46 protein-coding genes (2 of these 46 running past the window's edge) are annotated in these 57671 nt (G+C 55.6%); 35 read left to right on the top strand and 11 right to left on the bottom strand.

Going from position 1 to position 57671, the window contains the following annotated elements:
• The 24 genes from ENH71_RS04050 to ENH71_RS03935 all read left to right on the top strand — a co-directional run.
• Positions 1–2: a 2-nt sliver of a hypothetical protein gene (locus ENH71_RS04050; RefSeq protein ID WP_294133551.1), read on the top strand. It extends 772 nt beyond the left edge of the window; only 2 of the gene's 774 nt are visible here; its start codon lies beyond the left edge, outside the window; only part of the stop codon is in view: it crosses the left edge, with 2 bases visible at positions 1–2.
• A 227-nt stretch (positions 3–229) separates the two neighbouring features.
• Positions 230–2155: a PQQ-binding-like beta-propeller repeat protein gene (locus tag ENH71_RS04045; RefSeq protein ID WP_294133548.1), complete on the top strand. Its 1926-nt coding sequence runs from the start codon at positions 230–232 to the stop codon at positions 2153–2155.
• A gap of 37 nt (positions 2156–2192) precedes the next feature.
• A complete protein-coding gene (locus tag ENH71_RS04040; protein WP_294133545.1) occupies positions 2193–2762 on the top strand; it encodes a YceI family protein in 570 nt (189 codons plus the stop codon).
• A gap of 27 nt (positions 2763–2789) precedes the next feature.
• A complete protein-coding gene (locus ENH71_RS04035; RefSeq protein ID WP_294133543.1) occupies positions 2790–3434 on the top strand; it encodes a YceI family protein in 645 nt (214 codons plus the stop codon).
• A 553-nt stretch (positions 3435–3987) separates the two neighbouring features.
• On the top strand, positions 3988–7413 hold the full coding sequence (locus ENH71_RS04030; RefSeq protein ID WP_294133540.1) for a TonB-dependent receptor domain-containing protein: 3426 nt from the start codon (positions 3988–3990) through the stop codon (positions 7411–7413).
• 131 nt (positions 7414–7544) lie between these two features.
• Positions 7545–8987 (top strand): agmatinase family protein, encoded by a 1443-nt coding sequence (locus ENH71_RS04025; protein ID WP_294133537.1) that lies wholly within the window; start codon positions 7545–7547, stop codon positions 8985–8987.
• Positions 8984–10381 carry an agmatinase family protein gene (locus ENH71_RS04020; RefSeq protein WP_294133534.1) on the top strand — a complete coding sequence of 466 codons (1398 nt, stop codon included), beginning with the start codon at positions 8984–8986 and terminating at the stop codon, positions 10379–10381. The genes ENH71_RS04025 and ENH71_RS04020 overlap by 4 nt, the downstream gene beginning before the upstream one ends.
• A gap of 34 nt (positions 10382–10415) precedes the next feature.
• Entirely contained in the window at positions 10416–11849 is a 1434-nt protein-coding gene (locus ENH71_RS04015; RefSeq protein ID WP_294133532.1) for an agmatinase family protein, read from the top strand.
• On the top strand, positions 11846–13252 hold the full coding sequence (locus ENH71_RS04010) for an agmatinase family protein (RefSeq protein ID WP_294133531.1): 1407 nt from the start codon (positions 11846–11848) through the stop codon (positions 13250–13252). Before ENH71_RS04015 ends, ENH71_RS04010 begins: the two co-directional genes overlap by 4 nt.
• A 65-nt stretch (positions 13253–13317) precedes the next feature.
• Entirely contained in the window at positions 13318–14175 is an 858-nt protein-coding gene (locus ENH71_RS04005; protein WP_294133530.1) for a peptidylprolyl isomerase, read from the top strand.
• Positions 14165–15205: a HupE/UreJ family protein gene (locus ENH71_RS04000; RefSeq protein ID WP_294133529.1), complete on the top strand. Its 1041-nt coding sequence runs from the start codon at positions 14165–14167 to the stop codon at positions 15203–15205. The genes ENH71_RS04005 and ENH71_RS04000 overlap by 11 nt, the downstream gene beginning before the upstream one ends.
• Before the next feature lie 102 nt (positions 15206–15307).
• Entirely contained in the window at positions 15308–16594 is a 1287-nt protein-coding gene (urtA, locus tag ENH71_RS03995) for an urea ABC transporter substrate-binding protein (RefSeq protein ID WP_414704700.1), read from the top strand.
• 89 nt (positions 16595–16683) lie between these two features.
• Entirely contained in the window at positions 16684–18327 is a 1644-nt protein-coding gene (urtB, locus tag ENH71_RS03990; protein WP_294133528.1) for an urea ABC transporter permease subunit UrtB, read from the top strand.
• Positions 18324–19481 (top strand): urea ABC transporter permease subunit UrtC, encoded by a 1158-nt coding sequence (gene urtC / locus ENH71_RS03985; protein ID WP_294133526.1) that lies wholly within the window; start codon positions 18324–18326, stop codon positions 19479–19481. The genes urtB and urtC overlap by 4 nt, the downstream gene beginning before the upstream one ends.
• Positions 19478–20257: an urea ABC transporter ATP-binding protein UrtD gene (gene urtD, locus ENH71_RS03980; protein ID WP_294133524.1), complete on the top strand. Its 780-nt coding sequence runs from the start codon at positions 19478–19480 to the stop codon at positions 20255–20257. Before urtC ends, urtD begins: the two co-directional genes overlap by 4 nt.
• Positions 20254–20946, top strand: a complete 693-nt coding sequence (urtE, locus tag ENH71_RS03975) for an urea ABC transporter ATP-binding subunit UrtE (RefSeq protein WP_294133522.1) — start codon at positions 20254–20256, stop codon at positions 20944–20946. Before urtD ends, urtE begins: the two co-directional genes overlap by 4 nt.
• On the top strand, positions 20943–21839 hold the full coding sequence (locus tag ENH71_RS03970) for an urease accessory protein UreD (RefSeq protein WP_294133519.1): 897 nt from the start codon (positions 20943–20945) through the stop codon (positions 21837–21839). Before urtE ends, ENH71_RS03970 begins: the two co-directional genes overlap by 4 nt.
• Positions 21840–21920: 81 nt before the next feature.
• Positions 21921–22223, top strand: coding sequence for an urease subunit gamma (locus ENH71_RS03965; protein ID WP_294133515.1), 303 nt, complete (start codon positions 21921–21923; stop codon positions 22221–22223).
• 71 nt (positions 22224–22294) lie between these two features.
• Positions 22295–22603: an urease subunit beta gene (locus tag ENH71_RS03960; protein ID WP_294133578.1), complete on the top strand. Its 309-nt coding sequence runs from the start codon at positions 22295–22297 to the stop codon at positions 22601–22603.
• Between the two features lie 39 nt (positions 22604–22642).
• Positions 22643–24337 carry an urease subunit alpha gene (gene ureC / locus ENH71_RS03955; protein WP_317622383.1) on the top strand — a complete coding sequence of 565 codons (1695 nt, stop codon included), beginning with the start codon at positions 22643–22645 and terminating at the stop codon, positions 24335–24337.
• Between the two features lie 22 nt (positions 24338–24359).
• The gene (locus ENH71_RS03950) at positions 24360–24890 is read left to right on the top strand and encodes an urease accessory protein UreE (RefSeq protein WP_294133511.1); all 531 of its coding nucleotides are present in this window, start codon (positions 24360–24362) and stop codon (positions 24888–24890) included.
• Entirely contained in the window at positions 24877–25545 is a 669-nt protein-coding gene (locus ENH71_RS03945) for an urease accessory protein UreF (protein WP_294133509.1), read from the top strand. The genes ENH71_RS03950 and ENH71_RS03945 overlap by 14 nt, the downstream gene beginning before the upstream one ends.
• A gap of 55 nt (positions 25546–25600) precedes the next feature.
• On the top strand, positions 25601–26302 hold the full coding sequence (ureG, locus tag ENH71_RS03940; protein WP_294133507.1) for an urease accessory protein UreG: 702 nt from the start codon (positions 25601–25603) through the stop codon (positions 26300–26302).
• On the top strand, positions 26299–26526 hold the full coding sequence (locus ENH71_RS03935; RefSeq protein WP_294133503.1) for a hypothetical protein: 228 nt from the start codon (positions 26299–26301) through the stop codon (positions 26524–26526). Before ureG ends, ENH71_RS03935 begins: the two co-directional genes overlap by 4 nt.
• Positions 26527–26554: 28 nt before the next feature.
• Here the strand turns inward: ENH71_RS03935 and ENH71_RS03930 are convergent, their stop codons facing one another.
• The 3 genes from ENH71_RS03930 to ENH71_RS03920 form a co-directional block, all read right to left on the bottom strand.
• On the bottom strand, positions 26555–27499 hold the full coding sequence (locus tag ENH71_RS03930; RefSeq protein ID WP_294133500.1) for a response regulator transcription factor: 945 nt from the start codon (positions 27497–27499) through the stop codon (positions 26555–26557).
• 92 nt (positions 27500–27591) lie between these two features.
• Entirely contained in the window at positions 27592–30990 is a 3399-nt protein-coding gene (locus ENH71_RS03925) for an ATP-binding protein (protein ID WP_294133497.1), read from the bottom strand.
• A gap of 303 nt (positions 30991–31293) precedes the next feature.
• A complete protein-coding gene (locus tag ENH71_RS03920) occupies positions 31294–34371 on the bottom strand; it encodes a TonB-dependent receptor domain-containing protein (RefSeq protein WP_294133495.1) in 3078 nt (1025 codons plus the stop codon).
• A gap of 632 nt (positions 34372–35003) precedes the next feature.
• Between ENH71_RS03920 and ENH71_RS03915 the strand changes: the two genes are divergently transcribed.
• Complete coding sequence (locus ENH71_RS03915; protein ID WP_294133493.1) at positions 35004–36269, top strand: serine hydrolase domain-containing protein; 1266 nt, start codon at positions 35004–35006, stop codon at positions 36267–36269.
• A 29-nt stretch (positions 36270–36298) separates the two neighbouring features.
• Here ENH71_RS03915 and ybaK read toward each other — a convergent pair whose 3' ends face one another.
• Together ybaK and ENH71_RS03905 are read right to left on the bottom strand one after the other, a co-directional pair.
• A complete protein-coding gene (gene ybaK, locus ENH71_RS03910; RefSeq protein ID WP_294133491.1) occupies positions 36299–36772 on the bottom strand; it encodes a Cys-tRNA(Pro) deacylase in 474 nt (157 codons plus the stop codon).
• Complete coding sequence (locus ENH71_RS03905) at positions 36769–37614, bottom strand: fumarylacetoacetate hydrolase family protein (protein WP_294133573.1); 846 nt, start codon at positions 37612–37614, stop codon at positions 36769–36771. The genes ybaK and ENH71_RS03905 overlap by 4 nt, the downstream gene beginning before the upstream one ends.
• A 229-nt stretch (positions 37615–37843) precedes the next feature.
• Between ENH71_RS03905 and ENH71_RS03900 the strand changes: the two genes are divergently transcribed.
• Together ENH71_RS03900 and ENH71_RS03895 are read left to right on the top strand one after the other, a co-directional pair.
• On the top strand, positions 37844–39553 hold the full coding sequence (locus tag ENH71_RS03900) for an amidohydrolase (protein WP_294133488.1): 1710 nt from the start codon (positions 37844–37846) through the stop codon (positions 39551–39553).
• Between the two features lie 12 nt (positions 39554–39565).
• On the top strand, positions 39566–40834 hold the full coding sequence (locus ENH71_RS03895; RefSeq protein ID WP_294133485.1) for an aminotransferase class V-fold PLP-dependent enzyme: 1269 nt from the start codon (positions 39566–39568) through the stop codon (positions 40832–40834).
• 15 nt (positions 40835–40849) lie between these two features.
• Here ENH71_RS03895 and ENH71_RS03890 read toward each other — a convergent pair whose 3' ends face one another.
• Entirely contained in the window at positions 40850–41479 is a 630-nt protein-coding gene (locus ENH71_RS03890; RefSeq protein ID WP_294133482.1) for a hypothetical protein, read from the bottom strand.
• 27 nt (positions 41480–41506) lie between these two features.
• Positions 41507–42004 carry a bactofilin family protein gene (locus ENH71_RS03885; RefSeq protein ID WP_294133480.1) on the bottom strand — a complete coding sequence of 166 codons (498 nt, stop codon included), beginning with the start codon at positions 42002–42004 and terminating at the stop codon, positions 41507–41509.
• 202 nt (positions 42005–42206) lie between these two features.
• Here ENH71_RS03885 and ENH71_RS03880 point away from each other — a divergent pair, with 202 nt between their 5' ends.
• From ENH71_RS03880 to ENH71_RS03865, 4 genes are all read left to right on the top strand, one after another.
• The gene (locus ENH71_RS03880) at positions 42207–43487 is read left to right on the top strand and encodes a BaiN/RdsA family NAD(P)/FAD-dependent oxidoreductase (protein WP_349768636.1); all 1281 of its coding nucleotides are present in this window, start codon (positions 42207–42209) and stop codon (positions 43485–43487) included.
• Between the two features lie 159 nt (positions 43488–43646).
• Positions 43647–45203, top strand: a complete 1557-nt coding sequence (locus tag ENH71_RS03875; protein WP_294133475.1) for an EAL domain-containing protein — start codon at positions 43647–43649, stop codon at positions 45201–45203.
• Between the two features lie 43 nt (positions 45204–45246).
• A complete protein-coding gene (pip, locus tag ENH71_RS03870; RefSeq protein WP_294133450.1) occupies positions 45247–46203 on the top strand; it encodes a prolyl aminopeptidase in 957 nt (318 codons plus the stop codon).
• A 52-nt stretch (positions 46204–46255) separates the two neighbouring features.
• Positions 46256–47428: a GGDEF domain-containing protein gene (locus tag ENH71_RS03865; RefSeq protein WP_294133447.1), complete on the top strand. Its 1173-nt coding sequence runs from the start codon at positions 46256–46258 to the stop codon at positions 47426–47428.
• Here ENH71_RS03865 and ENH71_RS03860 read toward each other — a convergent pair.
• The 3 genes from ENH71_RS03860 to ENH71_RS03850 are packed head-to-tail and all read right to left on the bottom strand — an operon-like array spanning position 47413 to position 49777.
• A complete protein-coding gene (locus tag ENH71_RS03860) occupies positions 47413–48081 on the bottom strand; it encodes a GNAT family N-acetyltransferase (protein ID WP_294133446.1) in 669 nt (222 codons plus the stop codon). The genes ENH71_RS03865 and ENH71_RS03860 overlap by 16 nt on opposite strands.
• The gene (locus ENH71_RS03855; protein ID WP_294133443.1) at positions 48078–48338 is read right to left on the bottom strand and encodes a hypothetical protein; all 261 of its coding nucleotides are present in this window, start codon (positions 48336–48338) and stop codon (positions 48078–48080) included. Before ENH71_RS03855 ends, ENH71_RS03860 begins: the two co-directional genes overlap by 4 nt.
• The gene (locus ENH71_RS03850; RefSeq protein WP_294133440.1) at positions 48335–49777 is read right to left on the bottom strand and encodes a P-loop NTPase; all 1443 of its coding nucleotides are present in this window, start codon (positions 49775–49777) and stop codon (positions 48335–48337) included. Before ENH71_RS03850 ends, ENH71_RS03855 begins: the two co-directional genes overlap by 4 nt.
• A 250-nt stretch (positions 49778–50027) precedes the next feature.
• Here ENH71_RS03850 and ENH71_RS03845 point away from each other — a divergent pair, with 250 nt between their 5' ends.
• Positions 50028–52145: an HDOD domain-containing protein gene (locus ENH71_RS03845; protein WP_294133437.1), complete on the top strand. Its 2118-nt coding sequence runs from the start codon at positions 50028–50030 to the stop codon at positions 52143–52145.
• A 31-nt stretch (positions 52146–52176) separates the two neighbouring features.
• On the top strand, positions 52177–54363 hold the full coding sequence (locus tag ENH71_RS03840; protein WP_294133435.1) for a putative bifunctional diguanylate cyclase/phosphodiesterase: 2187 nt from the start codon (positions 52177–52179) through the stop codon (positions 54361–54363).
• A gap of 27 nt (positions 54364–54390) precedes the next feature.
• Here ENH71_RS03840 and ENH71_RS03835 read toward each other — a convergent pair whose 3' ends face one another.
• Positions 54391–54615: a DUF3820 family protein gene (locus ENH71_RS03835; RefSeq protein ID WP_294133564.1), complete on the bottom strand. Its 225-nt coding sequence runs from the start codon at positions 54613–54615 to the stop codon at positions 54391–54393.
• A 139-nt stretch (positions 54616–54754) separates the two neighbouring features.
• Between ENH71_RS03835 and ENH71_RS03830 the strand changes: the two genes are divergently transcribed.
• Entirely contained in the window at positions 54755–57229 is a 2475-nt protein-coding gene (locus ENH71_RS03830; RefSeq protein WP_294133432.1) for an ATP-binding protein, read from the top strand.
• Positions 57230–57283: 54 nt separating this feature from the next.
• A protein-coding gene (gene mrcB / locus ENH71_RS03825) for a penicillin-binding protein 1B (protein ID WP_294133429.1) crosses the window boundary here: on the top strand, positions 57284–57671 show its start. The gene runs 1934 nt beyond the window's last position; only the first 388 of its 2322 coding nucleotides appear in the window; its start codon is at positions 57284–57286; the stop codon falls past the right edge of the window.

The raw sequence follows: 57671 nt of genomic DNA, 5'->3' as shown, positions 1-57671 counted from the left end.
GAGAATTCGGCAACCGTTTAGTCGAATGAACCGCTCCAGCTGTCTTTCAGGCACTGGTTCACCGGGGCGCCCGGCTTGCTTAGCATCCATGGATGACTTATTCTTGCGTGTACCCAGATTTGGCCAATACACACCCTGGTCGTGCATTTACGGTCGCTTTAGCCGCCGTAAAACAAGGGTGGCCGAATGATTCTAAAAAATAAAATAGCCTGAATTCAGGGAGTTAGTAATGTTAAGATCAAAACGCGTGTTATCAGCGCTGGCGTTAGGCGTCAGTTCGCTTGTCTGTTCGACTGCGGCCTTCAGCCAGTCCGGCACGGATGTTTATGCCGGAGACTGGCCCGACTACAACGGCAATATGGCCGCCCAGCGCTATTCGCCGCTTGATCAGATCAACGCCGACAATGTCAGCTCGCTGGAGATTGCCTGGCGCCTGCCGACCGGAATTTTTGGCTCCCAACCAGAGTTCAACGCCACTTTTACGCCGCTTGAAGTGGATGGCGTGTTGTACACCACCATCGGCGCGCAGCGAGACATCGTGGCCCTGGATGCCGTCACCGGACAATTGCTGTGGCAATGGCGGGCGCAGGAAGGCGAACGCTTTGACGCCGCGCCCCGCAAGGGCTCCGGTCGTGGCGTTGCCTTCTGGCAGGATGGTGACAAGCGTCGCATTCTGACCATTACCCCTGGTTTCTTCCTGGTGTCTCTGGATGCAGACACCGGTTTGCCAGACCCCGAGTTTGGCAATAACGGTATTATCGACATGCAGGAAGGCCTGCGTCTTGGTGAAGGCCGTGACGATATTGATATTGGCTCTTCCATGCCGCCTTTTGTCATGAATGATGTCATTGTGGTGGGCCCGGCCATGGCCGTTTCCATGCGTCCGCCGTCAATGGCCAACGTCAAAGGCGATGTGCGCGGCTATGATGCCAGCACCGGCGAGCATTTGTGGACCTTCCACACCATTCCACGTCCGGGTGAGTTCGGTTATGACACCTGGCTCGAAAACAGCGCTGATTACACCGGTAACACGGGTGTGTGGGCTCCGATGTCGGGCGATCCGGAGCTGGGTCTGGTGTATCTGCCGGTAGAAGCGGCTACGGGTGACCGTTATGGCGGCGACCGCCCGGGCAACAACCTGTTCTCCAGCAGCCTGGTCGCAGTGGACATCGCAACCGGCGAGCGTAAATGGCACCAACAGATGATTCGTCACGACATCTGGGACTGGGACAACCCTGCTGCGCCGATTCTGGCGGATCTGCCCAACGGCCGCGAAATCGTTATGCAGGTGACCAAGCAGTCATTCGTGTACACCTACGACCGTGCCACCGGCGAGCCGATCTGGCCGATTGAAGACCTGCCGGTGCCCGCCGGCGATGTGCCGGGTGAATGGTACGCGCCAACACAGCCGTTTCCGACCAAACCGGCCGGTTTTGACCGTCAGGGCATCACCGAAGATGATCTGGTAGATTTCACACCGGAAATCTACGCAGCGGCTCTGGAAGCGATCAAACCGTTCCGCTTGGGCACAAACCTGTATTCACCGCCGTCTATGAAAGATGCGCCTGATGGCACTCAGGGCACATTGAGCCTGCCATCTGCTACTGGTGGCGCCAACTGGGAAGGGGCCGCGATGGATCCTGAAACGGGCATGCTGTATGTGCCTTCCCGGACAGTTGCTACCGTGTTATCAGTGGACAAAGACGCTAATTCCGACATCGACTTCAGCATGGCGCTGGGTGTGCGTGTACCGCGCGCCATGGGCCTTCCCATTGCCAAACCACCGTATGGTCGTATCACGGCTATCGATATGGTTGAGGGCGAGCATGAGTGGATGATAGCCAACGCGGATACACCGCCAGCCATTGCCAACAACCGGGCCCTGGAAGGTGTTGATATACCACGTACCGGCGTTGAAACCCGCTCAGGCCTGTTGCTCACCAAAACCCTGTTATTCTCGGGTGAAGGCACTGGCGGTGGCCCCACGCTGCGCGCGCACGACAAACAGACTGGCGAGATCATCGCCGAGATTGAAATGCCGGGTACCCAGACTGGCCAGCCGTTCACCTATGAGCACGATGGCAAACAATACCTCGGCATGGTCGTCAGCGAGCGCGGAAATCCGTCAGAGCTGGTGATTTATACACTGCCATAATTTGCCGGGCAGAAATTGATACCAAGGAGTAGAAGTAATGATACGTAATACATTTGCTAAAGCGGCACTTGCGCCGCTGATGTTGGCTGCCTCTGTGTCTGCGCAGGCAGCCACCTGGGAAATCGATCCCGAAGACTCGACAGTGATCTTCAAATACTCGTATTCGGATACGCCTTATCAGGGCGAGTTCAACAATGTCCAGGCCACGTTCGAAATCGATCCGCTGAGCCCCGGTGATTGCAAAATCGATGTTCTCATTCCGATTATCGATCTGGATGTGGGTGACGAGGAAACCGAGAGCTACATGTTTGATATTGAACTGTTCGACGTGGATCAGTTTCCGACCGCGACCTTTACCGCTGATCAGTGCACGCTGACGTCGGTAAACTCGTTTACTGCTGAGGGTATGTTGACGATTCGTGATGTCACTCAGCCGTTGACCTTTCCTTTTGAGCTGAGCATTGACGGCACGCGATTCAACCTGACCAGTGAAGTCACTGTACAACGGCTGGATTTCGGTGTGGGCCAGGGATACTTTGCCAACACATCTGCCATCCCGAACGAAGTAGCTATCGAAGTCGATGTCTACGCCGATATCGTGCAGTAACAGGGATAAATATCAAGGAACACGTACATGCTTTCAAAAATGTTTTGCAAATATCGTCAGGTTTTGCTGGTCCTTGCCAGCTCTGCAGCGCTGGTGTCATGTGACCGGTTGATCACGCCGGACTTCGAAACCAGTGTGGCCGAGCTCAGAGGTGGGCAATACACGCTCGACAAAGAACACGCCACCTTGCTGTGGAAAATCGATCATCTGGGTTTTTCCCGCTACATTGGCCGCTTTGACGACTTTGATGCGACGCTGGATTTTGACGCTGAAAACGTCGAAAACTCCAGTCTGGAAGTGATCATTGACACAGCCTCGCTGGATGTCAATAACGAAGCCTTTGCTGAAGATCTTCGCGGTGATGACTGGTTTGATGTTGCCAACCATCCGCAAGCGGTGTTCAGAACCACTGCATTTGTTGAAGCGGTAGACGAGGATACCTTCGTTTTTGACGGCGATCTGACGCTGCTGGGCAATACCGGGCCGGTGACAATGACGGTCAATTTTAACGGCGGCGGTCGCAACTTCCTGACCCGTCGTTACACGCTCGGGTTCTCGGCCACGGCTGAGTTCCTGCGTTCTGATTTTGGCCTGGATAACATGGTGTCTTTCGGTGTGGGTGATGAAATCCAGATTGAAGTCCATGTTGAGTTCCAGGATTCCTCGCTGTAAGTTACTTCCGCTTTAGCCGTTCGGGACGACCGCCTGGTCGTCCCTGAATGGATCTCCTGCCCAAGCCTTCATTCGATAATCCTACGTTGATTAACGTAGTTTCAGCTCTCGCCCCGGACGTATTGCGTAACTGGATGCAGCATTGCGCAGTTATGCGTATGCGCGTCTTTTTCTAAGTACTCCAGCGTATTTTTACTGAATTTCTTTTATCGTATCCTGATCTTATTTTAGCCCCTTTGTTTTTAAACGAAAGGTAATTTAAGGCGCGCAAGCTATTAAAAATAAACAATAAAAATATAAAAGTGCGTGCACAAAAATGTGATCCTGTTCGCATTATGTGCCCCGAAATGAATCGTTATTGTCTGCCTGTTTTTGACGAAAAATTTTAAATAGTTGATTTGTAATAACAAATATTTGTGGCACACATATTGCTCCCACCCCCATTGAAAGCCCTGTTTAGTTGCACGCCAAGAACTGAAGGGCACATAAGACATAACACTGGAGCCAGATATTGGCGGTCAACTGCTAGAAGTACCGGGGGGTATGACACCTGATGAACATGAAACCACAGAAAGTTTTTACACGTAGTCGTTTGAATTACGCTATTGCCATTCTGGCTGGCGTCGCGTCCACACCATTTACTTACGCACAGGAATCAACTGAGCCAGTGATCGAAGAGCTGGTCGTTACTGGTAGCCGGATCCAGCGAGTAGACAACGCGACATCCACGCAGCCATTGTCGGTAATCAGTGCCGAAGACCTGTCGAGTTCCGCCACGGTTGATATTGGTGAAATTCTGAATGAAAACCCGGCGCTGTTGTCGTCGGTCACCAGCACCAACTCCATTGGCGGCACCGCGGCCAATAGCACACGCTCCAGTAACGTCGGCGGCAGCGCACTGAACTTGCGCGCCCTGGGTTCACAGCGCACATTGACCCTGGTTAACGGGCGACGCCACGTATCGGGTATTGAAGGCACATCATCTGTTGACGTCTCCACCATCCCGTCAGCATTGATTGAACGTGTTGAAGTGCTCACCGGTGGTGCATCGGCAGTTTACGGTGCCGATGCCGTAACCGGTGTTGTTAACTTTGTGTTGCGCAACGATTACGAAGGCGTGGACATCGATTTCCGTACCGGTATATCCGGTGAGGGTGATGCCAATACCCTTAGCTTGCGTGCCCTGATCGGGCAGAACTTCGATGATAATCGTGGTAACTTCACGATATCCTTGCAGCATGATTCCAGTGACGGCCTGCGCGCCGGGGATCGGGATTTCCTGGCCAATGATGGCCGTGCTACCGGCGATGTAAACCCGGCGTTGCGTTTTCAGCAGGGAGATATCAATGCTTCCAATACGCCTAACCTGGCGCAATACTATAATTTTAACAACACCGGCCTGTTCCCCTATGGCCTGCGTATCCCGACTGCTGAAGCGTTTGCCAGCAACTACCTGAATGAGTTTGGTTCGGCACCCACGCTGACCGCTGCTGAACAGGCGCTGTTTGATCGTCCTTCTTCTGCAAGCCCACGCGCCTTCCTGCCGGGCAGAACGTTTAACATTACGTCGCCTTACGGTGTGGTGGCACTGGGTGACTTTGGTACCTCAATTCCGCTCGGTCAGGAACCTGACCTCAACGGCAATGGTACCTCAGACTGTCTGGACAGTTTTACCGGCTACAACTCAAGTCTGGATGGCGCAGCGTCATTCGGTGCTGCAGGCGGTTGCTGGGTGATTAACGAAGCCGGTGAACTGGTTTCATACGAAGATGGCCTGGTCACGGGTAACTTCAACCAGTTCGGTGCCGCTCAGAGCTACATTGCACCCAACAGGCCGTTTGTGATTCCGCAAGATGATAAATACTCCATCAACCTGAATGGTCGTTACGAGATATCGCCGACCATGGAGCTGTTTGCCGAAACCAAGTACGTGTATCACGAAGTTGTGTTTGGCGGTGGTGGCAACCAGGCGACTGACCTGCTGTATGGTGCGCCAGATAACCCCTTCCTGCCGGCTCAGTTGGCTCCGTTTGCCAATAACCCCGGTGTTGGTTTTGTAGGTCCGGGTGGTCTGTATATCTCCCGCGACTCGGATGACTGGGGTGACAATGAATCTATCAACCGACGCACAACCTATCGTCTTGTCGGCGGTCTGCGCGGCAGTCTTGACCAGTGGGGTCTGGACTACGAAGTGGCGGCTAACTACGGTAAGTTCAACCGTCATTACAAATCACCGTTCACGCCGATTACCGATCGCTTCTTTGCGGCGATTGACGTAACAACAGATCCGGCTACGGGGCAGCCAGTATGTCGTTCCGATCTCAGCGCCACGGCCTACCCAAGAACCACGCCGTTCAACTTCCCGTCCTATCTGGGCGGCGGTGCGCTGTCGTCATTCTTTAGTTTCCAGGCCGGCGACGGCCAGTGTCAGCCAGCCAACCTGTTTGGCGGCAAGGGCTCAATCAGCCAGGAATCCATCGACTTCTTTACCTATACCCGTACCGTGAAGGAAGAAATTGAGCAGTCTGTGGTCAGTGGTTTTGTCAGTGGCAACAGCAGCGAGTTCTTTACCTTGCCGGCAGGCCCGGTCTCCTTCGCGTTTGGTGGCGAGTGGCGGGAAGAGACAAGTGCGCAGGAATATGACAACTACGATCAGGGCATACTTCCTGTCAGTGGTGTCACCGCCAATGGTGTGGCGTTTGAAGCCGGCGACTGGATCGGTGACGTGAGCAATGCGCAGAGTCTGGGCGGATCGCCTGGCAACCGCGCCTTGAGTACCAGTGCCAGCTACGACGTGTGGGATATCTTTGGTGAGTTTGAAATTCCATTGCTCAGCAACCTGCCATTAATCGAAACCCTGACGCTTGACGGTGCTTTCCGTCGGGCCGACTATTCAACCTTTGGTGAAAGTGACACCTTTAAGGTTGGTGGCCTGTGGGCGCCGGTTCAGGACGTACGCTTCCGTGCCAACTACAGCAAAGCCGTTCGGGTGCCAAACCTGTTTGAGCTGTTTTCGCCTGAGCAGGGTCAAAACTTCCGTCCCAACGATCCTTGTGATGTGTCCCAGTTGAGCAGCGCGCCAGACCCGACACTGCGTCAGAACAACTGTGTTGCCGACCTGCAGGCCAAAGGTGTGCTGAACGAGAACATATTTGACGCCAGCGGCAACTACATCTTTGTGGATCCGTTGTCAGCCGGTTTCCCGGGGGTCATCGGTGGTAACCCTGACCTCCAGCCGGAAGAAGCGATCACCAAGACTTTAGGTGTGGTGATTCAGCCACGTTTTGTTGAAGGCCTGACCGTCAGCCTGGATTACTGGGATATCGTGATCGAAGATGCGATTTCCGAGATTTCGTCGCAGAACATCGCAACCAGCTGTTACGACTCGCCGTCACTGGACAACCCGTTCTGTGAACTGCTGGACCGTAACCGCGAGCCCAGCTCGGCGCAGTCAGGCGGCTTTACCTTCCTGCGTCAGGTGCAGCTGAACTTTGGTGAAGCCAAAGCGACTGGTGTCGATCTGAACGTCAACTACCAGTTCGCATTGGGTGACTACCAGTTCGGATTAGGCGGTGCGGTAACCAAGCAACTGGAACTGGAGTTCATCGAGCCTTCCAATCCCGGTGAAGAAGCAGTTGTTGATGACGACCTGATGGAAATGAATCGCCCGGAGTGGGCGGGTCAGTTGAACTTCAGTGTTGCCACCGGTCCTTTCAGTGTGTCATTGCGGTCACAGTACCTGAGCGAAATGGCACTTACAGGTCCGATTGAGACTGCTGTGCAGAACTATGGCCCCGGCATCTTCTCGGATGAGTTCTTCTCGCACAACCTGTCAGCCAACTGGGACTACAGTTCTACGGTCCGGGTTTATGGCGGCGTCAGCAACGTGACCGACGAAGAGCCTTACGCTACACAACGTAGCTACCCGGTGAGCCCGGTAGGCCGTGCCTACTACCTGGGTATCAACGTCGCGTTGTGATGCAACACTGCAACTTCGATAGATAAGTAGTATGTGCCGCTGCCTTGTCCACTATCCCCTGCGTTCCTGGGGGATGGTGGACAAGGCTTCGTCACCTCCTGCCGATGAGTCAGTAAATCAAAGGATCCAGCATGAAAACAAAAGAGATATGCAAATCTCGTTTAACTCTGGCAGCGCTGGCGCTGCTTTTTTGTACGCTGTCCATGCCGCTTGTCGCACAGGACGATGAGGAAGAAGAACGCGAACCTATTGAATTCCCGAGCTCGCTGGATGAAAAATTGTCCACGCTCACTGAAGAAGAAATGGAGTTCCTGCGCACCGGGCCCACGCGCCGGTTTGCCAGTACTCCCGAATTATTGATTGAGGCGCTGGAGAAGCGAACTGCAGCTCAGGTGCGCGCTTATGTTGACGCCATGATATGGGTGACACAAGAGCAGGAATTCCAGGAAGGTGAAGACCTGGACCATATCCCTCTGAACACCGATAGCCCCGATTTTAATGCCTATGCGGTCCGCCGTCCGCGCAGTTTCGACCCGGATCGCGAACCGGGTCCTATCGATCTGTCACGCTATGGCGGTCGCAGCGGTATCCCCACCTTTGCTGGTGCACCCATTGCCCTGACGCCGGAAGACCTGGTGGCAGGCGAGGTTGATGTAGCCATTGTTGGTGCACCACTGAACATGGGGTCAGGCTGGCGCGGCGCCCAGCACGGTCCATTGGCATTGCGTCTGATAGGCCGCGTTGGTGGCAATGACCAGTACACCCAGATCAGCCCCAGCCGCGAACTCAATATCGTGGATTATGGTGATATCGCGATTGACCAGGACAGCACCGAGCGCAGCATGCAGCACGTGCGCGAGGTGGTGCGCGAGATTGCCGAGACCGGTGCGGTGCCGTTCATCGTCGGTGGCGACCATTCGCTGGAGTATCCCAACGTAGCGGCGCTGGTCGATGTATATGGGGAAGACAATCTCAGTGTCATCCATTTTGATGCGCATTACGATGTCGGCCGTGACCGTGCTCACTTTATTGATCACGGGCAGCCCATTTACCGGCTGCTGGCAGACGGCCATATCAAAGGCGGTGACTATATCCAGGTAGGTCTTCGCTCAGGCAGCCCCAGTGAAAGTGGTTATAAATGGATGCGTGAACAGGGATTCAAATATCATTCGATGGCGGAAGTTGAGCGTTATGGCTGGGACTACGTTCTGGAACGTATTCTCAGCGAAGCCAAGGCAGATGGCCGCAAGTTGCATATCTCGTTTGATGTCGATGTACTGGATCCGTCCTACATTGCAGGCACGGGCACACCGGTTTCCGGCGGTTTGACGCCACGCGAAGCCATTCCCATTATTCGCAAGCTGTGCGCGCAGCAGGAAGTGGTTGGGTTCGATATTGTCGAGATCGCGCCGGAAATAGATCCAACTTACGTGACCAACCTGCACAGTGCTGCGATTGTGCAGGCCTGCCTGATTGGTATCTCCATGCGCAAACTGGGACATGACCCGGATTACCTGAACCCGGTGACCATTGATCACGCTCAGGACAACTACCACGAGGAGAATCCACTATGACAATCAGGACAAACCGTCATCTGGTGTCGGCGCTGGCCTTGAGCATGTTCGTCGCTGCTCACTCCTCGACACTGTCTGCCCAGGCCCGAATCCCGTCCGAGGTCAGGGCCAAGCTGGAACTGCTGACAGACGACCAGATAGCATTTCTGGGTACAGATCAGCCACTACGCGTTATTCCGTCGCGAGAAAAACTGTATCAGGATCTTGAGCGGCGAACGCCCGAACAGGTCGAACAGTATGTCAGCGATATGATTGAAGCCGTTGAGGCGCATGCCTTCCGGCCTGGTATCGATATGGCGAATATTCCGTTGAATCCGGAAGCCAGCCGCTTTAACGGTTTTAAGGTGGTGCAGCCGGAAATCCTCAAGGAGCGTTTGCGTGATCCCGGTCCGGTGAATGTGCATCGGTATATCAACCAGTGGGCGGGTATCCCTACATTTGCCGGGGCACCGGTAGCGGTGACTCCCGAAGATCTGATTGCCGGTAACGTGGAAGTTGCAATCGCCGGTATCCCGCAGAGCATGAGCAGTGGCAGCCGTGACGGACGTAATGCGCCAAATGTCCTGCGTGCCATGCATGTCACCGGCAATCTGGACGTTTACGCCATGGTGGATCCGGGTGCTGTGCTCAATATTGTTGACTACGGTGACATCGCGGTAGACAGGATGAGCCTGGAGCGCGGTCTTGACCATGTTTACGACATGGTGCTGCAGATGGCCAATACCGGGGCTGTTCCATTTCTGGTTGGTGGTGATCACTCGCTGATGTATCCCAATGTGAAAGCGGTGCAGGCGGCTGACCCGGATCAGAGTCTGACTGTGGTGCATTTTGGTGCCAATTACAACGCGGAACGAACGCGGGCTCACACCATTTCTGATCGTGATGCTGTTTACCGCCTGGTGTCGGAAGGTGTGATTGATGGCAGCGACCTGATCCAGGTGGGGCTGCGAGGGTCTCAGGCGACCAGAGAGTCCTTTGAATGGTTGCGCGACAACGATGTCAGGTATCACACAATGGCATCTGTTGAAGCCAATGGCTGGCAGGAAGTGATGGAGCAGATTGTTGAAGAGGCCAGCGACGCTGGCAACCCGCTTTATCTCTCGCTGGATGTCAGTGTGCTGGACCCGACCGAGATGGTCGCTGCCGGCAGAGCCGTTCCCGGTGGTCTGACTATCCGTGAAGTGACACCGTTGCTGCGACGTCTGTGTGCCGAGAACGAAGTTGCCGGACTGGAGCTGATGGACTTTGCACCCATGCTGGATCTGAGTTACGTCAGCGCCATGAACGCCAACTACATGCTGAACGCGTGCCTGACGGGAATCGCCATGCGCAAGCAGGGTATCACCGAGGAAAATTACCTGGACCCCACAACAGTGGATCATGGTCAGAATTGATAGCCGCTTTATGACGCGGCAACAGGAATCCGGTATGAAAAATAATTCAGCAACACTCAAGGCGCTATGGCTGGCGATGGCTGTAGGATTTGGCAGCTATACGTCAGTCGTGCTGGCTCAGGACACTGAAAGTGAAGAAGAGGATGCTCCCGTCGAGTTTCCCGCATCGCTGGATGCGAAGCTGGCCGGGCTGAACGAGGAGCAACTTGCCTATTTGAAAGACAGCAGTAAAACAAGGCGTTACGCCTCCACCACAGAGGATCTTATTGAAGCGCTGGAGAAACGTTCGGCCGAGCAGGTTGTGGCGTACGTCGATGCCATGATGTGGGTTGAAGATCAGACCGGTTTTGAGCAGGGTCGTGATATGGCATGGTTACCCCTGAACACTGAGTCGCCGGATTTTAATGCCTGGACAGTACGGCGACCACGCAGTTTTGATCCCGAGCGTGAACCGGGTCCTGTCAGTCTGCCACGAGGCATTCCCACCTTCGCCGGGGCGCCGGTGGCGCTGACGCCGGAAGATTTGATCGCCGGTGATGTCAATGTGGCGATTGTGGGTGCGCCACTGAACATGGGGTCCGGTTGGCGTGATGCTGGCTACGGGCCGCTGGTTATGCGCACTACCGGGGGCATGGCCGGCAACGATCAGTACACTCAGATCAGACCCAGTAGTGAGCTTAATATTGTTGACTATGGCGATATAGCCATCGACAACGACAGCACCGAGCGCAGTATGCAACATGTGCGAGAGGTGGTCAGGGAGATTGCCGAGACCGGCGCCATTCCCCTGATTGTCGGCGGGGATCATTCACTGGAATACCCGAATGTCGCAGCACTGGTAGACGTTTACGGCAAAGGCAATGTCAGTGTCATCCACTTTGATGCTCACCATGACGTGGGTATGGGCGACAGCCCGCACCACATTTCGCACGGCCAACCGATTTACCGCCTGATGCGTGACAATCACATTACCGGCAGTGACTATATTCAGGTCGGTTTGCGCTCCGGAGGGCCCAGCGAAAGCGGTTATCGCTGGATGCGTGAACAAGGGTTCAAATACCATTCAATGGCTGAAGTTGAGCGCTATGGATGGGAATACGTCATGGAACGTGTTCTTGACGAAGCCAAGCGCGATGGTCGCAAGTTGCATATTTCTTTTGATGTTGATGTGCTGGATCCATCCTACATTGTTGGTACTGGTACACCGGTTTCGGGCGGTCTGACGCCACGCGAAGCTATTCCGATTATTCGCAAGCTTTGCGCCCAACAGGAGCTGGTTGGTTTTGACATTGTTGAAATTGCACCGGCGCTGGACCCCGGTTACACAACCGCCTTGCACAGTGCTGCCATCATCAAGGCCTGTCTGGTCGGTGTTGCCATGCGCAAATTGGGTCATGACATTGACTACCTGAATCCGGTAACCATTGACCATGCCCAGGACAATTATCACGAGGAGAATCCACAATGATGACTACGCAACGACGTCACCTGATTGCTGGATTTGCGCTTTGTTCGCTGCTGGCGGCAGCGCCACTTAGCAGCCTTGCGCAACAGGCAGAAGCGGATATCCCGCCACAGATCATGACCAGGCTCAGTGGCCTGAGTGCGGCACAGCTGGACTTTCTGCGCGGTTTTCAGCCACTGCGTGTGATCCCGACCCGGGAGAAACTGAACCAGGAACTGGATCGACGCACCCCGGAACAGATCGAGCAGTTTGTCAGCGACATGATGATGGCCGTCGAAGCGATGGCGTTTCGTCCCGGCGTTGACATGGCCGAGATCCCGCTGAACCCGGAAGCGAGCAGATTTAACAGCTTCAAGGTCGTAACACCAGAGATATTGAATGAATACCTGAGGGAGCCCGGCCCCTTCAGTGTGCATCGCTATATTCATCAGTGGGGTGGCATTCCGACATTTGCCGGTGCGCTGGTCGCGGCTGACCAGGCTGACCTGATCGCCGGCGACGTGGAAGTGGCCATCGTAGGCATTCCGCAGAGCATGAGCAGTGGGTCGCGTGACGCACGTAACGCACCTGAGGCGGTTCGTTCGATGCATGTGCTGGGCACACACGATGTCTATTCCATGGTTGATCCGTTGGCAGTGTTGAATGTGGTGGACTACGGTGACATCTCGGTCGATCGCATGAGCGTGCACCGTGGTGTGCAGCATGTCTATGAGCGCATCATGGAAATTTCTGAAACCGGTGCAGTGCCCTTTGTCGTCGGTGGCGATCACTCGCTGATGTACCCAACCGTCAAGGCTGTGCACGATATTGATGCAGGCGACCCGCTGACCGTGGTTCATTTTGGTGCGAATTACAACGCTGAACCCACGCGTGCACACCTTTTGTCCGACCGCGATGCGGTTTATCGCCTGATCTCGGAGGCGGTGGTCGACGGCAGTAATGTCATCCAGGTCGGTCTGCGCGGATCGCAAGCGACACCGCAGTCGTTCCAGTGGTTGCGTGAGCAGGGTGTCAAGTACCACACCATGGCGGAAGTAGAGCGCCATGGCTGGGACGTGGTGGCTGAGCGCGTCATTGATGAAGCCAGGTCTGCCACTGACCGTGTTTATATCTCTCTGGATGTCAGTGTTCTCGACCCGGCACAGCTCACTGCAGCAGGTCGTGCAGCACCCGGTGGTCTGACTGTCCGGGAACTGGCACCTTTATTGCGTAGACTTTGTGCGGAAACACAGATTGCGGGTTTCGAAATCATGGATCTGGCGCCCATGCTGGACCTGAGTTATGTCAGCGCCATGAACGCCAACTACATGATGAATGCCTGTCTGAGCGGTGTTGCCATGCGCAAAATGGGCCTGGATGATGAAAACTATCTGGATCCTCTGACAGTCGATCACGGCCAGAATTGATGGTCGGATCGTTGTCTGCTGTATCGCGGTAACCGGTCACTGGATCATGATCAATGGGGTGAAATATGAGTGAGCAAAAGATGTCATCGGGAGCGAAAAATTTCCTGACGGAGCCGTTGTCGATTTTTGTACTGGTGGCGGTCGTTATATTTGGTTACAACGCCTGGGCTGGCGGCAGCGACGCGAGTGATGCGCAAACATCGGGCATGGCAGCAGCCGGAGGCGATGTTGTTGTCATCGATGACGCGACGGTGTCGATGTTGCAGGACAACTTTGCCTGGCTCGAAGGCCGTGAGCCCACTGAGCAGGAAACGCAGACCCTGATTTCGCAGTGGGTTGATGAAGAAGTACTGTTCCGTGAAGCATTGGCGCAACGCATGCACCTGAGCGACGGCAAAATGCGCGCGCACCTGATCGAGAAAGTACGAATGTTGTGGGCCGGATCACCTGAGCCAGTGGACGAAGCACAACTGCTCGACTTTTATATGGAAAATATGGACTCGTACTATACCGAGCCCACGCTGAGCTTTTCCCAGGTCTATTTCGAAGAAATGCCTGCAGACGCTGCTGCTATCCTGGCACAGTTGCAGGCCGGTGAATCCGTTGAAGGACAGTCATTCTGGCTGGGCAAGAACCTGAACAGCTACTCGGAAAGTATTCTGCGCAGCAGTTTCGGTGGTGAGTTTTATGAGACGTTGAAAGCAGCGCCTGTAGGACAGTGGCTGGGCCCTGTGGAATCAGCACGCGGCTTCCACTTTGCTCAGGTCAGCCGCAAAGGTGAGCCCGAGTTGATGCCGTATCAGGCTGTCCGCGAACGTCTGAGTCAGGATTGGTCGGCGCATTATCGTCGCCAGAATGTCAGTGCGCGCACGGAGACCGTCAAGGAGCGCTTCACGATCGTGATGGAGTCCAATGGTGGTTAAACGTTTGCGATGGCAGCTGGCCGGTGTTCTGTTCTTCCTGTTTTCCGTCCCGGTAGCCCTCGCACACTACATGGATCTGGCTCAATTCACCCTGGTGCAACTGAACGTTGAAGATGAAGGGTTATGGTTTCGTTTTGACGCCAGTTTGCCGGTCAATCTGGACCCTGATCTGCCAGTCAGCTGGCCCGACGGCTGCTCGGTACTGGAGCGCGATGAGCGTGTGGATAACGGCAATGCCGTCACCGTCAGCTTTGATGTTAATTGCGAGGAAACCAGCAGCGGGCTGATACGTACCCGGTGGGGCCGCGACGGCGGCATGCTGGAGCTGCATTTGCTGGATGGCAGCATCGCCTCGACCATGTTATCAGGTGGCCGATTTGGCGCCGAGTTCAGTCTGCCTGACTGGGAGGCGGCTGCCGGACAGGAGCCTGCCGGCTTCATGGCTACCGCCTGGCGCTATCTGGTGCTGGGGACTGAACATGTGCTGATTGGCCTGGACCACCTGGCATTTGTGCTTTGTCTGGCCATGCTGGCCCGCGGTATCAGCTTGCTGTGGCTCATATCTGCATTCACGCTGGGACACTCCATTTCGCTGGCGCTGGCTTACCTGGGGGTGGTCAATGTGCCCATTGTGCCGGTCGAAGCCATCATCGCCCTGTCCGTTGTGTTCATGGCTCGCGAAGCCTTGTTGGCGAATTCGGCTGACAATGGCCGCGCGCCGACAGCGCGCGGGGCTGCCAACTCGCAGCGATGGCGAATGGGCATCACAGCTGGCTTTGGTCTGATTCATGGGCTGGGGTTCGCCAGTGTGCTCGGAGGTCTGGGCGTGTCGGCGGCGGACACTGTGGTAGCGCTGTTGTTCTTCAATATTGGCGTGGAAGTGGGTCAATTGATGTTCGTGGCCACCGTACTGGTTCTGCTGGCGTTGCTGCGAAAAGTGCACTTCGATCAGAAAATGATTCGGGCCAGCGCCTTTGCTGTCGGCGGGATGGGTCTGTTCTGGACCGTGGAACGGGTCATGGGAATTTAAGCTCACCTACGTTAAATGACGTAGGTGTCATGGTTAATCGCCGACTTGTTGTCGGCCCGCCTGAATCTCCAAAATGAGATCAGATTTATTAAGGAGTCCGTCATGCGCAACACCTCTTTTATGTCCCGATCCATTCTGACCGCCGCCGCCTGTTTATTCAGTCTGGGCGTTCATGCTCAGGAGCCCATCAAGGTAGGGGTCCTGCATTCATTGTCAGGCACCATGGCCATCAGCGAAACTACGCTGAAAGACACCGTGCTGATGATGGTGGAAGAGCAGAACAGTAAAGGCGGCGTCCTGGGGCGACCACTGGAAGCTGTCGTGGTAGACCCGGCCTCGGATTGGCCACTGTTCGCCGAACGCACCCGTCAACTGTTGTCACAGGACGATGTTGATGTGATCTTTGGTGCGTGGACGTCGGTGTCGCGCAAAGCCATGTTGCCAGTGCTTGAGGAGCTCAACGGGCTGTTATTTTATCCTGTGCAGTACGAAGGCGAAGAATCGTCCAAAAACATTTTCTACACCGGTGCGGCACCCAATCAGCAAGCCATTCCCGCCGTTGACTACCTGATGAACGATCTGGGTATTGAGCGTTGGGTGCTGGCCGGCACCGACTACGTATACCCGCGCACCACCAATAGAATTCTGGAAGCCTATCTCAAGGCTCAGGGTGTTGCTGACGAAGACATCATGATCAACTACACGCCATTCAGTCATTCTGACTGGCAAAGCATCGTATCTGACATCAGCCGTTTCGGCAGCGCCGGCAAAGCCACGGCGGTAGTATCAACCATTAACGGCGATGCCAACGTGCCGTTTTACCGCGAACTGGGCAACCAGGGTATCTCATCACTGGATATCCCGGTGATCGCTTTCTCTGTCGGCGAAGAAGAGCTGTCAGGGATTGACGCGCGACCTCTGGTAGGACACATGGCAGCATGGAATTATTTCCAGAGCGTTGATACCGACGCGAACACTGATTTCATCGCTCGCTGGCACGACTTTATCGGTAACACCGATCGTGTGACAAATGACCCTATGGAAGCGACCTATATCGGTTTCAATATGTGGGTGAAGGCAGTGGAGAAAGCAGGTACCACGGATGTTGATGCGGTGGAGCAGGCCATGATAGGCATCGAAACGCCGAACCTTACCGGCGGCATGGCAGTCATGAACAAAAACCATCACCTGTCGAAGCCAGTGCTGATTGGCGAGATCCAGTCTGACGGCCAGTTTCAGGTGGTGTGGGAAACTGACGGCGTAGTGCCCGGAGATGCCTGGTCAGATTACCTGGAAGGCTCGAAAGACCTGATCTCTGACTGGACTGATCCTATTCGTTGTGGCAACTACAACACCGTTACCGGAACCTGTTCAGGGCAAAGCAACTGATCCTCGGTCCACCTCTTGAACCACCTCTGCCGGGCCCCGCTGCGGGCCCGATTGAAACCCGACGGCATTATTCGTCATGGAGTGAGCGCGTGAGAATCTTCTTGTTGTTGATCTGCTGCTTCGTTTTTTCAACGGCGGCAGCGCAGCAAGCCCCCGAAATAGACCAGGCGGAACCGGTCGATGACAACGCTGAACTTTCACCGTTGTTGCTCGAGCTGACCGACGCCAACCTGCGTCGCATGCTTTCACTGGTAACTGAAATTGAGCAGGCCGGCGGGCGTATGGTGCTGCCACTGCTCACCGCCATGCAGGATGGTGCGTTGTACTACCAGGCGGATAGCCGTAAGTTGGTGGAGCGACGTGAAAGCGATGGTGGTCGTGTCACGGTGAGCGATGTATTCAGTGGTGTTGAGCGCAACGATGTCGATCCTGAGTCGCTGGAACAGGTACGTATCAACAACCGCTTGCGAGCCGTGCTGCAGGCCACGATTGCCCGTATCAGGTTGTTGCAGGGCAGTGACGCCGAGCGTGCGCAAGCCGCCCAAATCATGCTCAGCAATCTTGATGAAGAAAACCTGGTTGTGCTCAACGAAGCCATTGTCAACGAACAGGTACCGGCAGTTGCTGACATGATCAATGTGGCATTGGCGATGAATGTGCTGGTCACCGATGCGCCACAGGACGAACGTCTTGCCGCCGTTGCAACATTGCATGGCAATCTGGAGGGGCCGGTTCGTAATCTGCTGCGCAGTTTTATGGATGAACTGGGCCGCAATGAGCAGGACCCGGAGGTGCGCGCGGCCATCGAGTCAGCGCTGGCCAGTATCGAACGCAAGGTGCGTTTTTATGAATTGATGGAACAGGCCTTTTACGGCCTCAGTCTGGGCTCGGTGTTGTTGCTGGCGGCCATTGGTCTGGCGGTGACCTTTGGTGTCATGGGTGTGATTAACATGGCGCACGGCGAAATGCTGATGCTGGGCGCCTATACCACTTATGTGGTGCAACTGCTGATGCCCGAGTTCATCAACTATTCGTTATGGGTCGCGATACCGGCAGCCTTTATGGTGTCCGGTCTGGTAGGCATGTTTATTCAGCGTTTTGTTATTCGCTACCTCAATGGTCGGCCACTGGAGACACTGCTGGCCACCTTCGGTATCAGCCTGATTCTGCAACAGGCGGTCAGGACCATTTTCTCGCCATTGAACCGCCTGGTGGTTTCGCCTGACTGGATGAGTGGCTCCTGGGATATCAACCCGGTGCTGTCGCTTACCAACAATCGGCTGTTCATCCTGCTGTTCTCGATTATCGTGTTTGTCATTCTGTTGTGGATTCTGAAGAAGACTTCATTGGGGCTGCAGGTGCGGGCGGTTTCGCAAAACCGTGACATGGCAAAAGCCATGGGTATCCGCACCGACTGGGTTGACGCCATGACATTCGGTCTGGGCTCCGGCATTGCCGGTATCGCCGGCGTGGCGCTCAGTCAGTTGACCAACGTTGGCCCCAATCTGGGACAGGACTACATCATTGACTCCTTTATGGTGGTCGTTTTCGGTGGTGTGGGTAACTTGTGGGGCACACTGGTCGGGGCCTTTTCGCTGGGTGTCGCCAACAAGTTCATGGAGCCGGCGACGGGTGCGGTACTGGCCAAAATCATCACGCTGGTCTTTATTATTCTGTTTATCCAGATAAGGCCCAAAGGGTTGTTCCCGCAAAAAGGGAGGGCTGCTGAATGAGTCAGTTGGCTGACATTTGGGGTGAGCTGCGTCGCGGCAGCAATACGATTACGCTGTTTGTGGTGGTGCTGTTTGTTGCCACGCTGGTAGCGTCACTGTCCAATCTGCTATTGCCCGAGAGTTCCGCGTTGCATGTCAGCACCTATACCATCACTTTGCTGGGCAAGTACCTGTGCTACGCGATGCTGGCTCTGGCAGTTGATGTGATCTGGGGGTACTGCGGTATTCTGAGCCTGGGCCACGGTGCATTTTTTGCGCTTGGTGGTTACGCCATGGGCATGTATCTGATGCGACAGATTGGTGATCGCGGCGTGTATGGCAATCCTGATCTGCCGGACTTTATGGTGTTCCTGAACTGGGACAGCCTGCCCTGGTACTGGTTTGGCATGGACCAGTTCTGGTTTGCCATGATGATTGTCGCGCTGGTGCCGGGACTGCTGGCCCTGGTGTTCGGCTGGCTGGCGTTCCGGTCCCGCGTCACCGGCGTGTATCTTTCCATCATGACCCAGGCCCTGACCTATGCTCTGATGCTGGCGTTTTTCCGTAATGAAATGGGTTTTGGTGGCAACAACGGTTTGACCGACTTTAAGGAGATCGCGGGCTTTGATCTGAGTGCAGACAACACGCGGGTGGGATTGTTTGTCGTTACTGCCATCTTGCTGGCCGCAGTGTTTATCAGCAGTCAACTGATCATGCGCTCACGTCTGGGACGGGTGTTGGTGTCGATTCGGGACAGTGAAGCCCGCGCACGGTTTCTGGGTTATCGTACCGACCATTTCAAGGTCTGGCTGTTTGTCTATTCTGCATTGATTGCCGCGCTCGCAGGTGCTCTCTATGTTCCTCAGGTCGGCATCATCAACCCGGGCGAGTTCAGTCCGGTCAACTCCATCGAGATCGTGGTCTGGGTCGCCGTGGGCGGGCGGGGTACGCTCTACGGGGCCGTGGTTGGCGCCATTCTGGTCAGTTATGCCAAGACCCGGTTCACCTCGCTGGTGCCGGAAAGCTGGATTTTCATGCTCGGTGCATTGTTTGTTTTTGTCACCATTTTCCTGCCCAAGGGTCTGGCCGGCCTGCTGAAGCAGAAACGTCAGGGTAAAGACTCTGATGGTGACGACGCGCGCACTGCGCGCGCGGCAGGGGAGGAGACGGCATGAGATTGAACAAAATGACGACGCCTGATGTCTCGCACAAGGTGATTCTGTATATCGAGTCGCTGTGCGTCAGTTTTGACGGTTTCAAGGCGCTGAACAACCTGAGTCTGTATATCAACGACGGTGAATTGCGCTGCCTGATTGGTGCCAATGGCGCCGGTAAAACCACGTTGATGGATGTGATTACCGGTAAAACCCGTTGTGACAGTGGTCAGGTGTATTTCGGTCAGTCGGTAGACCTGCTCAGGCACGACGAAGCGGCGATCGCGCGCCTGGGCGTCGGGCGCAAGTTTCAGAAACCCACTGTATTTGAAGCGCTCAGCGTGGCGGAGAATCTTGAGCTATCACTGAAGACAGGCAAAGGTGTGTGGTTTACACTATTGGCAAAACTTGATTCCGAGCAGCGCGACCGGATTGACGCAGTGCTGACCACGATTGGTCTTGCCGCACTCAGGAATCGGCCCGCCGGCGTATTGTCGCACGGCCAGAAGCAATGGCTTGAGATCGGCATGTTGCTGGTGTCCGATCCTCGTCTGATGCTGATCGACGAACCGGTGGCGGGTATGACTGCCCAGGAGACCGAAAAAACGGCTGAGTTGTTAACCTCGCTGGCAGGTGAGCGCACAGTTGTTGTCGTCGAGCACGACATGGAGTTCGTGCGCAGCATTGCACGCACCGTTACGGTGCTTCATCAGGGCAGTGTGCTCGCTGAAGGTACAATGGATCAGATTCAAAGCAATCCGGACGTTGTTGAAGTGTATCTGGGGGAAGAACCGTGATCGAAATCCGACAACTGAGCCAGCGCTATGGTGGTTCCCAGATTTTGTGGGATGTTGACCTGAGTATTGAGCGCGGCTCCTGTACCTGTATTATGGGGCGCAACGGCGTTGGCAAAACTACCCTGCTCAAATGTTTGATGGGGTTGCTGCCGATCGCAGCTGGCGAGGTATTGCTGGATGGCAAGCCGATCCAGGCGACGGCAGCCCATCAACGTGCCCGTCTGGGCCTGGGTTTTGTGCCGCAGGGGCGTGATATTTTCTCGACACTCACTGTGGAGGAGAATCTGCAGATCGGGCTGCCTTGCCGGAGAGATGGTGTGAAACAGATCCCGCAGCGAATATTCGAGCTGTTTCCGGTTCTGGCCGAGATGCTGCATCGTCGCGGGGGTGACCTGTCGGGTGGTCAACAGCAACAACTGGCGATTGGCCGGGCGCTGGTGACTGACCCCAAGGTATTGGTGCTCGATGAACCCAATGAAGGTATTCAGCCCAACATTGTCAGTCAAATCGGTGATGTGATCATGAAACTCAATAGTGAAGGACTGACTGTGGTTCTGGTCGAACAGAAACTGGGCTTTGCGCGTCGCGTCGGCAGCGAATTCCGTCTGATGGAAAAAGGTCGTGTGGTTGCCAGTGATGTGATGACAAACCTGAGTGATGACCTGATCAAACGCCATCTGGCCGTATGAGCGCGGTGTTGGCAGAACAGATCGCGACAGTGCGACCCGCCAGTGCATGGCACGCCAGCCTGGCCCTGCGCTTTCGACAACAGGCTCGAGGCTGTCGTCTGGTCAGCAATGTCCATCACGGGCCGCTGTATGTGCAGAAACCATTCTACCCTGAAGGCGCTGATCTGGCGCATGTTTATCTCCTGCATCCCCCCGGTGGCCTGGTTTCCGGTGACCGTCTTGGCATTGATATCCAGCTGGAGCAGGGAGCCCGCGTACTGGTGACGACGCCCGGCGCAGGTCGTGTCTATCGTGCCCGCAGCGATCGCAGCCTGCAGCAGCAGAGCCAGCACTTTTCCCTGGCTCCTGAATCGGTAATGGAATGGTTGCCACAGGAGATGATTGTGTTCCCCGGCGCTTTTGGCCGGATGGATACCACGGTGGATATGAGCGCAGGCAGTACCTATATGGGCTGGGAAATCTGTTGTCTGGGTTTACCTGCCAGCGATCTGCCATTCACCCACGGTGAGTTGCACCAGCGCTTGTTCATTCGCTACGACGGCAGACCGGTGCTGCTGGAGAACCTGCATCTCGACAAGGCCAACTTTGAACTTGCCGCTGCCGTTGTTGGCATGAATGCCTGCCCGGTCAGCGGCGTCTTTGTTGCCGGCCAGGTCAGTGGCAACACTGATGACGAGGCAATACAGGCGCTGATGGCAAGCCTGCGTGCGAGCCTGGCGACGCTGGCGCAGCCGGGCCAGGCTAATGTGACCCTGATGAATAACTTTATCATTGGCCGCTATTTGGGCCATAGCGCCGAAGACGCGCGTCGTGCGTTTACCGCACTTTGGCAACTGGTGCGTCCGTCATTGGCCGGCCGCGCCGCCTGTCTACCCAGAATTTGGGCGACATGAAGCCACAGATGAGTACAATGGCAAGATAAATGCATGACTCAAGATGACAACGTCCAACTGACATGATCGATTCGGAACAACATGGAATTACTACCCAGAGAAAAAGACAAACTGCTGCTTTTTACCGCTGCATTGCTGGCTGAGCGCAGGCTGGCCAGAGGTCTGAAGCTGAATTACCCGGAGGCTGTTGCCCTGATCTCCATGGAAATCATGGAGGGCGCGCGCGATGGCAAAACGGTGGCCGAGCTGATGAGCTATGGTAAGGAAATACTCACCGCCGACCAGGTCATGGACGGTATTGCCAGCATGATTACCGAGGTTCAGGTGGAAGCGACCTTCCCGGACGGTACCAAACTGGTGACGGTTCACGACCCCATCAACTAGAGCAGCTGATCAATCATTAGAGACCAATCAGATAAATACCTATGAGCACAACTGAAAAGCCAAATGCAGAGCTGATACCAGGCGAAATTCGCACCGCTGAGGGGCGCATCGAGCTAAATGAAGGCAGAGCAACTATTACGCTCTCTGTTGAGAACACGGGCGACAGGCCCGTGCAAATCGGCTCACACTACCATTTTGCCGAGGTCAATCCTGCCTTGCGCCTGGATCGTCAACTGGCGCGGGGATTTCACTTGAATATAGCTGCAGGTACTGCGGTTCGCTTCGAGCCCGGACAAAGCCGTGAGGTTGAACTGGTGGCGTATGCGGGTGAGCGTCGTGTGTTTGGGTTTCGTGGCGATGTTATGGGGCCGCTGGATTAATTCCTTATTTCAGCAAGCGGGAGAATTATTGTGGCAAGTATGGATCGCGCAACCTACGCGCAAATGTTTGGGCCGACGACCGGCGATCGGGTGCGTCTGGCCGATACTGATCTCTGGCTTCAGGTCGAGAAGGATTACACACGCTACGGTGACGAGGTCAAATTCGGCGGCGGCAAAGTAATACGTGACGGCATGGGTCAAAGTCAGCGTGGCGACGCCCAGAGTATGGATGTTGTCATCACCAATGCCCTGATTCTCGATCATTGGGGTGTGGTCAAGGCGGACGTTGGTATCAAGCACGGACGCATCATCGCCATTGGCAAGGCCGGCAACCCTGACGTGCAGGATGGTGTCAACATCATTATCGGCCCGGGTACCGAGATCATTGCCGGCGAAGGTGAAATTCTGACCGCGGGTGGCATTGACTCTCATATCCACTTTATTTGTCCGCAGCAGGTAGAGGAGGCCACCATGTCCGGCATCACTACCATGCTGGGCGGTGGCACAGGCCCGGCGACCGGCACCAAGGCCACAACCTGTACGCCGGGAATCTGGAATATGGGCAAGATGCTGCAGGCAACCGATGCCATGCCGATGAATTTTGGTTTTCTGGGCAAAGGTAACGGCAGTTTGCCTGAGCCGTTGATTGAACAGTTGCTGGCCGGTGCCTGTGGTCTCAAATTGCACGAGGACTGGGGTACCACGCCGGCGTCGATCAATAATTGCCTGAATGTTGCCGATTACTACGATGTGCAGGTCGCCATTCACACCGACACCCTGAACGAATCAGGATTTGTCGATGACACGCTGGCGGCTTTCAAGGATCGGGCGATTCATACATACCATACCGAAGGCGCTGGCGGTGGCCATGCGCCGGACATCATCAAGGCCTGTTCGGCGGCGAATGTGTTGCCATCGTCAACCAATCCGACTCGCCCCTATACGGTGAACACCGTCGATGAGCACCTCGACATGCTGATGGTGTGTCATCACCTGGATTCGGCGATCCCTGAAGACGTCGCCTTTGCCGATTCGCGTATTCGCAAGGAAACCATCGCCGCCGAAGATATTCTGCATGACCTGGGTGCGTTCAGCATGATCGCCTCGGACTCGCAGGCCATGGGCAGGGTCGGTGAAGTGATTACGCGCACCTGGCAGACCGCACACAAGATGAAAGTGCAACGTGGCCCTCTAAAAGAAGATACTGCCGAATCAGACAATTTTCGCGCTCGCCGATATGTTGCAAAATACACCATCAACCCGGCGATTACGCATGGTATCGCGCATGAAGTCGGCTCCATTGAAGCGGGCAAGCTGGCTGACCTGGTGCTCTGGAAACCAGCCTTTTTTGGTATCAAGCCGTCATTGATCATCAAGTCCGGCATGATCGCAGCGGCCCCGATGGGTGATCCCAATGCGTCCATACCGACGCCGCAGCCTTCGCACTATCGGCCAATGTTTGGCTCCTTAGGAGGCGCCGCAGCGGCGCTGTCAGTGACTTTTACCAGTCAGATTGCGCTGGAGTCAGGCATGCTCGGCAAGCTGGGGCTGGCCCGCAAACTGGTTGCCTGTCGTAACACACGAACGATCCGGAAGCAGGACATGATTCTCAATGATTGGTTGCCGGTCATTGAAGTGGATGCGCAGACCTATGAAGTCAGGGCAAACGGAGAACTGTTGACTTGTGAGCCGGCGAGCGTACTGCCCTTGGCACAACGCTACAGTCTGTTCTAGCAAACGAACTGAGGAATGAGACATGTTGGAAGTGCATGAACGGCTGGGCACTCAATGCAAGGCGCCGGTCGATGTCAGAGTCATACTCACCCACGAACAACGCGACCGCGGTCGCATGCGGCTGTTTTCGACCGAAGGCGAAGAAGTCAGGTTGTTTCTGGCGCGTGGCACACCGCTTCTGGTGGGTGAATATCTGCGCAGTCAGTGCGGCCGGTTGGTGCTGGTGGAAGGCGCGATTGAGCCGGTTGTGATTGCCAGTTGTGAGGACTGGGAAGTGTTCAGTCGCGCCTGTTATCACCTGGGTAATCGTCATGTGAAGGTGCAGGTCGGCCCGCGTTCGCTGCGTATTCTGCCTGATCATGTACTGGAGGAAATGTTGACGTTGTTGGGTCTGACACTGCAGCACGCTCATCACGTGTTTGTTCCGGAGCAGGGCGCCTACACCGGCCATGGCGGTCATTCACATTCCCATCAGCAGCCACTGGCGCCGACGAATACCAAGGCGGGGCTGATTGAAACGCTGGACATCGCGGGCAAGCATGAACACCACTGATCATGCCTTGCTGCGTCTGTTGCACCTGAGCAGTGCCGGGTTGCCTGTTGGTGCCTACGCCTTTTCCCACGGACTGGAATATGCCATTGAAGCCGCGTGGCTAAAATCCGATGCTGACATTGAACAGTGGCTGAGCGCCCAGTTGCGCTTCAGTCTGGCAGCGCTGGATCTGCCGGTCATGTTTCGCATTGATCAGGCGCTGGCGGCATCTGATCATGACGCCGTTCGCTACTGGAACGCGTTAATACTGGCCAGTCGCGAAACCCGCGAGCTGCAATTGACAGACACGGCCACCGGCCTGGCGTTGCAAAAACTGTTACCCGAGTTTGATGTGCCGATTATCGACATGCAGGGTCCTGTCAGTTTTATTACCGCATTTGCTCAGGCCGCCCGTCACTGGCAAATTAAAGCGGAGATGGCCAGCCTTGGCCTGTGCTGGTCATGGATTGAGAACCAGGTCAATGCAGCGACCAAACTGTTGCCCATGGGGCAGACCGGGGCACAGCGCATGATGCACTCGTTGCAGGCGCAGGTACCGGCAGCCATTGCGGTTGCGGCAGGCGTGCAGGATGACCACATCGGCGTCAGCCTGCCCGCATTGAGCCTTGCCAGTATGCATCACGAAACACAGTACTCGCGGCTGTTCCGGTCATGAGCGTCGCAGTCTGCACAAATTCATTAGAACGATTGTTAGCCAAGAGGAAGTCATCATGACGACTGATAAATCCGGCCAGACCCTGAGGATTGGCGTAGGCGGACCCGTCGGGTCCGGCAAGACCGCGCTCCTGCGTGCCCTGTGCAGCACGCTGCGTGACTACTACGATATCGCGGTTGTGACCAATGATATATACACCAAGGAAGATGCCAATTTCCTGACCCGCCATGAAGCCCTGAGTGCGGACCGGATCATCGGTGTTGAAACCGGTGGTTGCCCACACACGGCAATCCGTGAGGATGCCTCCATGAATCTGGCGGCCATTGATGAGTTGATAGAGCGCCACGGTCAACTGGAAGTAATTTTTGTCGAGAGCGGCGGCGACAACCTGAGTGCAACGTTCAGTCCGGAGCTGTCGGATCTTACTCTGTACGTTATTGATGTGTCTGCAGGTGACAAAATTCCACGTAAGGGCGGCCCTGGTATCACTCGCTCGGACCTGTTGATCATCAACAAAACAGACCTGGCGCCTCTGGTCGGCGCGTCGCTGGACGTCATGCGTGAGGATGCGGCGCGGATGCGGGGCGAACGGCCGTTTGTATTCAGTAACCTCAAGTCCGGCAGTGGTTTGCCGGAAATTATCGCATTCATAATCGAGCAGGGCATGTTGCCGGATCGCTTGCCCGATGGCGTGCTGGCCAGTGGGCCGGCATTCAGTGAAACCGAATCATCCGAATTGGAAAGGAGCGTGCAGTGAAAACAAAGGCAATAATAAACACGAAAACAAACCGGGCGACGCTGGCGGTTACTTTTGCCTTGTCCACATTGCCAGCTATGGCATGGTCTCACCCGGGGCATGGCCTCGATGGACTGTGGGGGCACGATATGTTGCATGGCGCTACCGCCGTTTTTGCCATCGCTCTGGTGGCATTATTGACAGTGCGCTTCGTCCGTCAGCGCAAGGCCAGGAAACACAGATAGATTGGTGTATTCCGGAGCGGGACAGGGTTCAGTCTCGCTCCAGAATGCTCAATGCTATGCGCGCAGCTGCGGTCCGATTTTGTACATTCAGTTTCTTGAAAATCTGCTCAAGGTGTTTGTTGACCGTGCGCGGGCTCATTTGCAGTATCTGAGCGGTTTCCCAGTTGGTTTTACCCTGACTGATCCAGGTCAGCACTTCCGACTCCCGTTTGGTCAATTCAAGCTTCTCGCGCAGTAATTCTTCACCGGAACTTTCGTTCGCTTCTGACAGCTTGAGCAACTTCTCCTCGCCATTGATATGTCGAATAAAAGCAACCGTCAGTCGTTTCTCCTGGGTCAGGGGGCCGTTCTTACTGGTGACCGTCAGCACCAGCGTCTGTTCGGACTGACGCTGTCTGGGGGATGGCGGCGATAGCCAGTCGTTCAGCGCCGTTGCCAGTTCCGTCTTCTGCCAGCTCTCGCTTGCCCCCGCGCGGGCGAACAGCGCCAGCGTCTGCGGCGTTGCCCACAGAATATGTCCCTGAGTGTCCACTGAAAACAGGTGCTGTCCGGTCGAATCGAGCGCATTGTACGCACTGCTGGTCAGTCTGGCATTGCTCAGATGCACCGTCATGCGGGCAAGCAATTCTTCCGGGTTGATGGGTTTTGTCAGGTAGTCGACACCACCGGCCTCCAGTCCGCGCACCACGCTGCCGGAGTCTGTCAGGCCGGTCATGAAAATAACCGGAATTGATGAGAGTTCGGGAATGGCGCGAAGTTCGCGGCAAGTGTCGAACCCGTCTTTGTGCGGCATGATTGCGTCCATCAGTATCATGTCGGGGCGGATACGTCTGGCGATGGTAAGCGCCTGTTTGCCTTCCAGTGCCACCAGTACATCGTAACCCGCCTCTTCGAGCGTGTCGTTGACAAAGCTGAGGGATTCCGGGGAATCGTCGACCACCAAAATGACATTGGAATACGATTTCTTGTTCATAGGGTTCTCGTAACGTCTCTGTGTTTCCGGCATGTGTGGGTCACGCTCCGTGTCGTTTGATAAGGCCGATTAAAAGTGCCGTTGTTCATGGGTCAGGCCTTCCTGAATGCGTTGGCAAGTGTTGTGAATAGCATGGCGTTGGCCAGTTGCTGGCAGTAGGCCAGCGTATTCTCGTCCAGCAGTCCACTGTCGGACATCTCTGCCAGTTTGTTGTTAACGCCGCGCTTGTATCCCAAATCGGCGTAGGTGAGCAGTTCGCGCACCAGAACGTGATCCGCAATCTCGATGAGTCCTGGATGATAAACAGCCGCCGGGTCCATCACCTGAGGCTGGGGCGACTCGCTGCTGCGAATCCAGTGCAGCGACAGCAAGCTGCCAATACTTTCCAGTAGTTGCTGGTTGTTGATCGGCTTGACCAGATATTCGTCATGTGCGCTGGGTGTCTGCGAGCTGCGGTGGCGTTCATGGGCGTCCGCTGAGATCATGACAATCGGCTGCTGGCAGCCTTTTGCACGCAGCATTTCTGCCAGTGTCAGACCATCGATGCCGGGCATGCTGACATCCAGCAGAAACAGATCCGGTGTTACGTTTTTAAGTGCATCCAGGCAGTCGTGCGCATCTCGCGCCTCAAACGTGGTCAGGCCCAGTGGGTGCAGCAGGTCTCCCATCAGACCACGATGAATGGGGTCGTCGTCGACAACCATGACTATCTTGCGCACTCCGCTGTAGCCGCTGATCAGGCGTTGGGGAGGGGTTTCGACCACCGGTTGACTGACGCGCGACATCATCAGGGAGACCTTGAAGCAGCTGCCTTCGCCGGGCGTGCTGTTGATGTCGAGTTCTCCGCCCATTATTTCGGTGAGCAAGCGGACAATGGTGAGGCCCAGGCCGGTACCGGGTACGTTCGGAGCGTCGATGTTCCTGACCCGCTCAAAAGGATCAAGGATGCGATGCAGGTCTTTATCATTGATGCCGACGCCGGTATCAATGACTGCGAACTCGGCAACTTCGCTGCGGTAATGCACATGAAATTCAACGCTGCCTTCATGCGTATATTTAATCGCATTGGACAGCAGGTTGATCAGAATCTGGCGCAGACGTTTTTCGTCGGTGGTGACGTACTCCGGCAGTTTGTTGTGGATATGGCAGCTGAATTCGATGCCTTTCTCCAGCGCCATGGTACGAAACATCTGAATCATCTGGTCAATCAGATCGGGTAATTTTACCCGGTTGCGGTATATCTCCAGACGCCCGGCCTCGATTTTGGAGATGTCCAGCAAACCTTCGATCAACCCGGCCAGATGTTCGCCACTGCGTTTGATAATCTGGATGGCGTTGCGGTGCTTTTCCGGCATGTCGACGCGCTGCGTCAATAGTTGCGCGTAACCCAGAATAGCCTGCAACGGTGTGCGCAGCTCGTGACTGATGCCTGACAGATAACGACTTTTGGCATCATTGGCGCGCTCGGCCAGCTCCTTGGCTTTTTGCAGCTCCAGATCAGTCTGATTGTGCGCCTCGATTTCCATCAGTAAACGGCTGGTTTGCCGCGCCGACTCCTGTTGCGCTACTTCCCGGCTTTCGCTGGCCAGCAGGTGTAGCCAGCACACTACGCCAAAGATGATCAGCAGAATGAAAAACAGAGTCCACAATGACTGTTGCAGCAGTGCGATCTCTCCCGGGGTTGCCGGTTGCATCTGATAGTAGATCAAGGCCAGCAGCGCTGCGCTGAAAGTATTGGCGGTCGTGAACATGACAAAGAACCGCACCATGCGTCGGTTGACCGTGCTGAAAATGGCATCAGGCAAAAGCGGACGCAGCCATAGTTCCAGTTGATTGCTCAGACGGCCATCGGGTTTGCACACATCCATGCAACGGGAATCCAGCGAGCAACACAGTGAGCAGATAGCGCCCTGATAGGCCGGACAGTAAGCAATGTCATCGCGTTCAAAACGGTTTTCACAGATACAGCATTCCAGTGTGTTGTCAGCGTCCTGAATCTGCAGCAAATCGTCAATTTGTGGTGATTGCCGGGCCAGGTAAAATCGGCCGCGAGTGATCAGTGCCAGTGCCGGTACCGACACAAAGCAGATGCCGAGACTGATAAAATGCGCCAGGTGTTTGGGCGTGTCACCAAACAATCCCATATAGCACAGTATGCCGAAAGTGGAGGCGATGATGACAGAAACGGTACCCACGGGGTTGATGTCATAGAGATGTGCGCGTTTGAACTCCACGTAGGACGGACTGAGTCCCAATGGTTTATTGATCAGCAGGTCTGCGGATAGCGACCCCAGCCAGCTCAGGGTGACGATGGCAAACAATCCCAGGACGGCTTCCAGCGCGCGGTACATACCCAGCTCCATCAGTAGCAGGGCAATCGCGACGTTGAACACCAGCCATACCACCCGACCGGGATGACTGTGGGTCAGCCGGGAAAAGAAGTTGGACCAGGCAATGGAGCCGGCGTAGGCATTGGTGACGTTGATTTTCATTTGCGACACCACCACCATCAGACCAGCCAGTACCAGTGACAGGGTCGGTGATTGGGTCATGTAGTTGAACACCATCTGATACATGTAGGTGGGATCCGCCGCTCGCTCCGGAGTGTCGCCTGCCGTTATCGCCAGATAGGCGAGAAAAGAGCCCAGCAGCATTTTGATGATACCAATGAATATCCAGCCCGGGCCTGCCAGCAGCAGCCAGAACCACCAGCGACGCCTGTTATCGCGGGTTTTCTCCGGCATAAAGCGCAGGTAGTCGACCTGTTCACCAATCTGGGCAACGAGAGAAAACATGATGGCAACCGAAGAGCCGAACAGTGCCAGGCTGAACCCGCTGCTGCCGGCGGGCACGTCCGTATTCACGGGCATGTATGCGGTCCAGTCGCTGACCCGGGAAAATTCAAACCAGGCGATGACCGCCAGTGCTGTGCACTGCAGGAACAACCAGAATGTCTGGGTGCCGACCTGAAATTTGCTGATGATGGTGATGCCATGGGTGACGATTGGAATCACCGCGACGGCACAGATGATATAGCCCAGCCAAAGCGGAATGCCCAGCAGCGCGTAAAGAGCCGCTGCCAGTATGGCACCTTCAATGGCAAAGAAGATAAAAGTAAATGACGCATAGATCAGTGAGGTAATGGTGGAGCCAAGATAACCGAATCCTGCGCCCCGGGTCAGCAGATCAATATCCAGCCCGTATTTCGCAGCGTTGTAGGCAATAGGCACACCTGTCAGCAAAATGACTACGCCCAATGCGAGCATGGCGGCAATGGCATTGGCGGTACCATAACTGAGCGTTACTGCTGCAGCGATGGCTTCCAGTGCCAGGAAAGCGGTCGCCCCCAGAGCAGTCTTGGCGACATGTTCTATACTCCAGCGTCGCGCCTTGATGGCGGTGAAACGCAGTGCATAGTCTTCCAGCGTTTCATTTCCGACCCAGACATTGTAAGTGCGTCTGACCCTGAAAATGTGTTGTGTTGCTTTCATCAGCCGTTTGTCCCACAACAGCCATGTTTTGCTGTCCGTGCCTCATGACGGTTCATTTAAGAAGTTTACTGTCCAAAACAGTTCGTTGTTTTGTGGCTGCCTGCTTTTGGCGCACACAGGCTGCCGTCGCCCTGTTCCGGAGCATAAAAGCGCGGGATAAATCCGTTTTTACTGCGCTAAATGACTGATATGAACAAAAAAGGCGTGGACAGAAGGACTACAGCAAGTTTCATACCGTTGTTGCAGGCAAAAAAAAGCCCCGCTCAAATGAGCGGGGCTTTTTTTTGGAGCACTAACTTTCTATTAGAACTGCTTGCGCAAGCCTATTTCGAAAGTACGGCCCAGCGGATTGCCGATGCGTGGATCGTAACCCAGTTCCTGACGTGATGCCGGTGGCATTTCGTCAAACACGTTCACGATGGATGCCGTCAGCGTGGTTTCCGCTGGCAGGTTGACCGTGTAGTGGAAGTCAGCAACGATCCAGTCTTCTCCGTCAACACCATAAGTGCTCGGACCAAACGGCGTACGTGTGCCGGGCTGGAAGCCAGCTGGCGTCAACGCTGCATCACCGACACGAGAACCATCTTCATTAAAGAAACGCTCGTCCTTTACGCCACTGACGTACTGCACAGACAGGCGGAAGTTGTGATCGCCCTGTGAGTAGTTGGTGGTGAAGTTGCCGCGCCATTCGGAAATAGCGTTGGCAATGGTTTCGTAGTTCAGGAAGCCCAGGCGATCACGTGATGGTGCGACTTCAAAGCCGTCCAGCAGTGTCGGTGTGAAATCGAATGCCTGCACCTTGGTTGCGGTCAGACGGAATTCCAGATCGCCGGCAAATGCTGGCATGCCATAGCTGGTCTGAATGTCAAAACCTTTGGTCTGCTGGCCAGGGCCGTTACCGAAGTCGGTACGGATCTCTGAGAAATCAGACGCAGTCGTCACGCCCTGTACACAGCCACCGTTAAAGGTGACCCGGTCGATCAGCGGGTGTGCGCAGTCAGCCAGTGCTGTGCCGTCGTTCGGTACAGCGCCCGATCCAGACGGCGGAATGCTGAACACAGAGTTCGCAATCAGGTTAACGTTGGCCAGCAGCCCCAGCTCCTTCTCAACTTCGATATCGAAGTAGTCGACGATGAACTGGAAGTCACTGCCCGGCGTGAAACCTTCGGATTGCCAGATGGAACCGATGCTGGCTACAGTTGCCTCTTCCGGCTCAATGTCTGAGCGGGTAATGGTCTGTGAACCACGCCATGCGCCACCGGCACGGGTGTAGTTGGTGGTGCCGCTGGTGTTTTCACCGGCAACAATTCCTGCACCCGGCGCCTGATAGTTGGTGCCATAGGAAGCGCGGAAGGCTATGTTTTCAGTGGCATCCCACTTACCGGACAATTTGTACACTGTCGCGTCCAGACCACCGGAAAACTGCTCGTAACGCACGGCAGCTGCCATGTACAAGGAGTCCAGAATCGGCAGGTTGAATTCCGTGAACACGGATTCCTGTGTCTGCTTGGTAGCGTCAGGAATGTTGGTGCCAAAGAACTGGAAGGGACCTGGCTCGTCAGGTGTACAACCATCAAAGTTTGGTGCTTCCGGCGAGTTAGGTTCCTGTTCCGGCCATGCGCATGGCTGGCTGCCATTGAACTCCTGGTTAGGCACAACCTCGCGCTCTTTAGTATTACGCCACTGTGCACCGGCACCCCATGACACCATACCGCCGGGCAGTTCGATCGGCGTTTCGCCACTGAATACCAGATCCGCGGTGACGTTCCAGTTTACAGTTTCCTGGTAACGGTCATTATACAACCAGCGAACCAGTTCATCGGGGTTCTCTGCGCCCGGGACATAACTTGGGTTGGACAGGCCATAAACGGGCTGCCCCTGGAAGTTGGACGCAAACGGGTTGTACCACATGCAACCATTGGTGCCGGCTGCGGCCGGGTTCTGGGTACCGAAGCGGTCTGTGCTCAGGTCAGTGGCATTACAGTTCGGGCCACCAAAACCATTCAACGCTTCCTGTACACGGTACAGGGCGATATCGGGGTTGTCGTCAGTGGTGTGCGACTGGTTATAGGTCAGTGCCGCGTCGTAGAAAATGCCGCTGCCAATGTCCAGCTCGCCGTCGAAACCGGCGGTCAGGTGCATGAAGCGGTTGTCAATTTCACGCGGTGTACTGTGACTGCCATTCTCGGCAAACAGGTCCTGGCCGCCGTGAGCGAAGGCGCGGTAAAGAATCGGTGTAAAGCCTTGCGTCACCGCGTACAGCGGGTTGTTGGCAAAACCGGAACGCTGGGCAAACTCGTCTACGTACGGGTTGGTTTTCGGTACATACAGCTGGTAAGCCGCGCCGGACGCACGCGAAGGACCGCGAATCACTGGCTGCGAAGGTGAGCCGTACACGTTAGGCGAGGAAACCTGCGAGTAGGCAGCGCGCGCTGTGAAGCTATGCTGTGCGCTGATTTCGGTTTTGACTTGACCGAAAAGTCGGTAGATGTCGTTTTCAGACACCAGGTCGTAGTACGGGATGTAGTTGTACCGGCATCCTGAAAAGCCGCGACTGGCGTCAACGATGCCGCCAACTGCATTACAGGATTCGTCTGTAAAGTCATTAGCCAGACCATAGACAGGGCCCCATTCGCTGTTGGCGGTGTTGCCGGGCACTGCGGGCAGCGGGCCACGGGCAGCGTATGCGGCCAGGTTGGTCAGGTCTGACCAGGATGCCGGGTTGACACCATAAGGCTGGCTGGAGAAATCACGTTCCGTGGTGTCCATCTCTGACCGGTGTTCCCATTGTGCAGCCCAGATGACATCAGTGCTGTCGCCACCAAAACCACCCAGAATGCCAACGTTGAACTCACCGTCGGAGCCGTCGACGGCCTTGAACGCGCCCTGAACCTCAATGCCTTCGAAGTTGTCACGGCTGATGAAGTTGACCACACCACCGGTAGCATCCGCACCGTAGGTTACGGCAGCGCCGTCTTTCAGGATCTCGATACGTGACAGTGCGATGGATGGAATAACAGAGGTGTTTTGCGTGACGCGTCGGCCGTTAAACAGGGACAGTGTCTTGTCCGCACCGATACCACGCAGGTTATAGCTGACGCTACCAGTCAGGTCGGCGCCACCAAAGTAGTAGGATTCGCCCGATGTCGCGCCGGAGATGCTCAGGCCTTTGGCAAATTCCAGTGCTGATGGTGAGCCGGACAGCTCCATGTCAGCGGTGGTATAGGTTTCCACCGGCAGTGCGGCGTCTACGGGTGTGCCACGGATCAAGGAACCGGTGACGACAACCTCTTCGATTTCAGGCTGTTGCTGTGCAAAAACCAGCGTGGGTGCGACCAGTGACGCGCAAGCGATGCACCGGTATAGTTCTTTTAATCTCATCGGGTTTCCCCCCCTTAATACTTTTTATTACAGCGGTTAGATTTGTGTCTGCCAATTGTCGAAAATCAGACATACATAAAATAACCACACAGATTCCCTGGGCGTCGGAATAGTAATGCTCGGCTCTATTTCGTCTGCGTGCAGGAGCCTGACGTGGCTCTCTTCATCAATTTTGATTTTTCTTATTGGGTCAGACGTACTTCAAAAGTAGCGTGGCAGCGTCTGCCTCGCTCTTAATGGGTCTTGCACACCTTCAAAAGCAGTTAATATCTTGGAAAGTGTTACCAATCTGCACGGAATGATCAGTATGTTACTTTTCATAACACTTTGTTTTGTATTTACATTCTGGGCGATCGATCGCTCGAAGCATAAACCATGCGTTTTTGTCGAGTCAATCCAATTATGAATTAATATGTCAATTGATGCTGTGTCCACAGAATCAGTCTCTGCCCGGGAATCCGATTCCGCTTTGTGGACGAACACGGTAACATCCGGCGTCACATTGCCATATTAACGGGTGTCGTCATGGTCAGAACGTTGGCCACTCCGCCTGACCACAACGAGCGCGTGCAGATTTTTGCTGCATTCAGCTTGCTTTGGCCGACGCGGCGCCAACAATCAGGAGCTTACCGATGAGATTGTCTTGTTTGCCAAAGATCCACGCCTTTGCCATTGCCGGGATTTTCACCCTGAGCGCCATCAGTGCCCAGGCGCAGCCGATTGAGCGCGGCGATCCCGGTGCGGTTGGCCTGTCAGTGGAAAAACTGACGCTGGCAACGCAGGCTTTGCAGGCCCGCGTAGATGCCGGCGATATTGCCGGGGCGGTGGCTGCGATCGTGCGCGATGGCCAGCTGGTTTATGCCGAAGCGTTGGGTCTGCGTGATATAGATGCCGGGGCAGCGATGCCCTTCGACGCATTGTTCCGTACCTATTCCATGACCCGGCCGGTAACGGCGCTGGGCATCCTGATGCTGCATGATGAGGGCCTGCTGGATGTGAACGACAGCGTGCAAACCTACCTGCCACAATTTGCAGAGCAGCAAGTGTTGGTGGATGCCGATGCAACCGATGTCTCGGCCACGCGGCCACGGCAGGGCGATATGACACTCGCGATGCTGCTGACTCACACCTCTGGCCTGGGCAGCCGCAACAGTGCATTGTATCGGGGCCATAATGTGCACAGCTACGACCAGTCCCTGGCTCAGGTGGTTGATAATGTTGCTGCTCTGCCGTTGTTTGAAGATCCGGGCACAGGTTATCGCTATGGTTTGCATGCGGAAGTTCTGGGCCGGGTCATTGAAGTTGTGTCCGGGCAGGACATACAGACCTTTTTCAGGCAGCGTATATTCGACCCGCTGGGCATGAGTGATACGGTTTTTTACGTTGATCCGTCGCTCGCTGAGCGGCTGGCAACGGTTTACCGAGCTGATGCCAGCGGCCGGCTGCAAGCGCATGAAATGGAGGCCATACCGGTAACCGAGCCACGTGCATTGGCCAGTAGCGGCGTTGGTCTGGTGTCATCTACCATGGATTTCCTCCGCTTTTCGCAACTGTTTCTGGATAACGGGCGAGTCAATGGCCAACAACTGGTGAGCCCGGCTGTGGTGAGCATGATGGCTGAAAACGCGGTGCCTGATGCCTTGTTGCCCATCGGCAGTCGCGGTTACTGGCTCGGGTCTGGCTGGAGTCTTGGTGGCATGGCGGTGGTCATGGACGCGGACACGTATAACCATAACGTCAATGAGGGCGAGTACTGGTGGGATGGCTCGGCCGGTACCCGATTCTGGATTGACCCGCATGAGAACATGGTGACCATCATCATGGCGCAGGTATCGCCGGCCAGTGGTAACGGTTTTCGTGAGCAGTTCAAAACACTGGTTTACGATGCTATCGAGTAAGATTCAGCAGGACAGGTTGGGGTATGGCTTCACTCAGCATCCGCCAGTCCGGCGAACTTGCCACCTGTCAGGGCACACAGGTCGTCGGGGCTTAGTTCTATTTCCAGGCCCCGGCGACCAGCGCTGACAAATATGGTGGCAAACTGCTGTGCGGATGTATCTATATAGGTGGGTAGTCGTTTTTTCTGTCCCAGCGGGCTGACGCCACCCAGCACATAGCCGGTGCTGCGCTGCACATCCATGGCCGGCGCCATGATGGCTTTCTTGGCGCCGCCCGCGCGTGCAATCTGTTTCATATTGAGCATTGTGGACACCGGCAGCACGGCCACCGCCAGGTTTTGGGTGTCCAGCGCCACGACCAGCGTTTTGAAAACCTGTGATGCCGGCACGCCCATTTTCTCGGCCGCCTCAAGACCATAGGACGCATGCCCGGGATCGTGACTGTACTCATGGATGCGGTGGTTCACTCCCGCTTTCCTGGCGACATTGATGCCAGGTGTCACGGGCCCGGGACCACGTGCTGGCGCAATTCACCCAAGCCGTCGATGCCGATGCGTATACTGTCGCCCGGCTGCAGGTATTGCGGCGGTGTCATGCCATCGCCAACGCCTTCGGGGGTGCCTGTGTAGATCAGATCGCCGGGCATCAAAGTCATGAACTGACTGAGGTAGCTGACGATTTCCGCAACGCCGAATACCATCTGGTTGGTATTACCCTGTTGACGCATTTCTCCGTTGATTTCGGACCAGATGGCAAGATTCTGAATGTCTGCTATTGAGTCGCGGGTCACCAGGCGGGGACCAAAGGGGGCAAACGAATCAGCGCTTTTGCCTTTGACAAACTGGCCGCCGCGCTCGCGCTGAAATGCACGTTCGGAGACATCATTGCCGACAGCATAGCCAGCCACATAATCCAGCGCGTCAGCGACATCGACATACTGCGCCCGGGTGCCGATAACCACGACCAGCTCAGCTTCATAATCCAGCTTGGTCGCCCCGCGCGGCGAGATGACAGGGTCAAAGGGATTGCTCTGTGCTGATATCGCCTTCATGAAGACGAGTGGTTCTTCTGGCACATCCACCGCCATTTCGGCGGCGTGGTCTATGTAGTTAAAGCCGATAGCGACAATCTTGCTGGCGCCGGTGACCGGAGCTGCCAGTCTGACATCAGCGCTGACAACGGGCAGGCTGTCTGGCGCGATGGCTGCGATGCGAGCCAGACTGGCGTCAGAAAGCTGGTCCGGAGTCAGATCGCGCAGATGGGCAGACAGATCACGGATCTGCCCGCGGGCATCAATCAGCCCCGGTTTTTCCTGTCCCGCCGGGCCGAATCTGACCAGGGTCAGTTCGGCCGCCTGCAGTGTTGTCGTTAACATCAGAGTGCAGCCCAAAGCTGCAAACGCAATCCGGACCGGTTGAAGCAAAAAACGCGTGAGGTGCATGGCGGGAGAATCCTTGATTATCATTGTTGTGGCAGCAGTATACCTTACAGAATCAAGCGTATACCAACCCATGCGTTAGCGGTACACTTGATGCCGCTAGATTCAACGTAAACTTTTATCCGGAAGCTTTGTTATGTTTTCTGCCTCTCGTACCCGGCAACACCCACTGCTTATGGGCGCAAGTCTGTTCGTCACTGTTACCCTGTCACTGTTGCTGCCTGCAACGTTGTGGGCACAAACCACGCTGCTGACCAATGTCAACGGATACACCATGCTCGACGGCGAGGGTGCCGGCAGCGCCCGGGAGCACATGCGCTTCAGCGCCATTCAGTTTACCGGTGACACCATAGACCGCGTCTACGCTGACGGCGAAGAGTTGCCGGATGATGACAACATGACTGTTATTGATGGTGAAGGCAAAACCCTGCTGCCCGGGTTGATCGATGCCCACGGCCATGTCCTTAACTACGGTCTCAGTCTGCTGCGGGTAGACATGACCGGCACCCGTTCGGAGCAGGAAGCGGTAGCGCGCGTTGTCGCGTTTCAGCAGGCCAACCCGGGGCTGGAATGGATACAGGGGCGGGGCTGGAATCAGGTACTTTGGGACAGCAATGAATTTCCAAGTGCGGAAACGCTGGCGCAGGCGCAAACCGATACCCCAATGTGGTTCAGCCGTGTTGATGGTCATGCGGGCTGGGCCAACCAGGCTGCGATGGAACTCGCCGGCGTTGATGCCAGCACTCCCGATCCGGATGGCGGCATGATTATACGCGACTCAGAGGGGCGACCGACCGGCACCTTTGTCGATACTGCCATGCGTTATATCACCCAAAACATACCGGCGCTGAGCATAGATGATCAGAAGATGGCACTGCGTCGCGCCATGCTGGAGCTGGCCGAACAGGGGCTGACCAGCGTGCATGATGCCGGTGTCTCCAGTGCCACATTGCAAGCCTACAAAGAACTTTTGGCGGAAGGGCCTCTGCCGATCCGGGTCTACGTCATGCTGGCCGCTGGCGATGGGCAACTGGCTGATCGATTGGCCGAGGGGCACTTCATCAGTGATGACAATACCCTGGTGGCGCGCAGCGTGAAAATTTCTGCAGATGGCGCGCTGGGCAGCCGCGGCGCCTATCTCAATGAAGATTACTCGGACCAGCCCGGGCACAGGGGCCTGTTGCTGCTCTCGCCCGAGCGCCTGACGCAATTGATGGAAATGTCCATGCAGGCCGGTTTTCAGGTCAATGTGCATGCGATTGGCGACGGTGCCAACATGATTGTGCTGGACAATTATGAGGCGCTGATTCAGCGCACCGGTACACGTGATCAGCGCCATCGCATCGAACACGCCCAGGTTTTGCGCTACGACGACATCCTGCGTTTCAGCGAACTCAATGTGATTCCGTCCATGCAGGCGACACACGCGACCAGCGACAAGAACATGGCCCAGGACCGTCTGGGCGAAGTGCGCATTCAGGGTGCTTACGCCTGGCGTAAACTGATGGAGGCGGGTGCCATCATAGCCAATGGCTCTGACTTCCCGGTTGAGTCGCCCAACCCGTTCTTTGGTTTGCACGCGGCGGTCACGCGACAGGACCACCAGAATGAACCGCCCGGTGGCTGGTTCCCCGAAGAGCGCATGACGTTGGGTGAGGCCGTGACCAGTTTTACGCTGGACGCTGCGTATGCGGCGCATCAGGAAGATCTTCTGGGTTCACTGGAGCCCGGCAAGCTGGCCGATTTCATCGTGCTGGAACAGGATGTGTTTGCCATCGACCCGTCGCAGCTGTGGCAGGTCGATGTTGCCCAAACCTGGGTGGGTGGTCGCCGAATCGGCGAGTAACGGGAGATAGCAATGAACAAACTGTCATCGCGCCGCGGGTTTTTGCGGACATCGAGTGCCGTCCTGCTTGGCGCGGCCAGCCTGCAGGCTAAACTGGCTTTGGCACAGCAGGACATTGACACATTTTTTGCCGAAGCCAGTGGTGAAGAATACTGGCAGAACATACGCCGGCAGTTCACCTTTGCCGATGATGCAGTGCCCATGAATGCAGCGAATCTGTGTCCGTCATTCCGGATGGTGGCCGAATATGTGTCAGCGATGACGGCGGATATTGATCAGGACTGCTCATTTAATAACCGTGCGAAGTTCTCCGGTTTTCTGGAAGATGCCAGAAGCCGTATAGCGGCGCAACTCAATGTCAGTGCCGATGAAGTTGCATTGGTGCGCAATACCAGCGAAGCCAACAACATCATCAACAATGGTCTGGCGCTTGAGCGCGGTGATGAAGTCATTGTCTGGGATGAAAATCACCCTACCAATCATGTTGCCTGGCAGGTGCGTGCGGCACGCTTTGGTTTCCTGGTGAAGAAAGTGCCGACGCCGGCAAGCGTCACCGCTGACACGTTGATTGAGGCATTCGTCAGTCAGTTTACCGACCGTACCCGGGTGCTGGCTCTGACGCATGTGTCCAATGTCAGCGGCATAAAGCTGCCTGTTGCCGAGCTTGTCGCTGCCGCGCATGCCCGTGGCATTTTTGTTCACCTTGATGGCGCGCAGACCTGGGGCGCGATGGAGCTGGATTTGCAGGCCCTCGGTGTTGATGCGTTCACGGCCAGTGCGCACAAGTGGTATATGGGGCCGAAAGAAGTCGGCCTGCTTTACCTCAAGGCGACGCAGCAGGCACGTGTCTGGCCGGGAGTGGTGGCGTCCGGCTGGGGTACGGGTGTCGAAACCCGCCAGTCAGGTGCGCGCAAATTTGAATCGCTCGGTCAGCGCGATGACGCCGCCCTGGCGGCTCTGGGTTTGACTGCACGTATCCATGACAGTATCGACGCGAGGCGCACCGAAGAGCGCATTGTTGCGCTGTCGCAACGCCTGAAGGCCGGGGTCCGGGCGCTGGGCTTGCCCTTGGTTACGCCATCAGATCCGTCTCTTAGTTTTGGTGTTTGCATTGTGGCTGCGCCGGACGGGCAGGCCGGTGCGCTCAGTAACAGGCTGTATACCGAATACGGTATCGCCGGCGCCGGAACCGGCGGTTTGCGATTGTGTCCGGGTATTTACAATACCGAAGCCCATGTTGACCGGGCCATTGAGGGTATCAAGGGGTTGTTGCAAGTGTGACTAAGGCGACAGGGGTTACTCGGTTTTTAACGAAACTTCCAACAGACCGTCGCGACGCAAAACGCCATGGCTAACGGCGAAGCCCTTGAGCATGGCAGCGACCCGCGCCTGCGGTCGCGGATGGCAGGCCAGTGCGCTGTGATGACCCGGACGCATGGCCAGCAGGTCCGGTGCCTGAATACCATATTCGCGATTGGTTACCTGTTTGTCTTCTTTAAGCTGAATCAGGCCGTGCCCCAGCGTTTCCTTGCGGATGTATGGATGTAGCACCTCGAAAAATGCTTTCAGTGCCAGGTCATCCATGTAATTGAATGCGTCCCAGAACAGACACAGGTCAAAGCGCGTATCCTCGGGAAAATCAAGCACGCTGCGAAAGCGTTCGCGCCACGCATTGAGCAGGTTTTCCTGACGCGCCGCCTCATCCACAATTTTGCCGGTTTTTTGCGCAGGAGAAGGCAGCACCGGTGGTGACCTCAATGCATCGGGCAAACCCAGAAAATGCAGTTTGCAGCGTCGATTGCCAAAATGCTCCACCGTTTCGTGAACGCCAAAGCCGACATCCAACACCATCAATGGCGACATCTCTGCAAGCCTGTGCAGAATATCTGGCATTAATCGGCTGGGCAGCGTCTCGGTCACTGTCACTGTCAATTGCTCTGCGAGGTTCACGACTTAGCTGGTTTTGTCGGTCGGTGTGCCTGATTTGAGAGAAGCCACCGGTGAGCTGCCATTGGCATGGCTGGGATCAATATCGATGGTGCCCTTGAATCGGGCTCCCTCTTCCAGCGTCATTTTCGGGGTGATTATATTGCCCTTGATGTTGCTGGTGCTGGAGACGAATACTTTTTCCTTGCCAGTGATGTCGCCGTGCACTTCGCCATCAATACGGATGACTTTGGCAGTCACATCGGCATGTACTTTACCGGATTTACCGACGGTCAGTTCATGGGATGCCAGGTTGACTGTACCCTCGACCTGGCCTTCGATCATCAGGTTTTCGTCACCGCTGATATCACCCTTGACCTTGATGGTAGCGCCCAGTGTGGCAGATTTGCCGGAGCTGGCGGCGGCTGGCCGCGGGGCGCTGCTGTAGCTGGATTCCGCAGCCGGGGCGGCCGAGCCAGACGTTTCGGGTTTGTCCTGTTGTTTGTCTTTGTTCCGGTCAAACATAAGTATCACCAATGGCTTTGTGGTTATTGCTCGGGACTTTATCAATTAAGGACGAGCCTGACAATGGGCTTTGCAGTAAATACAAGGCGACAGTCGCATTCTGCATTTTACGCGCCTGAGTCCCCGTTAACCTGGCAGGCAGGTTATCATGCAGGCCTACTATCATGATGAACAAAGACATGTACTGCGAACGGAGGCGTTCATGACTGTGCCCGGGACACAAACGGCCAGCGGCATTCAACCCGTTGTTGTAATCGGCGCCGGTCCGGCAGGGCTGATGGCGGCAGAACAGTTGGCGTCGGCGGGTTATGCGGTCGAGCTGTTTGATGCCATGCCTGCTGTCGGGCGCAAATTTTTGCGTGCCGGTGTTGGTGGGCTCAACCTGACGCATTCAGAAGATTCTGCGGCATTTGCTGAACGCTATAGCCATCCGGACCTGGTGCATCCCTGGTTAGACACGTTCGGTCCGGCTGATCTTGTCAGTTGGGTGAATACATTGGGTATCGAAACGTTTATCGGTAGTTCCGGTCGTGTGTTTCCGGTCCGAAAGAAGGCGTCGCCTTTACTGCGGGCCTGGTTAAAGCGCCTGCGGGAACAGGGGGTGAATATTCATACCCGCCACCGGTGGACCGGTTGGGCATCCGTGGCCGGCGGGTATCAATTGCGCTTTGAGGTCACAGCACCAGGTCATGCGGCATACTCCAGGGAAATCACCACGAGATCGGTGGTGCTGGCGCTGGGTGGTGGCAGCTGGTCGCGTCTGGGTTCGGATGGCCACTGGCTGCCTGTCCTGTTGCAGGCCGGGATCAAGGTGGCGCCGTTTTCTCCGTCTAACTGCGGCTTTGACTATCCGTGGAGCGAATTCATGCGTGAGCGCTTTGCCGGCCAGCCCCTGAAGTCGGTGGCGTTGTCGCTCGATGCCAGTGCGTCAGGCTGGCTACCGGGCGAGGCCATGATCAGCCGGCACGGCGTGCAGGGCGGGCTGATCTATCAGGCATCACGCGCGTTAATGCAGCAACTGGAGCGTGACGGCTACGCGCAGATTTACTGGGACCTGATGCCGGACCGCTCACTCACGGACATCAGGCATATCCTTGCACAGCCCCGGGGCAAACAGTCGCAGGCCAACTTCCTGCGCAAGCGTCTTGCCTTCAGTGGCGCCAGGGCCGCCTTGCTGCACGAACTGGCGCCGCGGTCCGCAGATAACCCGGAGGCACTGGCCAGCGCCATAAAATGTTTACCACAACGTCTGCATTCATCGCGTCCTCTGGACGAGGCGATCAGCACCGGCGGTGGCATTGTGGCTGCCGAGCTGAACGATGCATTGATGCTGCATCAACTGCCCGGCGTATTCTGTGCCGGAGAGATGCTGGACTGGGATGCGCCCACCGGTGGTTATTTGCTGAACGCCTGCCTGGCCAGTGGCCGGGTGGCCGGCAGGGGGGCCGTTTCCTATCTGCAGGCGCGCAGCACTGCGTTGTGATACCCGGCACAGTTTCAGTTCACCGATGCCATTGATAATTGACCTTTTTCCGGAAACGTGTAGTCTTCAAGTACCGGCAGGTTTATGCCGGTCAGGTGTTGCACTCCCAGAATCATAATGACAACGACGTGCGGCATCGCCGATCAGGAACAAGGTACAATGCGTCGATCCAGAGCTTTGAAATTCATCATTGCAGTGGCTCTTGTCACTGCGATCGGCCCTGTTTTAGCTGCAATCTATCTGGCACAACAACAGGGTCTGGCTGCCGAATTTGACAGAGTTATCAGCTACGCACGCTCTGTGGCTGCCCGCTCGGATCGCGCTGTAGACCAGATGCAGGAAGCCATCGACTCCCTTATTGCCGAAAACACGGGGGACTCGTGTTCGGATACCATGCTCAACCAGATGCGACAGTTGGGCATCAGCATGGAGTTCATGAAAGTTGTCGGCGCGGTGAGTGGAGAGTCCATGATCTGCTCAACGTTGGGCCTGCATGGAGACGGACTGGCTTTGGGCCCGCCCGACAGTATTACCCCAACGGGATCGCGGTTGCGCCTGAATGCACCGATGCCGCTATCGTCACAGACCCCCTACATTTCCATTGAGCGTGACGGATTTATCGCCATGGCACACCGCAGTCAGGCGGTAGATCTGGTGGTGGATCAAGAGGGTGTTTTGTTTGCGACCTTCGACCCGGCCAGCGGCGAGCTCAGAACCTCAAGTGGCGACGTTGATCCTCAGTGGATGTCCGCGGTCGATGACTTGCCAGAGGCCGCATTTATCAGCAATGGTTTTATCGTTGGCGTGGTGCGCTCGGAGCAGGTCGCCCAGACCGCCGCGATCGCGGCAATCCCTGCCCGTTATCTTGGTGAGCGCGTATGGACTTTCATTTGGGTATTGTTGCCTATCGGACTGGCCACCGCTGCTATCCTGACCGGATCAGTCATCTATGTTGCGCGCATGCAGGTGTCGTTGCCGGTGCAGATTCGGCAAGGGCTGCGTCAAAACGAGTTCTATCTGGAATACCAGCCTGTGGTGGATCTGCGCACCCGGCAATGGGTTGGTGCTGAAGCCCTGGTACGCTGGCGTCGCAAAGACGGCCGCATCATGCAGCCTGATGAATTTATTCCGGTTGCCGAGCACAGTGGCCTGATCGGCCTGTTAACAGAAAAAGTCATTGAGCTTGCCAGCCGGGATATGGTGGCGACATTACGTAACAACCCGGACTTCTTTCTCACTCTTAATCTCTCCGCCAAAGACCTGCAGACGGGCAAGACCCTGGACAGTTTGATGACCATGGTGCAGGGCAGTGGGGTCAAAGGGGGGCAGATTGTGGTGGAGCTGACTGAGCGCATGCTGGTGGATGCCAGCGCTGCCAAGTCGGTCATTGCGGCGATGCGCAATCAGGGTATTCGGGTGGCGATAGATGATTTTGGTACCGGATACTGCAGCCTGTCCTATCTTGAGACCATGCAGTTCGACTGTCTCAAGATTGATCGGTTGTTTGTTGAGGCCATTGATACTGAGGCGGCGACCAATCGGGTTGTGTTGCACATCATCAAGATGGCACGAACCCTGAATCTGAAATTGATTGCCGAGGGTGTTGAAACCGAAGCCCAGGCGCGGTACTTAAGTGAACATGATGTCGAATATGCACAAGGCTGGCTGTTCAGCAAGGCGATAGCGCCGTCCGAACTGATCGCCAAACTGAGTTGACCGACATTTTCAATCATCGCCAACACACCTGGACTCAAGCACCATGACAGGCCCATCTGCAGATCTGTATCCAGCCATTGAACCGTTTAACAGCGATTTTTTGCCAGTCTCCGAACGCCACACGCTTTACTACGAGCAAGTTGGCAATCCTGCCGGTAAACCTGTTGTGTTTCTGCATGGTGGCCCTGGTGGCGGCTTGATGCCTGACTATCGTCGCTACTTCGATCCGAAGAAGTGGCACGTCATCCTGTTTGACCAGCGTGGTTGCGGGCATAGTCGACCGTTCGCCGATATTGAAGACAACACGACCTGGGATCTGGTGGCGGATATCGAGAAGCTGCGCACACATCTGGGACTGCCGCAGTGGGCGGTTTTTGGTGGCTCCTGGGGCTCGACACTGGCTTTGTCCTATGCCATTACTCACCCCGATGTGTGCACTGATCTGTTCCTGCGCGGTATTTTCCTGCTCAGGAAAAAGGAGATAGACTGGTTTTATCAGGAAGGCTGTTCGAGACTGTTTCCGGACCTCTGGCAGTCCTATCTCGAGCCGATAGCGGAAGACGAACGCGATGATCTGGTGGCAGCCTATTATCGACGTCTGACTTCCACCGATGCAGCCATCCGGCAACGGGCAGCCAAAGCCTGGTCGGTTTGGGAGGGCTCGACTTCCAGGCTGCTGTTCGATCCGGCATCGAGTGATAAATTCGGCAATGAGCAGTTCGCTGATGCGTTCGCACGTATCGAGTGTCACTATTTTACCAATAAAGGTTTTTTCCCCAACGATAACTATTTGCTGGATAATGCTGACGCCCTGAAAAACATCCGGACGGTGATCGTTCACGGGCGTTATGACGTAATATGTCCCGTGGAAAACGCCTGGCAGCTTCACAAGGCATTGCCTCGGTCAGAGCTACACATAGTCGCTGATGCCGGTCATTCCCTCTCGGAGCCCGGCATTACCGCCAGAATGATTGAATATACTGACAAATGGTCTGATTGATGCGGGCAGTTCCCGCAGAGTAACCCACGCTGACATGATTAACCTTGATCTCATGACCTTGGCCATAACGCTGGCGCTGGTATCAGTAACCTCGGTGCTGGTGTTGTTCATTTTTTGGCGTATCAACAAGAGCCTCCCCGGCGTCCTGCACTGGACTATCGGAGGCTTTCTTATTGTGCTGGCCTTTCTGTCAGTGTTTTTTGCCACCCTGCTTCAGGCACCCGGAAATCTGGGGCCGTTTTTGAGCAATTCCATGAGTTTGTCCGCGGTCCTTTACATCATTGAAGGCAGTTTGCGGTTCCGCGGTTATCACTCGGCGCGGCGGTGGCGTTTGATGTTGATGACGATGCCGGTAATCGTGCTGATGGCCTGGCTGAACAAGGATTACCCGCAAGCGCGTTTCCTGTTTCATGATGCGTTTGCGGCCATGGGTATGTTGCTGGCAGGCATCATCATGTGCTGGCGTACAGAGGATCGTTATGAGTTTCAGGCCAATTCCCTGGCGGCTTTTTCGGCAGTTCTGGTTGCAGTAGCACTGCTGCTGCGTTGGCGATACGCGTTGCTGGCAACGGAAGTGAGTACTGCGCCTCTGGAAATAGAAGGCAACCAGAGCCTGATATTGGGATTGATACTGTTCACCATTGGCTGGACTTACGGCCTGGGAGTAGCGTGTTATTTTCGTTCCAATCGTCAGGTGATGCAAATGGCGCGGGAGGATGCCCTGACCGGGCTGCCTAATCGTCGCAGCATTGACGAGAACCTGGGTCAGACGCTGATTGAAAGTCGCCGCACTGAGGCGCCATTTGCAGTCATGCTGATCGATGTTAATGGATTCAAGCGGGTCAATGATGATTTCGGGCACAGCGCTGGTGATGAATTGCTTGCTGGCATTGCCGGGCGTTTGGGGCAGGCGATCCGCGGTGCTGATTTTGCCGGGCGCCTGGGCGGTGATGAGTTTGTTGTGATTGCCCGTGGTTTTGCCGGTGAAACAGACGCGCCGGAAGCAGTCTCGTCTGAGATCAGGCTCGGTGAATTTGTGCGGCGTTTGCGTGATTCTTTGAACGGTCCCATGCTGGTGAGCCACCGGGAAGTTGATGTGGTGGTCAGTATTGGTGTCGCACTATGGCCGGAAGATGGGGACAGTTCTGATGAAATGCTGGGGCGCGCCGATGTCATGATGTATCGCGATAAAGCGTTGACGTCAGTCGATCAGGTTTTGATCTGAAAACTGATGCCATCGCGAATAACAGTAGGTTGATCGGATTCGTAGTCCGGATTCAGCCAGACCAGCAGTGACGCAAAACCGCAAGACTCAACATCTTCGGGGATATAGTCCGGCATCACCCCACAATAGCTGAAACCTTCGCGCAACTGGAAACTCAGCACCGGGTCATTAAAATCTCCCCAGATGACTTTGCGGACATAATATTCGGCGCTCATTTCCGCAGCATTGGCCTGATATCCAGGCAGTCGACCACAAACAATGATGCGTTTCATGTTCATGGCACGGCACAGTTGTCGGCGACCCTCATAAAGCAGGTGCCCGACACCCTGGCCCTGTGACTCAGGGTCAACAAAAACCTCGACGCCGTAAAGTGTGCGACCAGCAGAGTTGTGGTTGTCGAATGTACCGGCGCTGGTGATTTCGTACCAGTTATGCTCTTCAGCCCAGTCGTCCCACACAACCATGATGGAGCTGGCGCAGCCCAGCAGGCCGGATTCATCCTCTGCGACAATCTGTCCCTGCGGGAACATCTCCAGTTGTGTCAGCAGATCAATTTTGTTCCAGGGCGGGATCGTGGGGTAGATGCGTGTCTGCAATGCAATCAGTGCGGGGATGTCGTCGTGACGGGTCTGGCGTATACGAATCTTGCTCACGGTCTGTTTCCTGTTTCGGGATCTGCAACGTCAGTTGCGAATATCGGTGGTGGCGCGGTGTTGCGTTGAGCACCGGGTGCGGTGCTGGTCGCCGGTTCCGGCGCCCGTGGCTGGCGCACTTCTTCCTGCGGGGGCGCAGTGCTGACTGTTTCCCGCGTCCGATCGGTCAGGCCGATGAACACCAGGCCCAGCAGCACCAGCAGCAAGAGGCCAATGACTGCGGCAGCCAGGAATTTGTAGGCGAGGCTGTTGTTCATGATGAGGTGCCGGCCAGGTCATTTAGCACATGTAACAACGGCTGCCCGGTGTGCTGGCGTAGCCTGGCCAGGAGTTGTTGTTGGGAGCCAAAGCGGTGTTCATTGTAGTGATGTTTTAGTGTTGTGTCCGGGTTGCAGGGGCGCGGGTCTGCCGGCGCCGGGGCGCTGTTCTGTTCAGGGTTTGTTGTTGGCTCAGGGCTTTTTGTGCGCTCAGGGCTGTTTATGGGCTCAGGGCTGTTTATCGGCTCAGGACTGTTTACACGCTTATGGCTGTTTATGGGCTCAGGGCTGATGACCTGCTCAGGGTTGCTCCGCGCCGGTGTGGCGTTCCGGGTGTCAGGATAGACGTGTTGCACGGCCTTGTTCAGTTCATTAATGAGCGCGATGAAGGCCGATGCCGGCATATCGCGCTGGGCAATCAGGGTCAGTAGCCGCGTTCTCAGTTTGCTCAATGACTCCTGCTGGGTCTCATTGCTCCGTGATCCGTTGCCACTGTGGTTACGGTGAGTGGCCCGACGCTGATTGTGATCGGATGCTGTCGCGGATAAACGGTTCTGCATAGGCCGGGAGTGCTGTTGTTGGCGATACTGGCTTTGCCAGTACGCGCTGAAAGATGCTTTGGGGGTGAGAGCGCCCAGTGAGTCCTCCAGGGCCTGTCCCAGGCGGAAAAAATTTTTACACGAAGGGTCTGTTTCGGGGAAAAGCGTGACCGGAGACTGCATGGTGACGGCGGCGCGCAGACTCTCGTCCTGCAGGATAAATCCCAGGTAGTTCAGTTTTATACCGATATATTTTTCTACTGCGCCGGAGAAGCGATGGAAAACCTCACGTGCCTGTTTGGTGCTGGCGCACATATTGACGATGACATGGAAATGGCTTTTTTTGCCGCGCCTGCGTAGCAGTTTTATCATGGAAAATGCATCGGTAAGCGACGTCGGCTCGGTGGTCACAACAATAATGGTCTGCTGCGCAGCGCGCACAAAATCCATGGTGTCATCGCCGATACCGGCAGCGGTATCTACCAGCAGATAATCGTACTCTCCTTCTACCTCTGCCAACTGGCGGGTCAGCTGCATGTGCTGTCTGGGTTGCAACCTGACGCACTCAACGATGCCATTGGCGCCGGGAATGACTTTCAGGCCGTGCGGACCCTCCAGCATCACATCGTTAATGGACTTGTTGCCGAACAGGACATGCTCGAGGCTGAGTTTTGGTGTCAGTCCCAGCAGGATGTTGATATTGGCCAGGCCGGTATCGGCATCAAACAGACAGACTTTGCGGCCCATCCGGGATAGCGCGATGCCCAGGTTAACGGAGATGCTGGATTTGCCGACGCCACCCTTGCCGCTAGTGATTGCGATGACATGGGGGGCAGTGGTGCGGGCCTGAGTCAGGCTTTTTTTAGCAGAATTATCCAGAGGTAATTCGACGGTAGCCATTAGCTTCACGTGGTGATTGGTGCGTTTTCAGTTGGTTTGAAACCGTTTGCTGCCGGACACTTGTTCAAGCCACCAAGCATAAAGCGACAAGTCTCCCCGTGCAACAAGAATTTCCATACTAATGACAGGCTTGCAGTGGTCAGTAGGCGATTCATTGAGTATACTCGGCGCAGGCTGCGTCAGCCACGTAGTGATATACGAATTCAAGGACACTGACAATAACGCAGGATCTGTTGACACGGTTAAGCCCATGACGGTGGAAAAACAACGAGTACCCACCCATTTGACCCTGAACAAACTCCCCAGTCTGCCGCAGGTACTGGTTCGCATCCTTGACGCTGTCAGTCAGGAATCTGCTGATTTTCAACATCTTGGCAGTATTATTCGCCAGGACAGTGCCATGTCCGCCCGGCTGATTGCCGTCGCCAACTCAAGTTTTTATCGTCGCCAGCATAGCTGTGATACCGTCGACCGGGCGCTCATGTGCCTGGGGATCGATACGGTCAGAACGCTCGTAATAACCGCGGCGGTAAAGCAGTACTTCAGCTACTTTGATAAAGACCATCAACAATTCATGCGTCGTTTCTGGCACCGGTCACTGGTGTCAGCGCATAGCGCGCAAACCTTTGCCAGTCTGACCGGTTATCAGGCCCAGTCGCAGGCATATCTGTGCGGTCTGTTGATGGATGTCGGCCAGCTGTGCCTGCTGGCGGAGAACGATAGCGAATATTTGCCGCTGCTGGCGGCGACTGCTCGGGATGATCTGCAGTTACTGGAGGCCGAGCGTCACGCATTTGATATGACGCACCCGGAGCTGGGCGCAACGCTGCTGGATAGTTGGCAGATGGATAACTTCATGGCCGATGCCTTGCGTTATCACCATGCCGCTGGCGCTGAGATCAAGCACGCTCATCACCTGGTCAAGATCGTTAATCTCAGTAGCCTGCTCAGTGGTCAGACAGAGCTGGATGACAGGGTACTGGCTGTAGCCAATGATCTTTTTGGTTTTAATGAAGATTTATTACGCGAATTGCATAGCCGTATTGAAGCTGATGTCCGGCGCATAGCCGGTGGCCTGGGCGTGGCTTCGGGAGAGCAGGAAGACCTGGCGATGGCGCAGCAGGCCAATCGCGCGCTGGGCGAGAAGCTGGGCCAACTTACCCAGCTACAGGCCCTGCGTCAGACGCTGCCCAGAGACGCCGCTGCGGATTCTGGCGGTCTCATGGGGTCGGATGCGATCGGACGGGCCCTGTATCTGAGCTTTGGTTTCGAAAAATATGTGATTTTCCATCTGCGAGAGGAGCAGGGTGCGTTGGAGGCAAGTCTGGGCGAAGCCGCTGACAAGCCCGGCGTTGCCGACTTTGTTCTCAATGTCGATGGCAATGACAGCCTTGTTCAGCGCAGCTTTGCCGGTCAGCAAGTGACAGGCAGTGATCAGGCCGGCGGTCATGCCCTGAGCATGGTCGATGAGCAACTCCTGCGTTACTGTCGCCAGCCCGGGCTGATTTGCCTGCCATTCAAAGGTAATGGCCAGCGTGGTGTGCTGGTGGCCGGTGCCAGTCCGGTAACGGTTTCCCAACAGCAGAAAAACTCGGATTTGTGGCAAACATTGCTGCATGAGGTCACTGCCCTGTTTGGCAGCACGGCGAACAGCGAGGAGCCCGGAAAACCGGCTCATGGCAGTGAGGCAGCGCGCATCAGCGAGGCAGTGCACGAAGCCAGCAACCCGCTCAGCGTCATCAATAATTACCTGGAAATTTTGCGCCTGAAGCTGGGAGACAGTAAGGATACCGACAAGGAGTTCGCGATTCTGCGCGAAGAAATAGACCGGGTCGGCAGTATTCTGCTCAGACTGAATAAACCCGACCAGCAGCCGGAGTCCGAGTGGGTTGATGTTAATGCCGTGATTGATGACCTGGCGAGAATTTTCCGCGAATCCATGTGCGCCGCGCGCGACATCAAGGTCAGTCTGGAGCTGGATGTATCGCTGCAACCTATGTTGCTGAATAAAGCAGAACTGAAGCAGGTATTGACCAATCTGATCAAGAACGCCGTGGAGGCGATGTCCGCCGGCGGCACACTGACATTACGATCACAGGGGCGGGTGATGGTCAACGGTCGTCCGCATCTCGCGCTGACCATTGAGGACACCGGTGGCGGGCTGTCAGAGCAGGTCATGTCCAGCCTGTTCGCGCCGGGTGTGAGCAGCAAGGGCGCTGCGCATGCCGGTCTGGGTTTGAGTGTGGTGAAAAAGTTGCTGGATGCGATGAATGCCCAGATTATGTGTAGCAACAGTGACCAGGGTGCGCAGTTCCGTTTACTGTTCCCCGTCACCCGCCCCAGTGGCGACAGTTCGCGGGGGAATTGAGTTGAGCGCAGTATTGAAATCAGGGAATAATTTGTCGCGTTTCAATGACAACAGCGATACGACAAAGACGGGACGTATACTCATCGTTGATGATGATCGACGTCTGGCTGAAAGTCTGCACAATCTGTTATCGCTGAGAGGTTACACTGTTGACATGGTTTTTGGCGGGCAGCAGGCCATCAACCGATTGCAGTCGTCGACTTTTGATGTCGTGTTGCTGGACCTGGCGATGCCGGAAGTGGACGGACATCAGGTGCTGCAGTACATGCGGTCGGCCAGGCTCAAATCGCTGGCGATTGTGGTCAGTGGTGAAAGTGCCGTTGATCATGTCAGCAAAGCGCTGCGTCAGGGTGCACATGATTACATCAAGAAGCCTTACGTCGCTGACGAACTGATGACAACGGTCAGTAATGCGATTCGGAAAAAACGTCTGGAAGACAGTCACGGAGACATGCAGCGACGGCTGACCAAGTCCGAGCGTTTGCACCGGTTTCTGGTCAACAACTCGCCGGACATTATTTTTATTCTGGACCAGCAAGGATGCTTCAGTTTTATCAACAGTAAAGTCGAAATCCTGCTGGGCTATCGGCGCAGCGATCTGCTGGGCGAGCACATCACGGCCATCGTTGACGCGGAAGACCAGGAAAAGGCCCGTTACTTTTTTGAGCACGCGCATACCTCCAGCGACAGTGAACGAGCTATCAATATGGCACTGGTCAGCCGCTCAGCCAATACCAGTGAGTCACGCAAGCGTCATTTTGAATTGACCATGTCCGTCATTGGCGACGGCGAAGTGCCGGAAGCGGGTGTCGGTCGCCGTTACGAGATTTACGGCACTGCCAGGGATATCAGTGATCAGATCGAAGCTGAGGAGTTCATAAATTTTCAGGCGTACCATGATATTCTGACCCGCCTGCCGAATCGTTCCCTGTTCAAGGATCGCCTGAGTGTGGCCATAACCCAGGCACATCGCAATCAGGAAAAACTGGCGGTGATGTTCATCGACCTGGATCGCTTTAAAGTCATCAACGACTCGCTGGGTCACACCATGGGCGACCGTCTGCTGCAAGCGGTCAGTCAGCGTCTGCTGTCATGTGTGCGCAAAGGCGATACCTTGTCCCGCTTTGGGGGGGATGAGTTCACGCTGTTGCTGCCGGATATCAAAAGCGAAACCACGGCCTTGCAGGTCGCGGAAAAAATGCTGGAGTCCATCAAGGCGCCGTTTGACATCGCCAGCCACGAAATCTACATCGGTGCAAGCATTGGTATTGCCGTCTATCCCGATGCCGGGGATGACATTGAAGCATTGATCAAGAATGCCGATATAGCCATGTACCGCATAAAGAGCAGCGGTAAAAATGGCTCCGTCCTGTTCAATGCGGAAATGAACGGCAGCGTCACCCGCCGGCATTCGCTGGAACAGGATCTGCGCAAGGCCCTGCAACTGAATGAGCTTGAAATTTGTTATCAGCCGCTGGTGGACACGGTGAATACCAATCTCTACGGTGTAGAGGCTCTTATTCGCTGGAACCATCCGAAATACGGGAGATTGTCTCCGGCCGAATTTATCCCGATTGCCGAAGACAGTCGTCTGATTGTGGAAATCGACCGGCAAACCATGCGCGAAGCCTGCCTGCATGTTGGTGCGCTGCATCAAAAGGGCCACCCGGAGCTTAGTTTGTCCATAAACCTGTCGCCGGTCATGGTGGAAAGGGAAGACTTTGTAAAGCATATCTTTGATACTTTGCAGAGCACCGCATTTCCGCCACACAAGCTGCAACTGGAAATTACCGAAGGGTTGTTGCTGAATGACAGAAAAGATATTGTCGACAAGCTGTTACAGCTGACCCGCTCTGGTATAAATCTGGCGATTGATGATTTTGGCACGGGTTTCTCATCACTGAGTTATTTGCACAAATTTCCGATCAACACCCTGAAAATAGATCGCAGCTTTGTGCAGAAACTGCACAACGAGTCAGAGGACGCCTGTATCGTCAGTGCGATTGTATCCATGGCGCAGGGACTGAAAATGAACATAGTTGCCGAAGGCGTAGAGCACATGTTTCAGTTCAACTACCTGCGCTCGCTGGGTTGCAATATTGTGCAGGGCTATCTGTTTGGTGAAGCAACCTCGCTGGCTGATGTGGTTATCCGTTATCCCTACAGCAAGCACATTACGGCGGCTCAGGGCCTGGCCAGTGATACGGCCCGCGACTGATCGGCGGCGCCGGAATTGCAGTGCCGGTCAGTACTTGCCAGGGTCCTGACTGCCCCGGCCTTGTAACATGCCTTCCAACCCGTTTACCTTGATTTCGTACATCAACGCGAGCTGACGCCCCAGTTTGCTGTTCGGGAAACCCTGCCGGTGGAACCAGACCAGGTAAGGCTCGGGCAGGTCAATCAGTTTTTTCCCCCTGTACTTGCCAAAAGGCATGGTCTGGCTGAGCGTTTCAGCGAGAATGTGTTGCATGGCTTCCACGGTTTTCTCCGAACGGGACAGGTGCGCAATTGTATTATCAAAGCCGGACGGTTTCTGAAGTCTGACATTACATGCTAGATTATCACCTGCCTGTACTAAAGAGTAAAAAACAGGTTGTCAGGGAGTTCGGATGAAGAAGGTATTTCTCCTCGCCAATGTGTTAGTGGCATTGGTTCTAATTACAATTATTACCTACAGTGTTCTGGTGGATCGCGCACAGGTTATTGAGACCACGTATCGTGGGCTTGAGAACGCCACTGACGCCTTGGCTGAACATACACAGCAAACCCTGATGGCACTTGATCTGGGACTTGTTGCAGTAGCCCTGACTGGCGAAGAAGATATCGCCGATCTGGCAGCACTGAACGGAGAGCTGGTCAACCGTCAGTCGGCCGCGGTCAACACCTATGCTTTCTATGTGCTTGACCGCGACGGACGGCTGATTGCCAGCTCACGCACACCTGATCCGGAACCTGTTGATTTTTCGGAGTATCCCGAGTTTTTTGTGCACCGGGACGGAAACGACAATGGCATGTATGTTGCCACACCCCGGCTGGGAACCGTTGGCCTGGCTGAAGGGCAATGGATCGTTAATGTCAGTCGCCGGATATCGGCGCCTGATGGCAGTTTTGCTGGTGTGGTTGCGGCGGCGATGTCGCTCGATTATCTGAGTGATTTCTACGACGCCCTGCGTGCAGGCGAGCAGAGCGCTCTGGGATTGTTGTCAGCAGAAGGCAGGGTGATAGCCCGGAGTCCGTTTGCAGCAGCACTGATGGGGGTGGATTTTTCGCAGGACTCGCAATTCCGTAATGTCCGGGGTTCCGTCGATGGCGGGCGCGTCGCGGACCTGTCTGCCGAGAACGACATGTCGCGCCTGTCCGCTTTCAGCTACACCTGGAACAATCGCCTGATTGCCTATGCCAATATCACCGAAGCCGAAGCATTGGCCGGGTGGCGGGGACGTGTGCTGTCCAAGGTCAGCATTGGTCTGCTGGTGATGCTGACCTTTTCCGGTTGCTCGGTGGCAACCGTGGTGTTGGTGCAGCGTGAGCAAGACTTCGCCGAGCAGACGCTACACACCCAGCAACGGGCACAGGACTACGTCAGTGCCGCCAAAGCGGAAATGGAAACGGTGTTCTCAGCCATCTCCGATGCCGTGTTTTCGCTGGATCGAAAATGGCAGTTTGCCTTCCTCAATGCTGAAGCTGAGCGGGTCCTGGAACGCTCCGCTGAGGAGTTGTTGGGCAAAATAATATGGGAAGAGTTTCCGGAGTTGACCGAGACCGGTTTTTACGAGCGCTACAAGGAGGCCAGGGCGACCAATACCGCGGTCTCTATGGAGCGCTACTACCCACCGCTGAAGAAATGGTTTGTGATCAAGGCCTACCCGCATAAAGATGGTATGACCGTTTATCTGCAGGACTTCACGCAACAGAAGGAGATGGCAGAGCGCTTGCGCCAGGCGCAGAAAATGGACGCGCTGGGACAACTGACGGGCGGTATCGCGCACGATTTCAACAACCTGTTGACGGTTATCCTCGGAAATGTGGATTTGCTCAAATCGCATCTGGAAACGGCGCCTGAGGATGTCAGAACTCAGGCTGAGGTCATCCGTATTGCCGGAGAGCGTGCGGCCGAGCTGACCCATCGGCTGTTGGCGTTTGCCCGGCGACAGCCGCTCAATCCGCAACAGACGGATATCAATGCGCTGGTCTCGGAAGCCAGGCAGTTGCTGGCGCGTACCGTGGGTGAAGACGTCAGCATTGAGCTGGTCTGCGGCGAGGGTTTATGGTCGGCCATCGTTGACCCCAATGAATTGCACAATGCCATTCTTAATCTGGCGCTGAACTCGCGTGATGCCATGCCTCAGGGTGGAAAACTCACCATTGAAACCGGCAACGCTGTCATTCAGCAGGGGTACGCGGATGACCACGCCATGGTGGCTGGCGACTACATCATGGTTGCAGTTTCAGATACCGGTTGTGGTATGCCGGCGGATGTCGCTGCGCAGGCGTTCGACCCCTTTTTTACGACCAAGGAGGAAGGCAAAGGTTCCGGACTGGGGCTGGCCATGGTATACGGTTTTGCCAATCAATCCGGTGGCCAGGTAAGAATTTACAGTGAACCGGGAGAGGGCACCACGGTCAGACTCTATCTGCCGCGTGCCAGTGAGGGTAGCAGCAGTCGATATCAGGGGGTATCGGCAGCGTCAACGATGGCGGGCGGCGATGAGCGTATCCTGCTGGTTGAGGATGATGAGCTGGTGCGGCGTTATGCCGTCTCCAGTCTGCGCCAGTTGGGTTATCAGGTCAGTGACTTCGGCGACGGTGCGCAGGCGCTCGGGGCACTGCGTGACGCCGTTGACAAGGCCTGTCCGTTCGCATTGCTGCTGTCAGACGTTGTGCTCGCCGGCGGCATATCCGGCAAAGAAGTGGCGACCGCAGCGGCCGCCATCGATCCTGACATGAAATTGCTGTTCATGTCCGGCTACGCAGAAAATGCGATTGTGCATCATGGTCGTCTGGACCCGGGTGTGAATCTTCTCAGCAAACCCTTCCGCACCGCCGACCTGGCGCGCAAAGTGCGTGAAATCCTGGATAGCTGACGCCCGCGACAATGCCATGGCGGGGGCTTGCCCGATAGTGTCATAATACACGCCATGACAGAGCCGGAAGTAAAGCGTGTACACAGCAGGCAGTCCTGGCGTCGTGGTTTGACCTGGGTACTGGGTTCAGGCATTGCTCTGATACTGGTCTGGCTGGTTTGGGTAGACTATCAGGTGCGCCGCGATTTTGAAGCCTTGCAATGGGCGTTGCCAGCGCGTATCTACGCCCGCCCAGCCGAGCTGTATACCGGAGCGCACCTCAGTATCACTGACCTGACTGATCATCTGCAGCGACTGGGTTACCGGCAGGTGGACACTGTTTCCGGTGCCGGCGAATTCACCCGGCAGGGACAACAACTGCGTCTGCAAACCCGTGGTTTTCGTTTCTGGGACGGTAGTGAGCCGGGTGTCATGGCGCAAATCGAGTTTGCCGGATCCCGTA

The sequence above is a fragment of the Pseudohongiella sp. genome, assembly GCF_011050365.1.
GTDB lineage: Bacteria > Pseudomonadota > Gammaproteobacteria > Pseudomonadales > Pseudohongiellaceae > Pseudohongiella.
This window is presented reverse-complemented; position numbering and strand designations above follow the sequence as displayed.

Bases quoted from the DNA above. Each gene is read 5' to 3' on its own strand.
- ureG (WP_294133507.1), top strand. From the start codon at position 25,601: ATGACGACTGATAAATCCGGCCAGACCCTGAGGATTGGCGTAGGCGGA.
- ureC (WP_317622383.1), top strand. From the start codon at position 22,643: ATGGATCGCGCAACCTACGCGCAAATGTTTGGGCCGACGACCGGCGAT.
- ENH71_RS03885 (WP_294133480.1), bottom strand. From the start codon at position 42,004: ATGTTTGACCGGAACAAAGACAAACAACAGGACAAACCCGAAACGTCT.
- ENH71_RS03945 (WP_294133509.1), top strand. From the start codon at position 24,877: ATGAACACCACTGATCATGCCTTGCTGCGTCTGTTGCACCTGAGCAGT.
- ENH71_RS04020 (WP_294133534.1), top strand. From the start codon at position 8,984: ATGACAATCAGGACAAACCGTCATCTGGTGTCGGCGCTGGCCTTGAGC.
- ENH71_RS03850 (WP_294133440.1), bottom strand. From the start codon at position 49,777: ATGGCTACCGTCGAATTACCTCTGGATAATTCTGCTAAAAAAAGCCTG.
- ENH71_RS04030 (WP_294133540.1), top strand. From the start codon at position 3,988: ATGAACATGAAACCACAGAAAGTTTTTACACGTAGTCGTTTGAATTAC.
- ENH71_RS03830 (WP_294133432.1), top strand. From the start codon at position 54,755: ATGAAGAAGGTATTTCTCCTCGCCAATGTGTTAGTGGCATTGGTTCTA.
- ENH71_RS03925 (WP_294133497.1), bottom strand. From the start codon at position 30,990: ATGAAAGCAACACAACACATTTTCAGGGTCAGACGCACTTACAATGTC.
- ENH71_RS03880 (WP_349768636.1), top strand. From the start codon at position 42,207: ATGACTGTGCCCGGGACACAAACGGCCAGCGGCATTCAACCCGTTGTT.
- ENH71_RS03855 (WP_294133443.1), bottom strand. From the start codon at position 48,338: ATGAACAACAGCCTCGCCTACAAATTCCTGGCTGCCGCAGTCATTGGC.
- ENH71_RS04000 (WP_294133529.1), top strand. From the start codon at position 14,165: ATGGTGGTTAAACGTTTGCGATGGCAGCTGGCCGGTGTTCTGTTCTTC.
- urtC (WP_294133526.1), top strand. From the start codon at position 18,324: ATGAGTCAGTTGGCTGACATTTGGGGTGAGCTGCGTCGCGGCAGCAAT.
- ENH71_RS03970 (WP_294133519.1), top strand. From the start codon at position 20,943: ATGAGCGCGGTGTTGGCAGAACAGATCGCGACAGTGCGACCCGCCAGT.
- ENH71_RS03865 (WP_294133447.1), top strand. From the start codon at position 46,256: ATGACCTTGGCCATAACGCTGGCGCTGGTATCAGTAACCTCGGTGCTG.
- ENH71_RS03950 (WP_294133511.1), top strand. From the start codon at position 24,360: ATGTTGGAAGTGCATGAACGGCTGGGCACTCAATGCAAGGCGCCGGTC.
- ENH71_RS03915 (WP_294133493.1), top strand. From the start codon at position 35,004: ATGAGATTGTCTTGTTTGCCAAAGATCCACGCCTTTGCCATTGCCGGG.
- urtD (WP_294133524.1), top strand. From the start codon at position 19,478: ATGAGATTGAACAAAATGACGACGCCTGATGTCTCGCACAAGGTGATT.
- ENH71_RS03930 (WP_294133500.1), bottom strand. From the start codon at position 27,499: ATGAACAAGAAATCGTATTCCAATGTCATTTTGGTGGTCGACGATTCC.
- ENH71_RS03835 (WP_294133564.1), bottom strand. From the start codon at position 54,615: ATGCAACACATTCTCGCTGAAACGCTCAGCCAGACCATGCCTTTTGGC.
- ENH71_RS04010 (WP_294133531.1), top strand. From the start codon at position 11,846: ATGATGACTACGCAACGACGTCACCTGATTGCTGGATTTGCGCTTTGT.
- ENH71_RS04045 (WP_294133548.1), top strand. From the start codon at position 230: ATGTTAAGATCAAAACGCGTGTTATCAGCGCTGGCGTTAGGCGTCAGT.
- ENH71_RS03920 (WP_294133495.1), bottom strand. From the start codon at position 34,371: ATGAGATTAAAAGAACTATACCGGTGCATCGCTTGCGCGTCACTGGTC.
- ENH71_RS04035 (WP_294133543.1), top strand. From the start codon at position 2,790: ATGCTTTCAAAAATGTTTTGCAAATATCGTCAGGTTTTGCTGGTCCTT.
- ENH71_RS03900 (WP_294133488.1), top strand. From the start codon at position 37,844: ATGTTTTCTGCCTCTCGTACCCGGCAACACCCACTGCTTATGGGCGCA.
- ENH71_RS03845 (WP_294133437.1), top strand. From the start codon at position 50,028: ATGACGGTGGAAAAACAACGAGTACCCACCCATTTGACCCTGAACAAA.
- ENH71_RS03875 (WP_294133475.1), top strand. From the start codon at position 43,647: ATGCGTCGATCCAGAGCTTTGAAATTCATCATTGCAGTGGCTCTTGTC.
- ENH71_RS04005 (WP_294133530.1), top strand. From the start codon at position 13,318: ATGAGTGAGCAAAAGATGTCATCGGGAGCGAAAAATTTCCTGACGGAG.
- ENH71_RS04025 (WP_294133537.1), top strand. From the start codon at position 7,545: ATGAAAACAAAAGAGATATGCAAATCTCGTTTAACTCTGGCAGCGCTG.
- pip (WP_294133450.1), top strand. From the start codon at position 45,247: ATGACAGGCCCATCTGCAGATCTGTATCCAGCCATTGAACCGTTTAAC.
- ENH71_RS03895 (WP_294133485.1), top strand. From the start codon at position 39,566: ATGAACAAACTGTCATCGCGCCGCGGGTTTTTGCGGACATCGAGTGCC.
- urtA (WP_414704700.1), top strand. From the start codon at position 15,308: ATGCGCAACACCTCTTTTATGTCCCGATCCATTCTGACCGCCGCCGCC.
- ENH71_RS03965 (WP_294133515.1), top strand. From the start codon at position 21,921: ATGGAATTACTACCCAGAGAAAAAGACAAACTGCTGCTTTTTACCGCT.
- ENH71_RS04015 (WP_294133532.1), top strand. From the start codon at position 10,416: ATGAAAAATAATTCAGCAACACTCAAGGCGCTATGGCTGGCGATGGCT.
- ENH71_RS04040 (WP_294133545.1), top strand. From the start codon at position 2,193: ATGATACGTAATACATTTGCTAAAGCGGCACTTGCGCCGCTGATGTTG.